Below are 43,385 nucleotides of genomic sequence, written 5' to 3' on the forward strand. Positions count from 1 at the left end.
TTTCATCCTCTCTTCAGGCGAAAAGAGGAATTATCCGGTATTAGCTACCGTTTCCGGTAGTTATCCCAGTTCATGGGGCAGGTTGCCTACGTGTTACTCACCCGTCCGCCGCTAAGCTTACCCCGAAGGATAAACTCCGCTCGACTTGCATGTATTAGGCACGCCGCCAGCGTTCGTCCTGAGCCAGGATCAAACTCTCCATAAAGGTGTTTGACTTGCTCATTTAAAACATCTGACGAGAATTTGCATTCTCTTTAATACTCACTCGTTGTTCAGTTTTCAAAGATCAAACTTTGTTTCGTCACTGCAATTTCTCGTCAGCAGCGACTTTTATAATATACCATGCGTCCTTCGTTTTAGTCAAGCGTTTTTTTGAATTTCTTTTTCGCTTGATCAAAGAACCAGTTATCTGCCGATATCTTGTCCGAAGGGCCGAGAATTAATGTATCACAGATCACAAACCGCCGTCAACCCTTAAAACAGAGTTATTTTCAATCCCATGAGCATAAGCACGCCGGGAAGTCCAAGAACCGTTACGGCTCCTATCGTTGCCGGATTAAGCGGAATGCGAACCTCAGTGATGACTCCGGAGAAATTGACGATATAAATACCCAGTGCGGCAAGGATCAGATGCGTTCCAAATATCGTTAGCCAGGCCCAACCCAGTTTTTTACGGAACACAATAACAAGCAACAGCACCACCGAAACGATCAGCACACCAATAGCAGCAACCCTCACAATTGAACGCCTCCTGTCATTATCAATACCTAGGGCCGATCTGGCTGCGGTCAAGCCCCAGGTTTTTCGCATGCTTCAGGTGAATCTGATACTTGCGTTCAGCGGCTTCCAAGATGTAAATCGCGTAGTCGATCTGATCTTGTCCAACCGCCTCATCAAACATTAGGTGAGCCCGCTCCCACTCCATCTGTGCCTTGCGCACCTCGAGAAACGCATTCCATTCATCGCTCCCCCCCGCTGCTGCCTCATGCTCCTGATTGCCCTCCGGACGCCAAAACTGCCACCAAGCCATGACAATCCCTCCTTAAATGAATACCGGGCACCCGAACCGCTAGGAAGCACCCCTCTTTAATCCATTCATATCAGCGGAAGGACAAACTTAGAACAATAACTATGCACAACTTTCATCATGCCTAATAACGCAAAAAGAGCCCCGGGGGGCTCTTTTCAAATGCCGCAAATTTATCTTCTCAACCGGATTCGCTTAAAAAAGCTCGCGCCGGCCCTCCAAGGCTTTGGATAAAGTGACTTCATCCGCGTATTCCAAATCGCCGCCGACCGGCAGGCCGTGGGCAATCCGGGTGATCTTGATTTCGAAGGGTTTGACCAGCCGGGAAATGTACATCGCCGTCGCTTCCCCTTCAATATTTGGGTTGGTCGCCATGATTAACTCCTTGACCCGCTCGTCGCTGAGACGGGTAAGGAGTTCCTTAAGCCTGATATCGTCCGGCCCAATGCCCTCCATCGGAGAGATCGCGCCCTGCAGCACATGATAATAACCGTCAAACTCTTTGGTGCGTTCAATGGCCACAAGATCCTTGGACTCCTGCACCACGCAAATTACGGAAGCATCACGGGTCTTATCCTGGCAGATCCGGCACGGATCGGTATCCGTAATATTGCAGCATACCGAACAATAGTGAAGATTGCGCTTCACGCTGACCAGCGCCTTGGCAAAGTCGATAACATCATCTTCCTTCATGTTCAGCACATGAAAAGCCAGCCGGGCCGCCGTTTTCGGCCCGATTCCGGGCAGACGCGTAAAAGCCTCGATCAGCTTGGCTAGCGGTTCTGGATAATACAAAGCTTCGGTTCTCCTTTTGGGGGAGCGATAAGGTTCCTAGAACAAGCCAGGAATCTTCATGCCGCCCGTAAATTTACCCATGTCGTTGTTGGCAAGCTCTTCAGCTTTGGCAAGGGCATCATTGACTGCAGTGAGGATAAGGTCTTGCAGCATTTCCACATCATCCGGATCGACGGCTTCAGGTTTGATTTGAATGGACAGCACTTTCTTATGGCCGTTCACTTCTACGGTAACGACACCGCCGCCGGAAGTTCCCTCGATCGTTTTGCCGCCTAGTTCTTCCTGTGCTTTGAGCATTTGCTCCTGCATCTTTTTAACCTGTTTCATCATTTGGTTCATATTATTCATACTTGTCTCTCCTTCGTTAATGCGCTTATAGCGCAGATATACTGATGTGCTGCAATTATTCTTTTATGACAACGAGGTCTTCTCCAAAAAGCTGGATGGCCTCGTCAATCCATGGCTCACCTTTCTTCTCTGCAGCATCCTCATGTTCATGCTCCAGACGAAGTTCTTCGGTTCCCTGCTGAGCGGAGGACTTTTGTGAAACCTCGTTCCAGTCGCGCAGCAGTATCGTCACCAGCCGGTACGGCTTGCCGAGCCGGGTGGCAAAGACACTCTCGATCACCTGGCGGTTGGCCGGCTTCTCAGTCGTGTCACGGTGGATGGTGTTCTTGAAGGCTACAAGAATAGCGTCATCCACCACCGAAACGGGCTCCCCGTCGACAAACCAGGCGTGGACCGTAACCTTCTCTTCCTTCACACCCTGGAGCACGGCACTCCATTGCCGGGAAACGGCCGAGAAATCGGTGCTGTCCTTGCCGGCAATGTACTTGTCGAGCTGCGGCGGCAGCTTGGACGGCGCAGAAGCCCGGGGCGCTGCTGCCTGCGTGGCAGCCGGTCTGCGAGAAGCGCCGGCATCGCCGGCGGCTGACGCCACAGAACCTGATTGCAGTGCCTGCTCCAGCTTCTTCTCAAGCGCGGAGATCTGCTGTTTCAGCGCAGCAAGATCGCCTGCCGCTCCAGCGGAAGCCCCGGATACCGCAGCGCTGGAAGATGCCTCTTTCTCCTCGCTCATGCTGCAAAGCTTCATCAACGCAACCTCAAACAGAGTCTGCGGATGGGTGGCGTATTTCATTTCGCCTAGATAACGGTTCAGAATCTCTACCGTATTAAACAGGCGATCCCGGGAATAGCCTTCCGCCATGCTCCGGAAGGCTTCCGGGTTCAGTACCCGATCGGTCAAGTGATCGGCCCCAGGCACCATCTTGATCATCAAAAGATCGCGGAAATAATAAAGCAGGTTCTCCAGGCATTTATCGGCGCTTTTTCCTTCCTGCATTAATTGCTCTACATACTCCAGGAGTTTACCCATATCGCCTTCCAGTATTGCGGAAGCCAAACGGGCAAACTGTTCGGAAGGAATGCCGCCGGTCATACCCAGCACCTGTTGATACGTTACTTTACCCTCCGTAAAAGAGGAGATCTGGTCCAAAATGCTGACCGCGTCACGCATCCCGCCTTCAGACAAGCGGGCAATATACTGCAGCGCATCTTCGTCCGCAGAAATGCCCTCTTTCCGGCAAATTTCATCGAGCCGCCGCACTTGCTCTTCCAGAGCCACGCGGCGAAAGTCAAAACGCTGACAGCGGGAAATGATCGTTGCCGGCAATTTGTGCGGCTCCGTCGTTGCCAGAATAAACATGACATGCGGCGGCGGTTCTTCCAGCGTCTTCAGCAGCGCATTAAACGCTTCTGTGGTCAGCATATGCACTTCATCAATAATATACACTTTCCGGCGCACTTCGGTCGGGGCATATTTCACCTTATCCCGAAGGTCGCGGATTTCTTCTACACCCCGGTTGGAAGCGGCGTCGATTTCCTGTACATCCATAATGTTGCCGGCCGTAATGCGCAGGCAGGAAGGACATTCATTGCACGGCTCCGGGCCGGCGCCCCGTTCACAATTGACCGCTTTGGCGAGCACTTTGGCGGCGGTGGTTTTACCGGTACCCCGAGGACCGCTGAACAGATAGGCATGCGAAACCCGCTGCTCGCGAATCGCATTCTGCAGCGTCTGTATAATATGCTGCTGCCCGACCATATCTTGAAACGACTGTGGCCGCCAGGCACGGTACAGCGCGATGTGTTCCACTAGCATAACCCTCTCTCAAGCTGCCGCTTTCCGGCATTTGTCGCTATTACATTATACTATATTCGAACAGCAAAAAGCATCCTCGCCTGGGCGAAGATGCTGCTCTCATTCGTTATAAAACCGTGCACCTGTTATTGATGACCGCGATCCGAGCGGCAATCCTGCGGAACTGCTCGGGCTAGGCCACCCTCCGGCACAAGAGCAAACTCGCTTATGGCTGCTTCCTTCCGGACCTGACCAGGTTCACAAGCGCTCATTGCGGAGGACCCAACCGTCAACACAGCCCACAGGGACCAAACCTCACATCGACGGCACCGCTAACAGGAATTCAATCTCGCTACAGCGGGTTGCGAGTTACAGGGCACCGCTACCTCCCCATCTAGCACGGCGAACTTTAGTATAGCTCACGGCACTCCAAAATGCAACCCGTCCCCGCAGGGAAGAAATGGGGCAAATAAAACGAAAACCCCCAGCTGTAACAGCCGGGGGCATGACGATTAGATACCGTATTTCTTTTTGAATTTATCAACGCGACCGCCGGCGTCCACGAATTTCTGCTTACCTGTGAAGTGTGGGTGGCAGTTCGAGCAAATTTCGACGCGAAGTTCTGGTTTAACCGAACCGGCTTCAAAAGTGTTGCCGCATGCACAGGTCACCGTAGCAATGTGGTACTTAGGTTGAATTGCTTCTTTCATTATCTTTCACCTCTCTTGCCCTGGGCCTCATGCGGACTCAGAGTTATTAAAACCACAAGTATTCTAACACAAACCGTTCTTGCCCGCAAGCACTAAGTCCCATGTCATTGCAATGAGAGTGGACGAACCTTCGCCCGGGCCATCCCGGCAGGCGGAATATGGGTGAATGAGCCGATCACCACATCCGGCAGTTCTTCTCGGAAAATGTCCAGCATCGTCTTCATTCCTAGAATTTCGCCTTTGGCCGGAGGGATCAACTCCAAATAGCTTTCCGGGTCAATATTCAGATTCCGCATCTGGATCAGCTTCAGATCGGTCCGTCTGACAAATTCGACCATCGCTTCAATTTCTTCTTCACGGTCGGTTACCCCCGGAAAAATCAAATAGTTGATGGACGTGTAGACGCCTTGGGAAGCCGCGTATTTCAGCGATTTTTCAACATTAGCGAGCGTATAGCCCCGCGGTTTGTAGTAGGCATTATAATGATCGTCCAGCGCACTGATGGTACTGACCCGCATCAAATCCAGTCCGGCATCGACGATGCCGCGGATATGATCGCTCAGTCCGGCGTTGGTATTGATGTTGATATAACCCATATCGGTAACCGAACGCACATGGCGGATCGCCTCGATAATGAGCTTGGCCTGAGTCGAAGGCTCGCCTTCGCAGCCTTGGCCGAAGCTGATGATCGACTGCGGCGTCGTGAGATGCTCCAGCATAACCTCGGTGATCTCTTCCACCTTCGGCCGGAAGTTCATCCGGGTCTGCGGCGAGACAAAACCGCTGTCATCCGGCTGTTCGGAAATACAGCCGAAGCAGCCGGCGTTACAGGAATAGGATACCGGCACGGCACCTTCCCAGCGGCCCAAAAAAGTATTCGACGAGGTCAGGCATTCGTAGCCAAGCGCACAGTTGGACAAGTGATCGTAAAGGCGATTGTCCGGATATTTGGCCGTCAGACCACCTACCCCCGCCTCTACTTTATCCCGGTCGCAGTTCATCGGGTTCCATTGCTCCGGATCGTCGGTGGCATCGGCGGCTACATAGAACCCTCCATCCTTCCAGACCACGGCGGAATAACCGAACAGGGGCAGTTTATACGCTTTATCGGTCTTGATGTAGCCGGGGAGGCAAAGGCGGGTAAAGCCTTGCGGCAGCAGCGCACCTACGGCCTGTGAACCCTCCGGCAGCGCCTGCATTTCGCCCGTCTCCGGATTCATTCCGACAGCGCGCGTGGACGGCAGACCGACCAACGTAGCGCCTTCCGGGAGCGGAATCAGCTCTTCCTCCAGCATCTCTACGATCATGTCCCCGCTCCGGGCAAGGCCGTGCAATTCGGGATGATCATATACGTTTCCTTGCTCGTCGGCATATACCAAATACATGTTAATCTCCTTTTAGTTCTATTCTCAGGTAGTCGGAACCGTAGGCGCTTTAGCCCGGGTCGTCCGGCGCGCAGCGGCGCCGCTGTTCGAGGTCCCCCCGCTGCTGGCCGTACCGCTTGCCGAAGCCCCCTCACGGCCGCCGGCAACGTCGAAAGAAGCGAGGAATTCCGCATTCGTTTTGCAGTCGCGCAGCTTTTTGAGGAAGTTCTCAACAAAATCATACGATTCATTCATATTTTTACGGATCGCCCAAATGGTATCCAGTTCTTCCTTGCTCAGCAATACTTCTTCGCGGCGAGTGCCGGAACGGCGGATGTCGATGGCCGGGAAGATCCGTCGTTCAGCCAGCTTGCGATCCAGATGCAGCTCCATATTGCCAGTTCCTTTAAATTCTTCATAAATAATATCATCCATCCGGGAGCCGGTGTCAATCAGAGCAGTCGCCAGAATGGTTAAGCTGCCGCCTTCTTCCACATTTCTCGCCGAGCCAAAAAAGCGTTTCGGCCGATGAAAGGCCGCCGGATCGATACCGCCGCTAAGCGTCCGTCCAGATGGCGGAACCACCAGATTGTAAGCACGGGCCAGACGGGTAATGCTATCCAGCAGAATCACGACATCCTTCTTATGCTCCACCAGCCGCAAAGCGCGCTGCAGCACAAGCTCCGCCACTTTAATATGGTTCTCCGGAAGTTCATCAAACGTCGATGCGACCACTTCGCCCTTAACGGAACGCTGCATATCGGTCACTTCTTCGGGACGTTCATCGATCAATAGAACAAACAGTTCAATCTCAGGATTGTTCGTGGAGATGCTATTGGCGATTTCTTTCAGGAGGAGCGTTTTCCCTGCTTTGGGAGGTGCTACAATCAAACCGCGCTGCCCCAAACCAACCGGAGCGAGCAGATCCATAATTCGGGTAGACAAATGGGTAGGGGATGTTTCAAGCGGCAGCTTTTTTTGCGGATAAAGAGGTGTCAGCGCCGGAAAATGCAGACGGTCAGCCGCGCTGGCAGGATTTTCGCCGTTAACGGCGTTAACTTGAAGCAATCCGAAATAACGTTCGTTTTCCTTCGGCGTTCGGCATTTCCCCGAGACCAGGTCGCCGCTTCGCAGATCAAACTTGCGGATTTGGGAAGCCGAAATGTAGATGTCCTCAGGACTTGGCAAATAGTTGATGGGCCTCAAAAAGCCGTAGCCTTCGGGCAAAATCTCCAGCACGCCTTCCATGAACATCAGCCCGCTCTGCTCCGCCTGCGCGCGAAGGATCGCGAAGATCAACTCCCGTTTCTTGAGCTGTCCATAGTACGGAATCTGGTATTTCTTCGCCAGCTTGTACAGATCGGTCAGCTTCATTTCTTCCAAGTCGGAAATTTGAAGATCCATGTAATAACCACCTATTCAATTTTTATAAAATATGATTCTATTAAAATCCTCATTAGGATAGCATTACCCAATGCGGAAGGAGATATGCAGTAATTCCCTAAAAAACTCCTTCCGCACAAGGTCAATGCCCGGCGGTTACTCTTGCTCCCGCCATACCTCCGCTCCTAAATTACGCAGATTGCTTACCAGATTGTCGTATCCCCGGTCGATATACTCGACACCGGTCACTTCGGTCACACCGTCTTCGACGGTCAGACCGGCAATGACAAGAGCCGCACCGGCGCGCAAGTCAGCCGCCTTCACTTTGGCAGCATTAAGCTTGCTGCCCTCGATAATCGCGGAACGGCCTTCGACGCGGATTTTGGCGCCCATCCGCACAAGTTCAGGCACATGCTTGAACCGGTTGCTGTACACGAAATCGCTTAGCACACTGACGCCTTCGGCCTGTGTCAGCAAACTCGTCATCGGCGACTGCAAATCCGTGGCAAAGCCGGGATAAACGAGCGCTTTAACGTCCGCATGCTCGTAATTCGCTCTGCCGATGACACGGATGCTCTCATCCAGCTCTTCGATATCTACGCCCATCTCCAGCAGCTTGGCAGTCAGCGCCTCCAGATGCTTGGGGATGACATTATCGATCAGGACATTGCCGCGCGTAGCTGCGGCTGCAATCATATAAGTACCGGCTTGAATGCGGTCAGGAATGATGGAATGGCGGCAGCCATGCATCTCTGAAACCCCTTCAATCCGGATCGTTTCGGTGCCGGCACCTTTAATAACCGCACCCATGGAGTTCAGCAGTGTTGCAACATCTATGATCTCAGGCTCTTTAGCCGCATTTTCGATAATTGTCGCGCCTTTGGCCCGCGAGGCCGCAAGCATAATGTTGATGGTTGCACCGACGCTGGATACGTCCAGATAAATCTTTGCGCCGCGCAGTTCTTTGGCATATAAATGGATCGAGCCATGTTCGTTGGTCACCGTGGCTCCCAGTGCTTCAAACCCCTTGATGTGCTGATCGATCGGACGCGGCTCAAAATTGCAGCCGCCCGGTAGGCCAATGGTCGCTTCCTTGAATCTGCCCAAAAGCGCCCCCATCATATAATAGGAAGCCCGCAGTTTCTTGACAGGCCCGTTAGGCATAGGAATGGAAACGATACGGGAGGGGTCGATTCGCATCTGGCTGCCTGACCAAGTAACGTTTGCGCCAAGCTCCTCCAGAATCTCCGAATAAACGGCCACATCGCTAAGGGACGGCAAATTATCAAGAATAACTTCAGATTCAGCCAGTATCGCCGCAGGAATAAGCGCGATTGCGCTGTTCTTTGCCCCGCTGATCGTTACTACGCCCTCTAGCCGGCGTCCGCCGCCAATCATTAATTTTTCCATAGAATTATCAGGTTCCCCCTACGTGTACTAGCGTTGCCCCAAGTGCCGGTAAGGCTTTTGGATAATAAATAATAAAATGGAAAGACACCGGCTAAGCGGTGTGCTTTCCATAGCAGAAACATGTATAAACAGGCATGCGGCGGACAGCCCCGAAGAGGCCTGTCCGCCGATGCGATGAATGACATTAACAAACTTACGCTTTGTTGCTGGAACCGAATTCGCGGATTTTGCCGATAACGGTTTCTTTGATAGCTTCGCGGCCTGGTTGGATGAAAGTACGCGGATCGTAAGCGTCCGGTTTAGCAGCCAATACTTCGCGAACAACTTTAGCGAATGCGATTTGGTTCTCGGTGTTTACGTTGATTTTGGAAGTACCGAGGGAAATCGATTTTTGGATGTCATGCAAAGGAATGCCTGTACCGCCATGCAGCACGAGCGGAATTTGAACAGCGTCGCGGATTTCTTCCATTTCCTTGAACCCGAGGTTCGGTTCGCCGTGGTAAGGACCATGTACGGAACCAAGAGCAGGAGCCAATGTGTCGATGCCGGTTTCTTTAACGATGCGAACGCATTCGTCAAGGTTAGCATATTGAATGCCGCCAACAACGTCGTCTTCTTGACCGCCTACTGTGCCCACTTCAGCTTCAACGGAAACGCCTTTGGCATGAGCGTATTCAACGACCTTTTTGGTCATTTCTACGTTCTCTTCGATTGGGTGGTGGGAGCCGTCGATCATAACGGAAGTGAATCCGGCGTCGATTGCTTCTTTACATTTGTCGAAGCTGGAGCCGTGGTCGAGGTGAATCGCTACTGGAACAGAGATTTTCAGGTCATGCATCAGACCTTCCACCATTTTAACAACGGTGTAGAATCCGCTCATATGGCGGGCAGCACCTTCGGAAACGCCCAGGATTACCGGGGATTTCTCGGCTTCTGCTGCAGACAGAATCGCTTGGGTCCATTCAAGGTTGTTGATGTTGAATTGTCCTACGGCATATTTACCTTCCAGAGCTTTGTTGAGCATGTCAGTCATCGATACTAATGGCATGGTTTCAATCCTCCTAAAATTGTGGGGTTGCTTATAAAAAGCCGACATCACATACAGGCTTATTATAGCACATCCGATGTCAAATACTAAATAGGATACACAAAAAAATGTCCCGGTGGGACGATATTTATCCAGCCCTTCGCCGGCAAGTATCCTCTTTTAGATTATCCATTACGGCGTTCGCCCAAACTTCCCGGTTCGGAGGCTGTCCGCTAGTTATGTGAATCAACGGATTTATTGAATAAATGCATATTTACAGCTACACGCATCTCATCGATGTCAAACGGCTTGGTGAAATGCATCAGCGCACCCATTTTGGTCGCTTCCTTAATCATGTCGAGCTCCCCGTAGGCGGTCATCATAATCACCTTAATCTCCGGATCAATTTCTTTCAGATATTTCAAAATTTCCAGCCCGTCCATTCCCGGAATCTTCATGTCCAAAAGCACCAGATCGGGCGATTCCGCACGTACGATTTCGAGCGCCGTTTTTCCGTTCGCGGCTTGAAAGGTGGTGTAACCTTCGCTATTGAATACTTCCATGAGGAGAATCCGGATTCCGTTCTGATCATCGACGATTAACACTTTCTTCTTTTCCATTTCATACCCTCCCAGATTAAAGGCAAATGTCTACACCGCGCCCTCGCACAGCTAACGGTTTCTCAAATAACGAGCGATAAAGTCCATACGAAACCTATTATTCGTGACAGACAGTCAAAATCCTGCTAATTGGATAAAAAGGGGAAATCTGAAAAAAGAAAAAAGGACCTCTGGCTAGAGGTCCTTTTCACCGTTTATTTACAGCTGTTCGGTATGCGTCAGCGAAGCCTTGACGAATTCGCGGAACAGCGGCTGCGGACGGTTAGGGCGCGACGTGAATTCCGGATGGAACTGCACGGAGAGGAACCACGGATGTCCCGGAAGCTCAACAATTTCGACCAGGCGTCCGTCCGGACTGGTGCCGGAGATCACAAGGCCGGCTTTCTCGATTTCATCGCGGTAAGCGTTGTTGAATTCGTACCGGTGACGGTGACGTTCATACACCAGCTCATCGTCGTAGCAGGACATGGCCAGGGAATCCGGAAGCAATTTGCAAGGGTACAGGCCAAGGCGCATGGTGCCGCCCATGTCTTCGATATCCTTTTGCTCCGGCAGCAGGTCGATCAGCGGATGCGGCGTAGTCGGATCGATCTCCGAGCTGTTCGCGCCGGCGAGCCCAAGAATGGATCGGCCGTATTCGATCACGGATACCTGCATGCCGAGGCAGATGCCGAAGAACGGAATCCGCTGCTCGCGGGCATAACGGATCGCGGAAATTTTGCCTTCGATGCCGCGGTCGCCGAAGCCGCCCGGCACGAGAATGCCGCCGACGCCGCCCAGAAGCTCGTCCACATTCTCATCGGTCACCAGCTCCGCATCGACCCAGCGCACTTTGACTTCGGCGTTCGCTGCAAAGCCGGCGTGGGACAGCGATTCCACTACGCTCAAATAAGCGTCGTGCAAAGCAACGTATTTGCCGACGATGGCAATCTCAACGTTGCGCTCCAGCTGCTGAATCCGGCCAAGCATGCTTTCCCATTCGCGCATATCGGGCGCAGGGGTCGTCAGCTTCAGATGGTTGACGACGATTTCGTCCAGCCCTTCGTTGCGCAGGTTCAGCGGAACCTCATACAGCGTGGAGGCGTCGCGGCACTCTACTACCGCGCTTGCGTCGATGTCGCAGAACAGGGCGATTTTTCCCTTCATGTCCTGGGACAGCGGATATTCGGTCCGGCAGACGATGACATTCGGCTGGATGCCGATGCTGCGAAGTTCCTTAACGCTGTGCTGGGTCGGCTTGGTTTTTACTTCGCCCGCCGCTTTGATGTAAGGGATCAGCGTCACATGGATGTACATGACGTTCTCCCGGCCGATATCGCTTTTGATCTGGCGAATCGCTTCGAGGAACGGCAAGCTCTCAATATCGCCGACCGTGCCCCCGATTTCGGTAATGACCACGTCCGAGCCGGTCTCGCGTCCCGCACGGAATACGCGCTCCTTGATTTCGTTCGTAATATGCGGGATGACCTGGACCGTTCCGCCCAGATACTCTCCGCGCCGTTCTTTGCTGATGACGGAGGAATAGATTTTACCCGTTGTCACGTTGCTGTTCTTGGACAGGTTAATATCGATAAACCGTTCGTAGTGCCCCAAGTCAAGGTCGGTCTCCGCGCCGTCGTCCGTGACAAAAACTTCACCGTGCTGGTAGGGACTCATGGTTCCAGGGTCCACGTTAATGTAAGGATCGAATTTCTGAATGGTCACCTTGAGGCCTCTGTTCTTGAGCAGCCTGCCGAGCGAAGCGGCGGTGATTCCCTTGCCCAAGGAAGACACGACGCCACCCGTTACAAAAATATACTTTGTCACTGTAAAACCCTCCTAAATAAAGTCCAGAAGTCAGGCGACGCTTTTGTTTATCGTAACCTTTTTCTCCATGATCAAAACGGGGAAACTGCTCTAAAAAAACAAAAAAGTGACACCCGTAGCACCGGGGCACTTTTTATTTTTGAAAACAAATATTTACTTTCCTTTAGAAGCCCATGCAATAGTGTACATTGACCATCCTACCTGTGTCAAGGGAGGATTTACACCATTTCGGACGGATTAATAATCGTCGTCCTCATCGGCATTATCCGATTCCTCATCGAGGTCATCCTCGGACTCTTCATCCTCTTCATCGGACTCTTCGTCGATCTCTTCCTCGTCGAGCACGACGTCTTCGTCTACTTCGCTGTCGTCGTCGGAATACAGGTCGTCGCGATCTTCGTCGATCGTATCGAAATCCTCTTCATCCGAAGCATAGCTGTCGTCGTCCTCGGTAAAGTCGTCGTCTTCCAGATCGTCGTCTTCGTCGTTGATGATCCGCGGACGTTTGGAGTTGCCGACCGGATCGTCGGAGCGCTCCAGCGGATACCATCGTTTCAGGCCCCAGAGGTTGGTGCCGACACAGGCGAACCGTCCGTCGATATTGATCTCCGTATATAGCTGGGCAATGGTTTCGTTGGTTTCTTCTTCGGTCATTCCGCGCAGCTTGGCCACTTCGACCATCAAATCGCGGTAATAATAAGGGGTATTCGCTGCTTTCAGCACGAGGAATGCCAAATCGACCATCGGCATTTCTCTGACTTTCTCAGGGTCCAACTTTAAATTGAGTGGCGTACTCACTAAAGGACACTTCCTCTCACGCATTGTTCACAAACCTAAGTAAAACCTATTTGTAAACAAATTGCAAGTCAAATGCGGCACCGGCGGGGCAAGGTTCAGCGTCAGGCACGCAGGCTCCGGAATGCGGCAAGTTGAAAACGGTATCGGAAAAGAAAAAGGCGGAGGAAATTCCTCCGCGCATGACTGTACCCACGCCAAGGATCGGCTCCTTACGGGATGTTGCAAAGAGAGTGCGAAATCTCTTCCTTGTATTTTATGTATCGCCGCATCTTTTGACACGATGGGCAGCCCAATTCGCCAAAAAAGGGCAAGTTCCCATTCGGACGCCTGCCTCTCTTCATACTATATGTCAGCACGGCACCGAGGAGGGGACGGCGTAACTTATGGACTATTTCGGGTTTTGGCAGATGCTGCTTGAAGAAATAAAGGCTGCCCCCAAACACGCAGAGCGCCGCATAGTTACTTTCAATGACGCCCGCCATTATGCCGGAGCGCTGCAGCAATGGAGATCCCTGCGGACGAAACGCCCGCACCTGCGCCAAATTCAAATCTCTCCGCTGATCCGGGCTTTCTTTGTACCAGCCGCGGGGGCGGAGCGGCTGATGGACAAATACGCGTCTACGCTGAGCATCGAAGAGGATTTCCGCATCAAGGTCCACTCGCTTCCGGGGGAAAAAGCCGGCACCGCCGTGATTCCCTGGGGCGTGAAAGCGATTCATGCCCCGGGAGCCTGGTCTAAATCGACCGGCGTCCATGTCAAGATCGGCGTGATCGATACCGGCGCAGACTTTCGCCATCCCGACCTGAAGCACTCGCTTGCTTCCGGCGTCAATCTGCTGCACCGCGGCATGCTGCCGATCGACGACAACGGGCACGGCACCCATATCGCCGGGACGCTGGCTGCCGCGGGCGGAACGCGCGGCATGATGGGCGTGGCGCCGCGGGCGCTGCTGTATCCGGTCAAGGCGTTCGATCATAGCGGCTCGGCTTACGTGTCCGACATTGTGCTCGGCATCGACTGGTGCGTACAGAACAAGATCGACATCATCAATATGAGCTTCGGCATGAAAACAAGAAGCCGGGCGCTGCACGATGTGGTGATCAAGGCCTACCGGGCCGGGATCGCCATCGTCGCTTCTTCCGGCAATGACGGCAAACGCGGCGGCGATTACCCGGCGCGTTATCCGGAGACGATTGCCGTCGGGGCGCTGGACCGCAGGCAGCGCGTCGCCGCCTTCAGCAACCGCGGATCGTACATCGACGTGTACGGTCCGGGCGAAGGCGTGCCCTCCTGCTGGCTGAAGGAGGGCTATAAGGAAATGAGCGGCACGTCCATGGCGACGTCGCATGTGACGGGCGCGGCGGCGCTGCTGCTCGCGCTGCGCCCCGGCCTTTCGCCGCGGGAGCTGAAGCTGCTCCTGCGGCGGACCGCGCAGCCCGTGCGGCTACGCAAGGGCCAGCGCCGCGCCGCGCTCGGCGGCGGCGCGGCGGATGCCCTGCGCCTCCTGCGCGCAGGGGTGCGGGCCAAACGCGCGGCGGAGGCCAAGGTGTCCGACGCCGCGCGCGGGTAAAGCAAAAGCTCCGCCTCCCCGGTTCGCTGCGGGGAGGCGGAGCTTTATTAAGTTCTCGGGGCCTCGCAAAGCACCTGACTTTGCTTCGAAGCCCTAAACCCCACTTTGTGGGGTAGTATTACATGCGCTCCGGCGCGGTTACGCCGACCAGGCGCAGCACGTTGGCGATAGTGGTGCGCACCGCGCCGAGCAGCGCGAGGCGGGCCACCGTCTGCGCGGCATCTTCGGTAATGACGCGCTCGGCCTTGTAGTAGCTGTGGAACAGCGCCGCCAAGTCGTAGACGTAGCGGATCAGGCGGTGCGGCGCATAACCGGCAGCCGCGACGGCGATTTCTGCCGGCAGCTCGCCGACCTTGCGCAGCAGGTCGTATTCATGCGCAGCCGTAAGCTTGCCATAATCCACGGCGGACGGCTCCGGCAGCGCGATGCCTTGCTCTTCGGCCTGGCGGAAAATGCTGCAGATCCGCGCATGCGCGTACTGTACATAATAGACCGGATTTTCATTGGAAGTGGATACGGCAAGGTCCATGTCGAAATCAAGATGCGAGTCCATGCTGCGCATCGTAAAGAAATAGCGGATGGCATCGAGGCCCACTTCTTCCATCAGGTCTTCCATCGTTACCGCTTTGCCGGTACGTTTGGACATTTTGACCTTTTCCCCGTTCTGGAACAGGCTGACCATTTGCGCGATCAGCACGACCAGCTTCTCGGGATCGTTGCCGAGCGCGGACATAGCCGCTTTCATCCGCGGGATGTAGCCGTGGTGGTCGGCACCCCAGATGTTGATCATTTTATCGTAGCCGCGGCCGTATTTATCGCTATGGTAAGCGATATCCGGCGTCAGATACGTATAGGTGCCGTCGTTTTTGATCAGCACGCGGTCTTTGTCATCGCCGTATTTGGTCGTGTTCAGCCAGGTGGCTCCGTCCTGGTCATATACTTCACCGCGCTCGCGCAGCTCGTCCAGTGCACGCAGCACTTCTCCGTTCTCATACAGCGAAGTTTCGCTGAACCAGATGTCGAATTCGACACGGAAGCGGCCCAGATCGCGTTTGATCTTCTCCAGCTCTTTGGTCAATCCGTAGCTGCGCAGGAAGGCCTCGCGTTCGCCCGGCTCCATGGACAGCAGCGCGTCGCCTTTTTCCGCAACTAGTTCCTTGGCAAAACCTTTAATGTCTTCGCCGTGGTAGCCGTCTTCCGGCATCTCCGCTTGCTGGCCCAGCTCCTGCAAATACCGGGCTTCGATCGACTTGGACAGGTTCGCTACCTGATTGCCGGCGTCGTTGATGTAATATTCGCGCGTAACGGAATATCCGGCATAATCAAGCAGGTTGCACAGCGCATCGCCGACCGCGGCTCCGCGGGCATGGCCCAGATGAAGGCTTCCCGTAGGGTTCGCGCTGACGAATTCCACCTCGACCTTCTGCCCTTGACCGGCGTCGATCCGGCCGTAGTTCTCGCCTTGCTCCGCCACAAGCGGGATGATCGGGTACAGATAACTTTTGGATAGCGTAAAGTTAATGAAGCCCGGTCCGGCAATCTCAGCCTTCTCTATAGAAGCTTTGCCAGTATCCAGATGCTCGATGATCGCCTCGGCGATTTGGCGCGGATTGCGTTTGGCGATTTTGGTCAGCTGCATGGCGGCATTGGTGGCCAAATCTCCATGGGCTTTATCCTTCGGCACTTCCAGCACGATGGCCGGGAGCTCCTCTCTCGTGACGAGTCCGGCGGCAACCGCCGCATCGGCGATCGCTTCCTTCACCCGTACATCGACGAGCTGAAGCGGATTTTGACTTTGTGTCATGTTCATTGTTCCTCCTGTATATGCAAACTGATTGCGAATTGTCCCGATAACTCCTCGTAAACATACAAGTCGTACTCCCAGGCTACGCTCAGCGAGCGGCCCTGCCGGACCAGCTCCAGCTTCCGTACATCCGTAGAAAGGTTGAACTGTGTATAGGGCGAGCGGTAAAAGCCCGGCAGCTTACGCCCCTCCGCGAAAGACTGCTCGGATTCGACTGCGCCGTGGCGGATCAGCTTCAGTTCGTCCGGCGTTAATTTTATCGTTGTACGTACAGACTGCGGATCGCCCTGCGGACCCTTGAGCGTCTCTTCAAACCGGACATACAGCCGCCGGCCTTGGGCGATTGCTTCCCCGTTTGTTGTTATCACCGTACGCTGGCCGTCTTGCAGGCTATCAAGCGTAACCGAAACGGCATATTTGCCGGTTCCGAAATCCGTCATGTTGGTTCACCGCTTATTCATCAATATTCGCCTTCCCATTGTACACTATATCCAGTCCATAAAAGCAATTCAATGGCAATTTCAATTTTCACTCCATAAAAAACCGCTTTGCGGACGGAATAGCTTGCTCCCGTCTGCAAAGCGGTTTCTGTGTGGCTTCTAAGCTTGACCGGCTTATCGGCTGTTTCCTTTAAACGTAAGTTTGGCCTGCCAGCTGCTTCCGCCATCGCTTGTGGCGTAGAGAATGGCTTCGCCGTTCAGGCCACGTACGGCCATCCAGCCTTTTGTGCTGTCCGGGAAGGAAATGATCCCTTCGTAGCCCGGTACCGGCGGAAGGTTGGTCCAGGTTTTGCCCGCATTTAGAGAACGGCCCACGGCCACTTCTCCGCCTGCCGGCGAATAGCCGACCAGGAAGGCCGAAGCGTCGCCGACCAGTTGCATGTTGCCCGGTTTGCCTTTGGCCGGACCTTTGTCATGCTGCAATGCGCCGCTGCCAGGCGCCGGGCCGCCGCCTGCCGTCGACTCCGCGATCACCCGCGTCCAGGTTTTACCCTGATTGGCGCTGGCATACAGCGAATACGAGGTCTGGCTCATACCCGTTCCGCCGTACAGCAGGGCGTAAACTTGCTTGCCGCTGGCGTATACACGGCCAAACTCGGGATAAGCAAAGGATGCGGTAAGCGACAACGACCAAGACTTGCCGCCGTTCGCCGTCTTCATGACTTTATAGCTCGCGCCCGGTTGCACCACTACCGCCCAGCCGTTCTGGCGGCTGGTAAACTCGGCGCCGCGGGTGTTGGCCGGCGTAGCGACTCTGGTCCAGGTAACGCCCCCATCCGCAGTGTAATACGTCGAGGCCCGGTTGTACCCGAAGCCATGCGTATTGTCGAGAAAATCGATGCGTTCGAAGGTTACCGCGCCGCTGCCGAGGCGTTTCCAAGTGGCTCCGCCGTCCGCGGTGGCGATCAAATAGACCTGTTGTCCGTCTTGCACGGATGCCAGCGCCCAGCCATGCACGTTATTCGGGAAATCGATATCCCGGAAATTCCACTGGCCTTCATAAATTTTCTGGAACTGGCAGCCGCCGTCGGATGTTCCGATCATAAAGCCGTTTCCGGCGGCCCGGCCGGTATCCGCATTCAGAAATTCAATATCGGAAAAAGCCATCGTTGCGCCCGAAGCCGCATTTTTGACTTGCAGCTCGGGAAGCAATCCATGGTCGCCGCTGCCGCATACGGGCGCGGCCGCTGAAGCCGTACGGTTAAATCCCGGGACTGCCAGAAGCAGCAATCCCGCCAGCAGGAAAGCGATCGCTTTCCGCTGCCAATGTGGGGTTCGTTTCATGTTGTGCACCTCCTGAAATATATATACCCTTCCATGTATGGACTACTCTGTTATACTGCCCATTTGCGGCAAAATCCACCGCCTGCCGTCATTAAATAAATACAATTTGGTCACTTTCGGATGAAGGGCATCGCAGGGCGCGCCGATGAATATCCCTCTGCTTCCTATCCCATACTGAGAATAAATGCCACTTAAGATTTTTCCCGATGACAGGAGATGGATGCCATGCCGCGCGATTCCGCCGCCCCCCCCGTACGCAAATCCCGAGCCCGCCGCCTGCTGCGGCTTGCAGTTCTGCTTACCGTGCTGCTTTTGGTTGGAGCGGGCGCTTTGATCGGATATTTATCGCAAAAACCGCTGCCGCAAATTCCCGACGATGTCCGTTCCCGGATGCTGGATGCCCGCGGCAATGTGCTGACGGCCTTTTCCGCCGACGGCCGCAGCCGCCAGCCGGTCAAGCTTACTGAAATCTCGCCTTATCTGATCGAAGCTACCCTTGCGGTGGAGGACCGGAACTTCTACAAGCATTCCGGATTCGATCTCAAGGGCATGGGACGGGCCGTACTGGCCAATCTGGAGTCGGGCGACCGCTCGCAGGGCGCCAGCACGCTGACGCAGCAGCTTGCACGCAATCTCTACCTCAGCCACGAGAAAACATGGACGCGAAAAATCAAAGAGGCCATGTATTCGCTTCAGTTGGAGATGAAATACACCAAAGACGAGATTTTGAATATGTACCTTAACGAAATTTATTACGGCCATGGCGCTTACGGCATTGAAGCCGCCGCCCAGATGTACTTCGGCAAACCGGCAAAAGCGTTAACCCTTGCCGAAAGCGCCATGCTCGCGGGCATCCCTAAGGGACCGACCTATTACTCGCCCTATACCCATATGGACAACGCCAAGAAACGCCAGGGCATTATCCTGGCTTCGATGACGCAAACCGGCGATATTACCGCCTTGGAGGCAGCGGCCGCCGACAAGGAGGTCCTGAGCTTCAAGCCGCGGGATTCGCGGAACACCGTATCGGTGGCCCCCTATTTCCGCGATTATGTACGCAACCAAGTCATGGAGCTGCTGCATATTACCGGCGAGGAGTTGGATCAGGACGGGCTGAATGTATACACGTCGCTGGATCCGGACATGCAAAAGGCGGCGGAAGATGCGGTCGAACAGGGGATGGACCCGCAAAGCGAGCTGGAAACGGCCCTGGTGTCCATTGATCCCCGAACCGGTTACATCAAAGCCATGGTCGGGGGCAAAAATTACCGGACCAATCAGTTCAATCACGCGCTGGCGACCACCCGGCAGCCAGGATCGGCCTTCAAGCCGATTATGTACCTGACAGCCCTCTCCACCAAAACGATGACCGGCCTTAGCGTCTTTAACAGCCAGCCGACCCTGTTTCATTACGACAACAACCGCAAGACGTATCAACCGCGAAACTTCGGCGATAAATATCTGGGAGAAATCAACATGCGGCAGGCGATCGCCGCGTCCGACAATATCTACGCCGTGAACACCATAATGAAGATCGGCGTGGACAAGGTCGCTGCGATGGCCGTAAAACTGGGCATCGACAGTCCGCTGCAGCAAGTGCCCTCGCTTGCGCTCGGCACCTCGCCGGTCAGTCCGCTGGAAATGGCCTCCGCTTTCAGCGTGATTGCCGGCGGCGGTCTTAAGCAGCCGACGACGGCGATTCTGAGAATTACCGATGCTTCCGGCGACCTGCTCTACGAGGCGCCGAAATCGCCCGGGGAGCAGGTGGTGGAGCCTGCTGCTGCCTATACCCTTACCCGCTTGATGGAGGGGGTGTTCGAAAGCGGCGGAACGGGGAACCGGGTGGCCGCACTGATCAAACGTCCGGTGGCCGGCAAAACCGGGACGACCGATACCGACGGCTGGATGGTTGGCTTCACGCCTGAGCTGTCCACCGCCGTCTGGGTCGGCTACGACAAAGGGCGCGACATCGCCACCGCCGACGGGCGGCGGGCGGCGCCGATTTTCGCACAGTATACGGAAGCCGCGCTGAAGAATGTGCCGCCCAAAATTTTTCCCATTCCGGACGGTGTGGTCAGCGTCTACGTCAATCCGCAGTCCGGCAAGCTCGCCACTGCCGATTGTCCGGACAAGGAGCTGGTTACCTTTATCAGCGGCACGGAACCGACGGAATATTGCTCGCTGCATGGGGCTGGTGCAGAGGAACCGGACAGCAGTGGAAACGACCCGGCCCAGGGCCATGCGAACGACGCCTCTTTATGGGATGAAATCAAACGCTGGTGGATGAATTAATATTGGACGGTTTCCCATTTTTATACTCTATGTTTCTTATCTTCCATTACGGGTTATAAAATAGGGAACCCCAAGCCAGCCTCTCCTTCCGGTAAGCGGAAGGAGAGGCTTTTTCATGCTGTGAAAGCTTGGCATTTATATAAATGAATGCGTTTTCCCCCGTTCTCTTAACTAATAATTACTGTTATAATCATAGATATCCACCAAAAAATATGAAGATGTAAATGAGGGACATGAGATGAAAGATACAGGCATGATCCGGAGTTTAGACAGTCTTGGCAGAATTGTGGTACCTGCAGAAATCCGCATGACGCGCAATATTGATATTGGGGATCCGATCGAATTTTTCATTCTTAACGATGACGTCATTGTCTTGCGAAAATACACCTCCACCGAGTGCACCTTTTGCAGAAGCCTCGATAAAGTGACCTACTATAAAGATCAATTCATCTGTAATGCCTGCCTGAAGGAACTGGGCGATCCGCACCGCACGGCCGAGACCGCCCAGCAGCCGCCATACATACCGGAAGAACAGGGAACGCCAAACCGCGGCGCCCGCAGAACAAAGACGGAGGAAATGAGCCAGCGCCTGACCCAGGCGATTGCGGAGCATCCTTATGCCAACCAGAAGGAGCTTGCCGAGGTGCTTGGCATCAGCCAGGCCCGTGTCAGCCAGCTCAAACGCAAGCTTACCGCGCAATAATGTGCAATCCGTACAACAAAGGCCCGGCTTTCCGCTAACAGGGAAGACCGGGCCTTTAGTTTGTCATGTATGCAAAGCCGTTTTACTCGGACAAGGCATCCTTTACATTATCGGGCGAAGCAGCCCACCACGCTTCATTATGTGCGATAAGCAGCGACTTGAGCGCCGCCTTTTCTTCTGCGCCCAGCCCTTCCACGATTACTTTCCGCTTCAATGCCGCATCCAGCTTGTTCACATGGTCCGCAAGAATCTTCCAGCCCCGCCGGGCCTCGTCGTCGATCCACATCTCGCATGCGGTAATGCCGCCGTAATGCTGGCCTTCCGGCGTGCGGTCCACTGCAACCCAGACCACCCAGAGCTGCCGTCCGTTCGGCACGTCTTCACGGTTCATGGAGAATTTAATGCCCTTCTCGACTTTGCTTTTAGCATGCATGGCACCGATATCGATAACGGCTTCGCCGCGGTCAATGATGACCGGCGAGACATTGTTCAGATCGATGGAGCCTGCACCGAATCCTTTATGTTTGCTTTTGGCATTCACAATATTGAGAGCCAGCGGTTTTTTGCCTTCCGGCTGAATGTTATCCACATGTGCACATCCTTCCCGTTTTCACTAATTATTTTATTTTAGCTAATAATCCACCGAATGCAAACATATACATCCCCTAGAAGCTTGTCACAGGGGGAATCACTGTATGAAGCCACGTTCCATAAAACCGGCAACGCTGATGACCGTTCTGCTGTTACTCGCAATGCTGGGAGGCGGAGCCATTTGGGCGGCCTCGGGGTACAGCTCCGGCGCATTGCCTGCGTCTGCGCCCAAATCGGCCAAGCTCCCGCCTGTCTCCCCGAAGGCAAACGCGGCCAAAAGCAGCGCGTCGCACACCGTCCTTCCCGAAAGCAAGCCGGTTCCGGCCGAAGAAGCGCTCAGCCAGCGGGTCGCCGAATACCACATCGACGTCCGGCTCCTGGCCGGTGAAGACCGGCTGACGGCCACCGAAACGGTGACCTGGACCCACCCCGGCCGCAAGCCGGTGCAGGAGCTGTATTTTCACCTGTATCCGAACGCCTTTCAGTCCGACGACACCACCTTCATGAAGGAATCCGGCGGCAAACTGCGCAGCGACCTTATGCCCGAGGACGGCTACGGCAGTATGACCATTACCGATCTGCGCAACGAAGACGGCGTGTCGCTGATGCAGCGGATGCAATATGTACAGCCCGACGACGGCAATGTAAACGACAGGACGCTGCTTAAGGTTCATCTTCCCGAACCGGTAAACGGCGGAGAACAGGTGACCGTAAAGCTCACCTACGAGGTCGAGCTTCCGAAGATTTTTGCTCGTATGGGCGCCGCAGGCAACTTCGTGATGGCCGGACAATGGTATCCCAAGCTGAGCGTTTATGAACCGGCCGGAACCCGCGGCATAAAGGAAGAAGGCTGGAACCTGCACCAATACCACGGCACTTCCGAGTTCTACAGCGATTTTGGCATCTATAACGTTACCATTTCCGTGCCTGCGGATTATACCGTCGGGGCTACCGGCTTCCCGGTGAAGAACGCACGCATAAAAGGCGACCAGAAGATTTACCAATTCTACGCAGACGATGTGCACGACTTTGCCTGGGCGGCATCGCCCGACTTTGTTTTTGCCGAAAAAGCGTTCTCCGCACCCGGCGTTCCCGGCGTAAGAATCAAACTGTATCTGGACCCGCTCCATAAAGACCTTGAAGAACGTTACTTTCAGGCTGCCGAGGCCGCCCTGAAGGCTTTCAGCAAGTGGTACGGCACGTATCCGTATTCGACCCTGTCGATCATCGTACCGCCCAAAGACGGTAACGGCGCCGGAGGCATGGAGTACCCCACCCTGATCACCGCATTCGGTGCTGCGGAGGCTACGCCCGACACATCGCTGGAACGGACGGTCATTCATGAAATCGGCCATCAGTATTTCTACGGCATGCTGGCCAGCAATGAATTTGAGGAAGCCTGGCTTGACGAAGGCTTTACCTCTTACGCCGAAGACCGGCTGATGGAGCAGGAGTACGGTATCAGCGCCAATTTGCCGGTGCAGGCGGCATTAATCACCGATTCCCAGCCGCTGAAGCTGGAGACCTGGAATTATACCGGCCCTGACGGCTACTCCCGCAACGTGTATCTCCGCGGCAAGCTGGTTCTGAAAGATATAGAGCACCGGGTGGGCAGCAAAACGATGGATGCCATTCTGTCCTCCTATGCCCGCAAGTACCGGTTCAAGCATCCGTCTACCGCGGACTTTCAGAAGGTCGTAGAGAAAGTGACCAAGCAGTCCTGGCAGGATTATTTCGACCGATACGTTTACGGGGGAGGCGCGCCCGATTTTTCCGTGGATACGATTACGACCTCCCTGCAAAACGGGCAAGCCGGCGGTTCCGGCGCGGTCTACCGATCGGTGGTGTCCATAAGCAATAAAGGAACGCCGTACGGGAAGGTGCCTGTCAAATTCACGTTTGCCAACGGATATACGGCGACTCGCGTATGGGACGGCAAGGCTCAAAAGACAACGTTCGAGCTGTCCTACAACTCCCCGCTGCTGTCGGCCGAGATCGACCCGGCACATACCGTTCTTCTTGAAAGCAAGCATTTGAACAACTACCGGCTGGCCAAGGTGGAACGCGACAGGCTTTCGCATTGGACGCTCGGGGTAACCGCACTTCTTGAAACGCTGCTCGAAACATTTGTGTGGTGAGGTGAGAATCGTTGAAAAAAATATTGAGCCGCAGCTTCGGCAGCGTCAAGGAGCAGTCCTACATCCTTATCCTGCTGTTCATCTATAGGTTACTCTGGGGATATTTCCTCTACCGGTTCATCCGCTCCGGCGTTCTGCCGCTGCTGCTGCATTATCCCGAGCAGCGCGCCGGGGGCAGCGGCATGGGCAGGCTACTGTATTATCTGGAAGGGCAATTCGCGCTAACCTCCGATCCGGGCGTACACCGTTATTTATGGACGCTGCTGGCTCTATGCCTCTTAAGGCTGCTGCTGTCCCCCTTTATCCGCGCAGGTATCCTCAATGAGCTGCACCAGGAGCGAGTGGGGGAACGTGGACTATTCTTTTTCCCCGGAATGAAGCGCTTCGGGCTTCCGGTATTTTTGTTCAGCGTGGCGGAGTGGGTGCTTGCCGCCTTGCCCCTTCCGCTCCTGCTGCCCCGGATGACCCGTTATATGCTCGGCGGCATCTGGGACTATCATCTGCTGCTGAATGCAGTTCCTTATATCCTCGCCTGGCTGGCATACCTTTATCTGATCCGCCTGGCGCTGCTGTATATGCAGTTCGGGTATATCGCCGGCACCGGGATGTTCAATGCGCTCCTGATCTGCCTCCGGACGCTCTTGTCCGCCGTAGCTTTGTCGGCTACGCTTGGAGCGGCAGGGCTAGCAGCCCTGCTGCTCTATGCAACCGGCGCTGGACTGTGGCCGGGATTTCCGGCACTGCTCCTTCGCCAGGTCCTGCCGCTGCCGCAAACCCTGTTTAAAATGTGGGGAATTGCCGCTCAATATCATTTGTGGTGCAGTAAAGCTTTTCCGGAATAATCTGCCCATACTTGAAGCCATATTAAAAGAGTCTCTTGCCCTGCGGGTTGATCCGAGGCGGCAAGGACTCTTTTTAAATTACAAAATGATTACAAATCCGGAGAAACATTTGCATATCCTGTACCGCTTTGGTACAATGATGCCTGTAGTTCTGGTAACAACTTTGTAATCTTTTGAAGCTAAGTCAAACTAGAGTATGTACTAAATAAGCAGCAACGATGTCTAAAAGTCACTGTTTCGGTGCGTAAAACGCCAAATTCCGGCACCGGGAAGTGGGGGAACCATTTTTTGGGTGAATTGATCTCGCATTAGAGGGGTCATAGGGGAGCCTTCTACCGAATCCTTAAGCTAACCTCGCAGGCCTTGGAAGGAGTACATCTTTTGAACAGTCAGCTTAAGAAAAAAATTACAGCAGCAACAGTTGGGCTTGCCCTGGTATTTACCTTCAGCACAGGAAGCGCATTTGCGGATTCCAAAATGGACACAGTCATTGCGAAAACCATCGGAACGACGTATAAAACCGGAGGTATGAGCACCGCCGGCTTTGATTGCTCGGGTTTTACCAAATACGTGTTTACGAAAATCGGCATCACTTTGCCGCGCACGTCCAAAGAGCAGTTTAAGATTGGGACTCCGGTGGCCAAAAGCAATCTTCGTTCCGGCGACCTCGTCTTCTTTAACACGCTCGGGTCCGGCGTTTCGCATGTCGGTATTTATGTCGGAAACGGCAAATTCGCGCAATCTTCCTCTTCGCGTGGCGTAACGATTACGTCGCTCAGCCAAGCCTACTGGGCCAACCGTTATGTTGGCGCCAAACGCGTCATGAGCACCACCGCTTACCAGGCGGTCGCCTACGATTGATCTTTAACTTGAACTGTGAACCCGGGAGCGGATGCCCACCATCCATTTCCGGGTATTTTTTTTATTTGATACCTTTCTTTACACCCTTTTTAGGGAATTGAAACAGATTTTTTCCAAATTCATGAAATGACAGCCCGAAAGCTAACTTTTCATGTAAAAAATGAGTCTTTCATAGTGGTTTTCATCCAAAAAAAACGCAAAAAACATGCACAAATATGGTTTATATGATTGCCAAGTGCTTCCGTCTTTGTTACAATTATCGCAGTGAGTTGATAGTAACATTTTTGTAATGATTGGATTCGTTTTACGAAAGTTTTGTCATGATTCATGCAACATCTATTCGTAACAACAGTCATGCCGAGTTCTCCAAATGCTGGGGAAACGGGGGAACCATTTTTGGGTGAATTGACCTCCTATTTACAGAGGGGTCATAGGGGACCTTCAACCGAACCCTTAAGCTAACCTCGTAGGCAGTTGGAAGGGGTATTTTCTTTTGAAGAAGATGTTAACAGCTGCAGTACTCAGTTTTTCCATTCTTATGACAATTGGAGCAGGAAGCGCTTTCGCTGATTCCAAGATGGATAAAGTGATTGACAGCGCGATCGGAACGAAATATGTTTCCGGCGGAACAACGACGAACGGCTTTGATTGCTCCGGATTTACCATGTACGTGTTTAATAAAATCGGTATCGACCTGCCGCATCAATCCGGCTCCCAGTATCATATGGGCAAAGCGGTATCCCGTGACAACATCAGACCGGGAGATCTCGTATTTTTTAATACGACAGGCAAAGGCGTATCCCATGTCGGCATTTATGTCGGCGACGGTAAATTTGCCCATGCATCCTCCTCTCGCGGCGTTACCATCAGTTCGCTGAGCGACAGCTACTATGTGAACCGCTATGTGGGAGCGAAACGGATCATGAGCACAGATGCTTACCAAAGTGTTGCCGCAGATTCCGAAGACAACGACGACGTGCAATAAATTGTCGTGAGACAGGCTCTTTTCCAAAGTTTTTGCCGAAACTTTGGAGGGGAGCTTGTTTTTTTGTCTTAAGAATCATTACCCTTCCCATATGATGTAAAACACGAAAATGCCTTTACCTACGCTATTTTATTCAATTATTTTTGGATTATAATGAGAAATAAATCATTTTCTTAAGCAAGAAGGAGGCGGTGTTCCAATGACCGAAGTTGGGGCTACCTTCCGGGCGGTTCCCATGGAACCCGAGCACGGAGAAGAAATCTGCAACTGGATCTATGAACCCCCTTACGATATTTACGGCTGGCTGCCCTGGGAGCAGATGCAGGCGCTGGCTGTTGAATTCGGCGATCCGCAGCTGCGGAGCCAGCAATACATCTCCATCGTTAACGCGGATGGCACGCTTTGCGGATTCGCCCAGCTATTTCCCATGGTTGGCGTGATCCGGCTTGGCATCGGCATGCGCCCGGAGTTATGCGGACACGGGTACGGCCAAGCTTTTATGCAAGCGGTGGTTCGGGAAGCCTTGGAGCGGTATCCTAAGGAGGAGATCGACCTGGAGGTACTGACTTGGAACCAGCGGGCTATCCGGGCGTATCAAAAAAGCGGCTTTACCATCACCGATACCTATGAGCGGCGTACGCCGTCCGGAAACAAACCATTTTACTGCATGGTCTATAACAAATAACACATACTCTTCCGAAAAATGAATATTTTATAGCAATACTGTTCATTTTATCGACACAAATGCTATGATAACGCTTCACCTTCCGGTATAATGTAGGAAGCAGCTTACATGGAGGGGACGGATAGAGATGCAGAAATGGATCATGAGCGGTTTGTTCTTTTTCGCCTGTGCCTTTGCAGTCATACTCATGTTCACCCTGCCGGGCAAGGCAGAGGTTGCCGAACAAAATAATCCCACAATGCCGGAGGTTCAGCTGGATACGGCCAGTGCCGAAGCAACAGTCAAGGCGAGCTGCATCACCTGCCACGGCGATCAGCTTCAAGGGAACATCGGGCCTAGCCTGCAGAAAGAAGGCGCGCAGCATAATGCGGAGGAGATTTACAACATCGTCACCAAGGGACGCGGACAGATGCCTTCATTTAAGGATAAGCTTGCCCCTGAAGAAATTGCGCATGTCGCCTTATGGCTGGCGGAGAAAAAATAATCAATTCTTTAGCGAAAATCTAAAAAGCCCGTTCAGGACATTGCCTGAACGGGCTTTTGATTTAGCATGCTAACGGTTTTTTTCGAAGGCCTCGTTAAACTCCCGCGCCTCCCGGATCTCCAGCGCCGTCAAGCCGCGGTCTTCGGCGGCCAGTCGCAATATGACTGTTTTATAATCAATGGTAATATGCGGATGCCGCTCGAAAGCCTCGGAAATGGCCGCTACTTCGTCGACGAACGCGATTCCTTTCATATACTCATTGAACATGTACCGGCGCACCAGGTCTCCCTGCTCCAGCTTCCAGCCTTCCAGCATGCCGAGTTTCTCCCGCAGCTCTTCCTCCGTCAGTTGCAATGTGCGTTCCTCCCTTACTAAGTTAACGGCTTCAACAAAAACATCCCTCAGCTTCTGTAAAGTCCAAGGGATGCACCAGGGTGATGGCTTTTTTTTGGTTTAATGTATTCACCCCACCTGGTATTTATGCCCTTGAAGCCTCAGATTGCCGATTAGACGAGATGAACCGTTGCCAGGTCCTCTTCGCCCAGCAAAATATTGATCCGGTGTGTTTCCTTATCATACATCACTACGCCGCTGCCCACTTCAATGGTTGGCTCGTTGCCGAGCGCATAAAATAAATCCTCCGCCAGCGCCTCCCAAACCTCATGTTTCGATTCCTCCGGCAGCTCCCGCCATTCGTCCGGTTCCATTTCAAAAAATAGATACCCGTCTGAAATCCGCCCTACAGCTTCCGTCAGTTCCGTCAAAATCTCACTGTAATCCCTGCCGTGCTTAACTCCCACAACTAATCACACCGCTTTCCTCAACTGATGAATAATAACTTTCCCTCTCCATTATAGCCGAAAAAATGACTTCACAAAAAAGGGACTGCTGTCGATAAATAAGAATATACGTTATTCGTTAACAGCCGTTAACAACAGGGTGTCCGCCGCCGTTCAAGGATGAAACTCGCGGCACATGCCGGATCACTTCTTAATTCTCATGGACGAGGTGCATAAATGGAAATTTCAACAATTATCGGTTTGGTTCTAGGTCTGGTCGCGGTGTTATGGGGGATGGTTCTTAAAGGTGCTCCGATTCACGCCCTGGAAACACCGGCAGCTTACGTTATCATTCTGCTCGGTACCGCGGCTTCGCTGTTTATGGCCTTCCCGATGTCGGAAATGAAAAACCTGCCCAAGCTGTTTAAAATGATTTTTGTCAGCAAAAAAATGATCAGCAAAGCACAGCTCATTACCATGTTCATGGATTGGGCTTCCATAACCCGCCGCGAGGGCCTTCTTGCCCTCGAATCCAAGGTTGACGAGATCGAAGATAATTTCCTGCGCAACGGCATGCGGATGATCATCGATGGCAACGACCAGGAGTTCGTGCGCGATGTCCTGATGGAAGATATTCATGCCACCGAAGACCGTCACAAGGCGGGAGCGCTGATGTTCTCCCAAGCCGGGATGTACGCGCCGACGCTCGGGGTACTAGGAGCCGTTATCGGTCTGATTGCCGCCCTTGCCGATATGAGCGCGATGGAAAAGCTGGCTCACGCCATCGGCGCCGCCTTCATCGCCACACTGGTCGGTATCTTCACCGGTTACGTGCTCTGGCATCCGATCTCGAATAAGCTGAAGCGTTTGTCTAAACGCGAAATCGAAGTCCGGCTGATGATGGTGGAGGGGCTGCTCTCTATCCAATCGGGCGTCTCAACCATCGCCATCAGCCAGAAGCTGTCCGTCTTCCTGACACCGTCCGAACGCGCCAAGCTGAGCGAGAAAGAGGGGGCTTCCAGTGAGCAAAAAGACTAGACATGAAGAACATGAGGAGCATGCGGACGAATCCTGGTTGCTCCCTTATTCCGACCTTATGACTTTGCTCGTAGCCTTGTTTCTCGTTATGTATGCCATGAGCGCCACCGACGCCAAGAAATTCGAGCAGATGGCACAGGCCTTCAACTCGGCGCTCAACGGCGGGACCAGCGTTCTGGAATTCCGCTCGGATGCGCCGACCGACCGTCAGCTGGACCAAGGCAAGAACACCAAGATGGACAGCACCATTGCCGAGAATACCGGCCAATCCGAAATTGCCAAGCTCCGCAAGAAGGAGCAAGAGGATTTGGAGAAGCTGAAGAAGCAGCTGGACCAGTACATTAAGAAGAACGGACTGACCGACCTTCTGAATACTAAGCTTAACCAGTCCCAGCTGATGATCACCATTCGCGATAATGCCCTGTTTGCTTCAGGCGACGCCGAAGTGAAGCCAGAATCCCGCCAGCTCGCCAAGTCCATCGCGGGCATGCTGGAGCAATTCCCGGATTACGACATTCTGGTGCAAGGGCACACCGACAATGTTCCGATTTCGACTAGCAAATACGCCTCCAACTGGGATTTGAGCGTAGCGCGTTCCTTACGTTTCATGGAGATCCTGCTTCAGGATCCGAAGCTGAATCCCGTCAAGTTCAGTCCGATCGGTTACGGTGAATATCATCCGATTGCCGAGAATACCACAGCGTCCGGCCGGGCCAAAAACCGCCGGGTTGAGGTATCGATTCTCCGGAAATATCAGGACGCTTCGCAGGCCGTCAATGTCGGCGAAGCGGTGGACGCGCAATAATAGCGGTCCATGTAAAAGAGCTGTTCCGATCAAGGGATCTCCCTTCCTTCGGATCAGCTCTTTTTCTTCGCTTCTCAAAACTTATCTTTACTTATCCTTATAACAACCGGTAATCCAACATGGCGCCAAGCTCTCGCTTCTCTTCTGCTGTCAGCTCGCGCCATTCGCCGGTCTTAAGCGTGCCCAGACGGATGTTCATGATGCGAAGGCGCTGCAGGCGTCTGACCTCATAGCCGAAGGCGCTGCACATCCGGCGGATCTGCCGGTTTTTCCCCTCGGTAAGAATGATACGGAATACCTGGTCGGATACCCGGGTGACCTTGCAGGGCAGCGTTTTACCGCCGAGGATTTTCACCCCGCTCGACATGCCCGCAATGAATGAGGCCGTAACGGGCTTGTCTACCGTGACCACATACTCCTTCTCATGTTTGCCTTCGGCGCGCAGAATCTTGTTGACGATGTCCCCGTCGTTCGTCAGCAAAATCAGGCCTTCCGAGTCTTTGTCGAGCCGTCCAATCGGGAAAATACGCTCTTCGTGGCCGACGTAATCTACAATATTGCCTTCAATATGTCCTTCTGTCGTCGAGGTGATGCCAACCGGCTTATTCAGCGCGATGTACACCGTCCTTCCGCCTGCTTGCAGCGGCTTTCCGTCTATCCGTACATCATCGCCGGTCTCGGCCTGGCTGCCCAGCAGGGCGGGTTCTCCGTTAATCGTCACCCTGCCGCTCTCAACCAGCTTGTCCGCTTCGCGTCGTGAACAATAGCCCGTCTCGCTGATAAATTTATTGATTCTCATGTTTGTCTCACTCCGCTTCTGTCTGCTTCGGAACGTCCAGCTTTTCGCCGGCCGCCGGAAGTTTAATGGCCACAGTCGTACCGTGTCCATAATCGCTGTAAATCTCCAACAAGCCTTTATGCGCTTGAATGATCCGTTGGCTGATCATCAGTCCCAGACCGGTACCGGTTTCCTTGTTCGTAAAGAACGGTTCGCCCAGCTTAGGCAGAATGTCTTCGGGAATCCCTTCGCCTTCATCGGAAATCTCGATCCAAATGGTATCCCCGATATTTTTTTGCACCAGCGTAATTTTCCCGCCTTGCGGCATGGCCTCCATGGCATTCTTAACAATATTGATAAATACCTGCTTCAGCTGGTTCTCTTCACAGTGTACCCAAGCCGGCGTATCCGCAAAATTCGATTCGAATTCAATGCTGAACAAATGGGCTTGGCTGCCCAGCAGCGAGGTCACGTCCTTCAAGATATCGCGTACGTCCTTAAGCTGAAAGTGCACGGCTTGCGGTTTGGCTAAAATCAAAAACTCGCTTACAATCATATTGATCCGCTCCAGCTCGGAAAGCATCAGTTTCACATGCAGCGGAACCAGCAGTTGTTTCTCCTGCTGAAGCTGCAGAAAGCCCCGGAGCGTGGTGAGCGGATTGCGGATTTCATGAGCTACGCCCGCAGCCAGCTGGCCCACCGTGGTCAGCTTCTCGGAACGCCGCAGCAGCTCTTCCATCCGGTTACGTTCGGTAATGTCCCGCGATACATGAACGAATGCCTTCGGCAAGCCATCTTCGTCCCGGATAACCGAGCTGCTGACACTAACTTCGACAGCCGAGCCATCCTGCTTCAGCCGCAATGTCTCGACTGGTGGCAGCACCGCACCGTCTTTCAGTTGTTTCAGCCGCTCCTGCTCCTGCTCCTGCAGATCCTCCGGAACGAATTGCTGCAATTGCTCGGCTACATCCGCCGGCCCCCAACCAAACAGCCCTTCAAACGCCTTGTTGATACTGGTAATCCGGCCTTCCATATCAACCGTATGGATCGCATCGGAGGTTCCGTTAATGACCGATTCCAAATGCTCCTTGACCGCCCGGTTCTCTTCCAGCGTCTGTCCCAAGCGGTTCGTATGCTGCAGCAGATTTGAGCTCATCGCATTGATCCGCTGCGCCAGCTGACTCAGCTCATCGCGGTTTTTAACTTCAAGAGGCGGTTCGAATTTGCCCCGGGCAACGTCATTAACCTTGGCCAGAATGGCCTGAATCGGGCGGGTTAGGATACCGGCGAGTACATAGCTGCAGATCAGGAAGAGAATCAGCAAAAGCCCCGAGATCAACAAATTATGAATCAGCTCTGTTCGGATTACCGATGAAATAACGAAATAATCCATAACAACGCCGATGACATAAGGCTCGCTTCCGGGATTACTGACCGGGATATAGCTTTTAAGTACTTTTTTGCCGCGCAGCTTCAGATCGAGCGTAACCGGCTCTCTCGAGTTCAGCGCTTGTCCAATCGCTGCCTTGTCTTTTTCAATATCGCCGAATACATATGAACCATATTTAATTGGACGATTTCGCAGCTTTGTGTTGGCACTGTCGCTGCCGTCGGAGGCCATGGTGGATGAGCCGAAGGTCTGCGGATTAAAACCCGTAATTTCAAGCAGCGCAGGATTGACCTCCTGTGATCTTCTGACAATTTCGTCGGGCTGCATAATCTTTACGTAGTCGCTGACCGCGGTGCTGCGGATATACGGGTCGATGATGTAGTTGGCGGTTCCATCGTAATAATATCCCCATTTCTCGATGAACTCCGGGTTAGAGGTTGAATATTCAAACGGTCCGGACCAAAAATGCTCCATGCTCTCCCCTTGTCCGACCGAAACCGGACGCACCGCAAGCAGATCCTGAAAGGCTTCATACCAGAAGCCCCAGCCTTTTGTGGAGAGGCCCAGCTCCTTGGGGTCGGAGGATTTAGCCACAACGATATCATCGTCGGTTTTTACGAGCAGCGAGATATTGGACACACCGTATTTGGAAGCAAGCGTTTCAAGCCGTTCGGCTGTGACATTGTTGATATCCGGATCCAGTTCCTCCGCTGCCAATATCGACGTTCGCCGTAAATTTTCCGCTATAATTCGCTGTACATATATAGAGCTGTAGCTGCTCTGTTCAACCGACACGGCAATCTGCATCGCCGTCAGTTTCATATTATTCACATTTTCTTTGCGAAGATTGCTCCTCGCGGCGTAAAGATTGAGTGTTAGGTTCAGACCCATAATCAAGACGACCGAACCGAACAACATGGCGGATAACTTCCGTTTTATCGACAACCTGCCTGTTCACCTCTCCCCCGCTGGTAAATCCTAGCGGCACATCATCATTATCATACCTTCTGCCCATACATTTGAAAAGAACTTTCATCCTTGCAGAATTGGCGGTTTATATTGTGTTTTGTGGACGGTTTCTCTAAAATAAATGAAGTGTCATCCACAATTTATGCACATGTGAACAGTGGACCAGTGGATAATGTGAATAACCCTGTGCATAAACCAGCACTTATCCACAGAGTTATAAACAACTTGTTAAGAACGAATGTTTGTTCGTTGAATAAACAGGCTATGGAGAGGAAGATTGTTGTGATCATTGCTGCGTCCGCGCTGTCAGAAGATGAACGTGAAGTTCATGAAGCCTGGATGAAGGAGGCCATTGCGGAAGCACGCAAAGCGGAGGCACTGGGTGAGGTTCCGATTGGTGCCGTCGTCGTCCATGAGGGGAGAATCATCGGCAGAGGGTACAATTTACGGGAGACGACGCTTGACTCTACAGCCCATGCCGAAATGGTGGCCATTCGCGAAGCCAGCAGCTACCTCGGGGCCTGGCGGCTGCTGGAATGTTGTCTGTACGTAACCCTCGAGCCCTGCCCGATGTGCGCGGGAGCGATGGTCCAATCCCGTCTGCCTCTAACGGTCTACGGCACTGCGGACCCTAAGGCGGGCTGCGTCGGCACGCTGATGAATTTACTGGATGAACCTCGGTTCAACCACCGTACCGGTGTAATTCAAGGGATTTTACAAGCCGAATGCGCAGAACTACTGACGAGCTTCTTCCGTAAGCTGCGCCAGAAACCCGGCAAATCAGAAGCGTAAGGAGGCGATTCACCGATGAATATTGAACTGCGAAATGCCGAGAAAGGGATTTATCTCTCCTTGCTCAAGCATACCGATGCCGAGTTGCTGCTGAAGCTGCGGTTACGCAACCTGGAGCACCATGCCCCGTATGAACCGAAACGCGAAAAGGATTATTTCACGGAAGAGGGACAGCGCCAGCTCCTCGCCGGCCGGGAAGAAGAAGCCCGGCAGGACCGGGCTTACATGTTTGGCATCTACCTGCTGGATGGACAGCTCATTGGGCAAATCACTTTATCCAATGTGGTTCGCGGTGCGGCCTGTTACGCGGATCTTGGGTACTTCATCGATTATGCGGAGCAAGGAAAAGGATATACCAGCGCTGCCGCGCAGCTGGTTCTGGAATTCGCCTTCCGCTCTCTTGCATTGCACCGGGTTCAGGCAGCGATTCTGCTGCACAATGACCGCTCCCGCCGGGTGCTCGAAAAAAACGGCTTTCAGCCCGAGGGCATCGCGCGGCGCTACCTTAAGATCAACGGGGAATGGCAGGATCATCGGATCTATGCAATTCTGGTCGATGATATGCCGCAGCAAGCTTAGCCGGCTTATTGGACTCAAACAAAAACTCCCGCACATGCCTGTCGGCATGGCGGGAGTTTTATACGTTAATTAACGGTAGTTCCCAGGCTGCTCAGCGCTCCAAACTGCTGCTGAAGTTCCTCCATGGTCACAACCTCTTCATCTTTTGGAATGCCCAAGGTAAAGGTCTGTTTCTCACCGATTTTGCTGTATTGGTTCGTTGCCGTGAGCTGCAGGCCCACATTCATGCCCTGTTCCGGATCGTTTACCGTCAGCTTGGTTTTGAAATCCTGATACACCGGATAATCGTTTTTATCGATCGCCGTGTTCAGTTCAAATTGATCCAGCTTCAGATATTTATCGAGATCAGCCAGCGATTCATCCAGCTTCGCTTTGGATTCCTCCGATTGCAGCTGCTCCTTCAGTTCGCCCAGCTGGCCCTCTTCCAGTTGCAGCATATCCTTGTATTCATCCTTCTCCAGAATCTCCATGAGCTTCGGCAGCGCCTGATTCACAAAGATCGTCACGGCCTCTTTAACGTTATCCGGAGCAACCTGGAAGCGTACCACCTGCTTGGCTTTCACATCTTCCGGCAGTCCGGCATCCTTCGGGTCGACATTCTTGAAATATTTTTCTTGGTCATATTCCCCGAGCAGTGCATTCAGCAGCTCATTCGAAAGTTTTTGCGCATCCTCGGGCTTCAGCGAATTCGCATTAAACTCGGTACCTTGCTGTTCCGCAAGCTCTTTAGGATCAATCTTCACGTATTTGCCAACCAGCGTTTCCGGTATCGGCAAGAACGGGATCGAAGGGACTTGGATATACAGGATTTCCCCGGTCATAATCATCGGCAGCGAAAAGGATATCGACATCGAGCCCTTTAAATTCAGCCCCAGCGTGAGCTCCGTTTGCATCGGATCCGCCTGATGAACACCTTCTACGGTTATTTCGGCGCCTTTCAGCATGCTGACAACCTGCCCAGTCGTTGAAGCCTGTTCATCGCTTGCATCGCCGGTGATCGTCAGATCGTTGATGGTCACTTTGCTTTTCATCGCATAGGATGTCATCGCCAGCGCCTTAGCCCCGGTCGATTGTAAGGCTTCTTTCGGAGCGGCCTCCTTGTTGCCGCAGCCCGGTAAAATTACCGCGGCCGTAAGCAGCATTGCCGCTGCTGAAAGTCCCCATTTTTTAAACATTGATACTCTCCTCTCCCATACCCAGAAGTCGTTATACTTAATGATAAACGATTTTACAGGTATGGGAAACCTTCACAACAAAAAAAAGTGGCCAAGAATTTCCTATCCTTGCGGGTTATTGTGGTCGACATGGTTGGCCTGCTTCACTTTCTTGGAGCCGGAAAGCGGTGCAGGGCCGGAAGAATGATGTTCATTATGGGTCTTCTCTTGAACTCCGGGTACAGGCATGCTTTTGGGTTTGCTCATGATGTCAGCCTCCTATGGATTCGTTACGTCCTGCAGCGCCTGCGCGCACTCATGGATTTGTCTCGTATATTGCTGTGCCAGCAGTTGAACGGCTTCACTCCGCTCATCTGCATGCCACCCGCCCTGCTCTACGTCAATCAAATCGACGGCTACCTCCCGGCTATCCACATACGTGCAGCGGAAATCGAGCGCATATTCCTGATGGCCTGCAGCATTGAAATGGATTAACAGGCTTTGATCATTCGCAGCGTCGCCTTGGACAGTGAAGCTGTCGCCGGTATTCATCAGTGCGGGCAATCTCTCCTGCCAGGCGGAGATCAGCTGCTCTTGGCTTACTTGCAATTCGCGGTTCATCGTTAATATCAGCCTCCTTCTATAATACATTGCGGAGAAAGGGGGCTTTTTATTCCCATTTGCCACTACACAGCTTGGAGTACAACAAAAAAGCCGCCCCTCTCGGAACGGCTTGCATTCATCGTATAAAATGGCGGAGAGGATGGGATTCGAACCCATGTGGGCTTGCACCCTAACGGTTTTCAAGACCGCCCCGTTATGACCGCTTCGGTACCTCTCCAGTGACTCAAAAATTCACGTGCACAAAGAATTGTACCACAAAGTACAATCCCTAAGCAACCGCTATTATTGAGCGGCTTTTGGCGTAATCGCTGTTACATTGCCCATATACGGCTGCAGTACCTTCGGAATCAGGACGCTGCCGTCTTCCTGCTGGTAATTCTCCAGAATCGCCGCCACCGTACGACCTACGGCCAGTGCAGAGCCGTTGAGTGTATGTACGAACTCCGGCTTGGCTTTCGGTTCCTTACGGAAGCGGATATTGGCACGGCGTGCCTGGAAGTCTTCCGTATTCGAGCAGGAAGAGATCTCGCGGTACATACCACTTTCCGGCAACCAGACCTCCAAATCATACGTTTTGGCCGCAGTGAAGCCCATATCAGCGGTACACAGCGACAAGACACGATACGGGAGCTCCAGCAGCTGAAGCACGCGCTCGGCATCCTGCGTCATTTTCTCCAATTCCTCGTATGAGGTTTCCGGAGAAGTGATTTTGACCAGCTCGACCTTATTGAATTGATGCTGGCGAATCAGACCGCGGGTATCGCGGCCGGCTGAACCGGCTTCCGAACGGAAGCATGCGCTGTAAGCCACTTGGTATTTGGGCAGATCCGAAGCATTCAGAATCTCTTCACGGTAAAAATTCGTTACCGGCACTTCAGCCGTCGGAATCAAATAATATTCCGTATCGCGCAGTTTGAACAAGTCCTCTTCGAACTTAGGCAGCTGTCCTGTACCGAACAAACTGTCTTTATTAACGATGTAGGGCGGCAGCATTTCTTCATAGTTATGCTCGCTGCTGTGCAGATCCATCATAAAATTAATCAGCGCGCGTTCCAGACGGGCACCCAGACCTTTATAGAACACAAATCGGGAGCCGGTTACCTTGGCAGCGGCTTCAAAATCAATGATGCCCAGCTGCTGGGCAACTTCCCAGTGCGATTTCGGCGTAAATCCGAATTCTCTTGGCTGAGACCAGCGGCGTACTTCCACGTTGTCCTCTTCCGATTTGCCAACCGGTACGGATTCATGGGGGATATTCGGGATGCTCATCGTCAGCTCGGCAATTTGCGTTTCGAGTTCGCGCACCTCGTCGTCCAGTTCCTTGATTCGGTCGGAAACGGTCCGCATTTCCACGATCAAATCTTCCGCAGGCTCGCCGTTCTTTTTCTTTTTCGCCACTTCCCCGGACACGGTGTTACGGCGATTTTTGAGTCCCTCGGTCTCTTGAAGCAGTTCTCTGCGGCGCAGATCAAGCTGCGGGAAGCCTGCGATCAGATCAAGCGACTTGCCGCGATGCGTAAGCGCCTCTTCCACTTTAGCAAAATCACTGCGCAATAGTTTTACATCCAGCACAACTTTTCCCTCCTGAAAACAGCCTAGACTCTTTCCTTGCCGCGAGGCGGCACGAAAGAGCCAGGATGTTGTTATATACGATTTATTTAACGTTTTCGGCGATACTGGCTTTGACCATATCAGCAAAATACTGATGCAGCCGGTAATCATCCGTTAATTCCGGGTGAAAAGAAGTAGCCAGCAGATGATTCTGACGGGCCGTAACAATCTCGTCGTTATATACGGACAGCACCTCAACGTCTGAACCGACTTCGGCAATCAGCGGCGCTCGGATAAACACGGCCCGTACCAGCTCGTCGATGCCTTTGACTTCCAGGTCACATTCAAAGCTTTCCCGTTGGCGGCCAAAGGCATTCCGGGCAACCGTAATGTCCATCAGCCCCAAATGCTCAGGTTCGCCTCCGGCAATTCGGTTCGCCAGGACGATCATTCCGGCGCAAGTGCCGAAGACCGGTTTGCCTTGGCCCGCAAAATCGCGGATCGCTTCAATAAAACCGTATTTGCGCATCAGCTTACCGATGGTCGTGCTCTCGCCGCCAGGAATAATCAGTCCGTCGATTTCCTGAAGCTGCTCGACCTGTTTAATCGGCAACGCTTCAGCGCCGGCCTTTTGCATACTTACAATATGCTCCGTTACAGCGCCTTGCAGCGCCAGCACTCCTACTTTCATCCGTAAAACCTTCTCTCTATTAACGGCCGCGTTCCGACATGCGCTCTGCCGGTGTCAGCGTGGCGATATCGATGCCTTTCATTGGCGTCCCCAAATTTTTGGAGACTTCGGCGATCAGTTTATAGTCGGTATAATGGGTTGTCGCTTCAACGATGGCACGGGCGAATTTCTCCGGATTATCGGATTTGAAAATACCAGAACCGACAAACACGCCATCCGAACCCAGGTGCATCATCAGCGCGGCATCGGCTGGAGTCGCAACGCCGCCCGCAGCAAAGTTAACAACCGGAAGCTTGCCCAGCTCATGAACCTCCAGCAGCAGCTCATAAGGAACTCCGAGCGTTTTGGCTTCATGGTACAGCTCGTCCTTCGACATGCCGGTTACTTGGCGGATTTGACTGTTGATCAGACGCATATGCCGAACGGCTTCAACGATGTTGCCTGTTCCCGGCTCGCCTTTGGTACGGATCATGGAAGCTCCTTCGTTGATTCGGCGCAGCGCTTCACCCAGATCTTTCGCTCCGCAAACAAACGGTACCGTAAATTCACGTTTATCAATATGATATACGTCGTCTGCAGGTGTCAGCACTTCGCTTTCATCCAGATAGTCGACGCCGAGAGATTCCAGAACCTTTGCTTCGACATAATGCCCGATACGAGCCTTTGCCATTACTGGAATGCTGACTACTTTGAGTACTTCTTCAACGATGGTCGGATCGGCCATACGGGCTACTCCCCCGGCAGCACGAATATCAGAAGGTACTCGCTCCAGCGCCATTACGGCAACTGCGCCCGCAGCTTCGGCAATTTTTGCCTGCTCTGCATTCATGACGTCCATGATGACGCCGCCCTTCTGCATTTCTGCCATACCCCGTTTTACACGCGATGTTCCTGTTTCCATGTCCCTGCCTCCCGATTGATCACTCATAATCTAGCTATCTATATTACCGCATGGCGGATATATATACAACTCGTTTACTTGGTTTTGCCTAGAACAAGTTCTTGATGCCTTTAAACAAATCTTTGAAAAAATCACCGATTCCCCGCATCAGCAGCTTGAACCAGCCGGCTTTTGGCGCTTCTTCGGAGGTAATCAGGTTCACCGTCTTCTCCTGAACCTGCGGAATGCCTTCAACCTTGTACGAGTATTTGACCTGGCCCACTTTAGTGCCCGCTGCGATCGGCGCTACCAGCGTCGAAGCATCATTTACGGTTACTGTAGTATTGATCTGCGGAGATACCGTGCCCTTCGGCACGATAAACGTAACACCGTCGTCGGTCACAACCGAAACATCATCGCGTTTGCCCTTGTCGACAGGTACGGTTTCGTTTCCGGCGATTACGGCTTTTGGTGCGACGACCTGCTTGACTTCAAAGTTGTTGAAGCCGAAATCCAGCACTTTTTTCGTTTCGGTGAAACGGTGTGCTTCCGAATTGGCCCCCATCACGACGCTGATCAAACGCATGCCATCGCGTTCTGCCGTAGCCGTAAAGCAGTTACCGGCTTTAGATGTGTGGCCGGTCTTCAGACCGTCCAGCCCTTCATAGGCGTAGGCTTTGAAGTTCTTGATATCTTTATTCGCTTCAAGCATCCAGTTATAGTTGATAATCGGATTTTTGTCGCGCTCACGGAATTTGTACGATTGAATAGTAGTAAAATCAGAGAAATCCGGATGGTCCGTTACGATATATTTGGCCAACATAGCAGCATCCATTGCGGACATTACCGTTTCGCGATCTGTATCCGGACGGAATTTCTCCGGCATATCCGCCCGGTCAAGCCCGGTCGAGTTAATGAAATACGCCGTTTTCATGCCCATCTTCTGTGCCGTTTGATTCATCAGTGACACAAATTCCTGCTCCGAGCCCGAGACGGCTTCAGCCAATGCTACCGTTGCATCATTTGCCGAACCGACAGCCATAGCAATGTACAGTTCTTTGACGGTATGCTCATCGCCTTCAGCCAGAAAAATACGCGAGCCGATCTGCTTGGCGGCATTCTCCGGAACCACAATCTTCTGATCCCATGACAATTGACCGTTATTCACGGCTTCTTCAACCAGATATTCCGTCATCATCTTTGTCATGCTTGCCGGAGGCAGCGGTTCGTCGGCATTCATCGAGAGCAAAACTTCACCTGTCGTAGGTTCAATCAGTACAGCCGATTTTAATTCCAACCCAAGGGTATCGATTGAGGGGATTTTGACTGCGGCCTTGTTCGCTGCTGTCTGATCAGCGGCTGTGGCATCAGTGGCATTCGTGCCCGATTCTGTGGCTTGCGGGGTATTTACCGTATCGGCAAACGCCGCCGGAATGCCCGGAGAAGTCAACATATTTAAAAGCAGACCTACTGTCGCTGTCTTAATCACAATTTTCTTGCTGCTAAATTTCTGCTTGTACTTCAATGATTACTACTCTCCTTTGGCCCTCATTTTGTTGCTTGTTCTATTCTAACACAGCGATACCCTACAAAAAAAGACAGACAAGGCGAATTTAGCCCTGTCTGCCCGTATTTCCTCGAAAACACCAACTTATAAGGAATAATTCGGCGCTTCCTTCGTAATTTGCACATCATGCGGATGGCTTTCGCGCAATCCCGCTCCTGTGATCCGGATAAAGGAAGTGTCATTTTTCAATTCCGTCAAGTTCTTCGTGCCGCAATACCCCATACCGGCGCGAAGTCCGCCGATCAATTGATGAACGGTGTCAGACAGTGGCCCTTTGAAAGCAACACGGCCTTCGATGCCTTCCGGAACGAGCTTCTTATCGTCATCCTGGAAGTAGCGGTCCTTGCTGCCTTGCTTCATTGCGCTCATACTGCCCATACCGCGGTATACCTTGAACTTCCGGCCTTGATAGATTTCCGACTCACCCGGACTTTCTTCCGTACCCGCGAATAAACTTCCGAGCATCACAGCCGATGCGCCGGCAGCAATCGCTTTGGTGATCTCCCCGGAGTATTTAATCCCGCCGTCGGCGATGACCGGAATACCATATTCACGGGCAACCGTGGCGCAATCATAAATTGCGGTGATTTGCGGTACGCCGATACCGGCGATGACGCGGGTGGTACAAATCGATCCCGGTCCAATCCCTACCTTTACAACAGAGGCTCCTGCTTCAATCAGGTCGCGTGTTGCATCACCCGTCGCCACGTTGCCGGCAATGATCGTCAGATCCGGATAGGCTGCGCGCAGCTGACGGACTGTTTCAATAATATTGATGTGATGGCCATGTGCAGAATCTACGGTAATCAGATCGACACCGGCTTTTACCAGCGCTTCCGTACGTTCAAAGGTATCTTTGGAAATACCGATCGCCGCGCCAACGAGCAGACGGCCTTGCGCATCCTTCGCCGCATTCGGGAACTGGATCGCCTTTTCGATATCTTTAATGGTAATAAGACCTTTAAGCGTATTGTGGTCGTCGACCAGCGGCAGCTTCTCGATCTTGTTGCGCTGCAGAATCACTTCCGCCTCTTGAAGCGTAGTGCCTACCGGAGCAGTTACCAGATTCTCATGTGTCATGACGTCACTGATTTTGATGTTGTAATCATGGATAAAACGCAGGTCGCGGTTGGTGAGAATGCCTACCAGTTTATGGTTGTCATCGACGATCGGCACGCCGGAAATCCGGTATTTGCCCATCAGCACTTCGGCATCGGAGACCAGGTGGTCCGGGGTAAGAGAAAAGGGATTGGTGATTACGCCGCTTTCGGAGCGTTTTACGCGGTCAACTTCTTCCGCTTGCTGTTCTACAGACATATTCTTGTGGATAATCCCGATGCCGCCTTCACGCGCCATGGCAATCGCCATCTTCGCTTCGGTTACGGTATCCATGCCTGCGCTGATCAACGGAATGTTCAGCTTTACGCTCTTGCTTAGAACGGTTCCCAATTCGACTTCCTTCGGAAGCACCTCGGATTTACGCGGCACCAACAGCACATCGTCAAACGTTAATCCCTCTTTGCCAAACTTATCTTCCCACACCTGGGTCATTCCTCCTCAAAGATTCATATTCTAGCCGCCCGCAAACATTATGAATGAAGAAGCTTCCGGCCAGTCCATTCTAGACAGACATCAACGACAGCCAGGAAACGCTACTTGAATTCGTATCTTCAATTAAGGTTTGTGAAGGTAGTCCAAAAATATATTATTGCCATCTTAGCAAAGCACTTATAGCCTGTCAAGAATATTACATCGCTAAAGCAGGTATTCCAAAAAGTATCGATTTTCTGTAATTTCGTAAGCGAATTCTTGGACCAACGTCCGTATAGAGTGGACACTTCTAGTCGAATCTCCACGATTTATGTATCCCGAAAAACACAAAAAAGCCATTGCTGAGTGAACAGCAATGGCTCTTCGTGCTTGGCAACGTCCTACTCTCCCAGGACCCTGCGGTCCAAGTACCATCGG

The 43,385-nt window shown here is 52.9% G+C and carries 42 protein-coding genes, 1 tRNA gene, 1 rRNA gene, 1 other RNA gene and 2 riboswitches; of the genes, 13 read left to right on the forward strand and 32 right to left on the reverse strand.

The window, feature by feature from the left end:
* From BMW84_RS23875 to rpoE, 15 genes are all read right to left on the reverse strand, one after another.
* Window positions 1–205, reverse strand: a 16S ribosomal RNA gene (locus BMW84_RS23875); the annotation flags it as partial.
* 269 nt (window positions 206–474) lie between these two features.
* The gene (locus BMW84_RS23880; RefSeq protein ID WP_091072925.1) at window positions 475–738 is read right to left on the reverse strand and encodes a pro-sigmaK processing inhibitor BofA family protein; all 264 of its coding nucleotides are present in this window, start codon (window positions 736–738) and stop codon (window positions 475–477) included.
* 22 nt (window positions 739–760) lie between these two features.
* The gene (locus tag BMW84_RS23885) at window positions 761–1,030 is read right to left on the reverse strand and encodes a DUF2508 family protein (RefSeq protein WP_091072926.1); all 270 of its coding nucleotides are present in this window, start codon (window positions 1,028–1,030) and stop codon (window positions 761–763) included.
* A gap of 192 nt (window positions 1,031–1,222) precedes the next feature.
* Window positions 1,223–1,822, reverse strand: coding sequence for a recombination mediator RecR (gene recR, locus BMW84_RS23890; RefSeq protein ID WP_091072928.1), 600 nt, complete (start codon window positions 1,820–1,822; stop codon window positions 1,223–1,225).
* Between the two features lie 36 nt (window positions 1,823–1,858).
* Window positions 1,859–2,170 carry a YbaB/EbfC family nucleoid-associated protein gene (locus tag BMW84_RS23895; RefSeq protein WP_091072929.1) on the reverse strand — a complete coding sequence of 104 codons (312 nt, stop codon included), beginning with the start codon at window positions 2,168–2,170 and terminating at the stop codon, window positions 1,859–1,861.
* A 55-nt stretch (window positions 2,171–2,225) separates the two neighbouring features.
* The gene (gene dnaX, locus BMW84_RS23900; RefSeq protein WP_091072931.1) at window positions 2,226–3,977 is read right to left on the reverse strand and encodes a DNA polymerase III subunit gamma/tau; all 1,752 of its coding nucleotides are present in this window, start codon (window positions 3,975–3,977) and stop codon (window positions 2,226–2,228) included.
* A 120-nt stretch (window positions 3,978–4,097) separates the two neighbouring features.
* An RNA gene (gene ffs, locus BMW84_RS23905) (signal recognition particle sRNA large type) lies at window positions 4,098–4,365 on the reverse strand.
* A 109-nt stretch (window positions 4,366–4,474) separates the two neighbouring features.
* Window positions 4,475–4,672: a 50S ribosomal protein L31 gene (gene rpmE / locus BMW84_RS23910; RefSeq protein WP_091072933.1), complete on the reverse strand. Its 198-nt coding sequence runs from the start codon at window positions 4,670–4,672 to the stop codon at window positions 4,475–4,477.
* 104 nt (window positions 4,673–4,776) lie between these two features.
* Entirely contained in the window at window positions 4,777–6,057 is a 1,281-nt protein-coding gene (locus BMW84_RS23915) for a radical SAM family protein (protein WP_091072934.1), read from the reverse strand.
* A gap of 24 nt (window positions 6,058–6,081) precedes the next feature.
* Entirely contained in the window at window positions 6,082–7,440 is a 1,359-nt protein-coding gene (gene rho / locus BMW84_RS23920; protein ID WP_091072936.1) for a transcription termination factor Rho, read from the reverse strand.
* A 135-nt stretch (window positions 7,441–7,575) separates the two neighbouring features.
* Window positions 7,576–8,829, reverse strand: a complete 1,254-nt coding sequence (locus BMW84_RS23925) for a UDP-N-acetylglucosamine 1-carboxyvinyltransferase (RefSeq protein WP_091072937.1) — start codon at window positions 8,827–8,829, stop codon at window positions 7,576–7,578.
* Window positions 8,830–9,022: 193 nt separating this feature from the next.
* Window positions 9,023–9,877: a class II fructose-1,6-bisphosphate aldolase gene (fba, locus tag BMW84_RS23930; protein WP_091072939.1), complete on the reverse strand. Its 855-nt coding sequence runs from the start codon at window positions 9,875–9,877 to the stop codon at window positions 9,023–9,025.
* Window positions 9,878–10,089: 212 nt separating this feature from the next.
* Entirely contained in the window at window positions 10,090–10,476 is a 387-nt protein-coding gene (locus BMW84_RS23935) for a response regulator (RefSeq protein ID WP_091072941.1), read from the reverse strand.
* A gap of 198 nt (window positions 10,477–10,674) precedes the next feature.
* A complete protein-coding gene (locus BMW84_RS23940; protein ID WP_091072942.1) occupies window positions 10,675–12,282 on the reverse strand; it encodes a CTP synthase in 1,608 nt (535 codons plus the stop codon).
* 237 nt (window positions 12,283–12,519) lie between these two features.
* Complete coding sequence (gene rpoE, locus BMW84_RS23945; protein ID WP_091072944.1) at window positions 12,520–13,080, reverse strand: DNA-directed RNA polymerase subunit delta; 561 nt, start codon at window positions 13,078–13,080, stop codon at window positions 12,520–12,522.
* Between the two features lie 383 nt (window positions 13,081–13,463).
* Between rpoE and BMW84_RS23950 the strand changes: the two genes are divergently transcribed.
* On the forward strand, window positions 13,464–14,651 hold the full coding sequence (locus tag BMW84_RS23950) for a S8 family peptidase (protein ID WP_091072945.1): 1,188 nt from the start codon (window positions 13,464–13,466) through the stop codon (window positions 14,649–14,651).
* A 118-nt stretch (window positions 14,652–14,769) separates the two neighbouring features.
* Here BMW84_RS23950 and argS read toward each other — a convergent pair whose 3' ends face one another.
* From argS to BMW84_RS23965, 3 genes are all read right to left on the reverse strand, one after another.
* Window positions 14,770–16,455 (reverse strand): arginine--tRNA ligase, encoded by a 1,686-nt coding sequence (gene argS, locus BMW84_RS23955; protein ID WP_091072947.1) that lies wholly within the window; start codon window positions 16,453–16,455, stop codon window positions 14,770–14,772.
* A 2-nt stretch (window positions 16,456–16,457) separates the two neighbouring features.
* Window positions 16,458–16,895, reverse strand: coding sequence for a YwiB family protein (locus BMW84_RS23960; protein WP_091072949.1), 438 nt, complete (start codon window positions 16,893–16,895; stop codon window positions 16,458–16,460).
* Window positions 16,896–17,069: 174 nt separating this feature from the next.
* A complete protein-coding gene (locus BMW84_RS23965; protein WP_091072951.1) occupies window positions 17,070–18,239 on the reverse strand; it encodes a sialidase family protein in 1,170 nt (389 codons plus the stop codon).
* 225 nt (window positions 18,240–18,464) lie between these two features.
* Between BMW84_RS23965 and BMW84_RS23970 the strand changes: the two genes are divergently transcribed.
* Window positions 18,465–20,531, forward strand: coding sequence for a transglycosylase domain-containing protein (locus BMW84_RS23970; RefSeq protein ID WP_091072952.1), 2,067 nt, complete (start codon window positions 18,465–18,467; stop codon window positions 20,529–20,531).
* 238 nt (window positions 20,532–20,769) lie between these two features.
* Window positions 20,770–21,234, forward strand: coding sequence for an AbrB/MazE/SpoVT family DNA-binding domain-containing protein (locus tag BMW84_RS23975; RefSeq protein ID WP_091072954.1), 465 nt, complete (start codon window positions 20,770–20,772; stop codon window positions 21,232–21,234).
* A gap of 82 nt (window positions 21,235–21,316) precedes the next feature.
* On the opposite strand, the gene BMW84_RS23980 is transcribed toward BMW84_RS23975, so the two are convergent.
* Window positions 21,317–21,823 (reverse strand): YwhD family protein, encoded by a 507-nt coding sequence (locus BMW84_RS23980; protein ID WP_091072955.1) that lies wholly within the window; start codon window positions 21,821–21,823, stop codon window positions 21,317–21,319.
* 106 nt (window positions 21,824–21,929) lie between these two features.
* On the opposite strand from BMW84_RS23980, the gene BMW84_RS23985 reads away from it, so the two are divergent.
* The 6 genes from BMW84_RS23985 (at window position 21,930) to BMW84_RS24010 (ending at window position 27,820) form a co-directional block, all read left to right on the forward strand.
* Window positions 21,930–23,963 carry a M1 family metallopeptidase gene (locus BMW84_RS23985; protein ID WP_091072957.1) on the forward strand — a complete coding sequence of 678 codons (2,034 nt, stop codon included), beginning with the start codon at window positions 21,930–21,932 and terminating at the stop codon, window positions 23,961–23,963.
* 11 nt (window positions 23,964–23,974) lie between these two features.
* Window positions 23,975–24,805, forward strand: coding sequence for a hypothetical protein (locus tag BMW84_RS23990; protein WP_091072958.1), 831 nt, complete (start codon window positions 23,975–23,977; stop codon window positions 24,803–24,805).
* Between the two features lie 240 nt (window positions 24,806–25,045).
* A riboswitch (cyclic di-AMP (ydaO/yuaA leader) is annotated at window positions 25,046–25,183 on the forward strand.
* Between the two features lie 3 nt (window positions 25,184–25,186).
* Entirely contained in the window at window positions 25,187–25,666 is a 480-nt protein-coding gene (locus BMW84_RS23995) for a C40 family peptidase (RefSeq protein WP_091072960.1), read from the forward strand.
* Window positions 25,667–26,011: 345 nt separating this feature from the next.
* Window positions 26,012–26,154: riboswitch (cyclic di-AMP (ydaO/yuaA leader) on the forward strand.
* Window positions 26,155–26,159: 5 nt separating this feature from the next.
* Window positions 26,160–26,651 carry a C40 family peptidase gene (locus BMW84_RS24000; RefSeq protein WP_091072961.1) on the forward strand — a complete coding sequence of 164 codons (492 nt, stop codon included), beginning with the start codon at window positions 26,160–26,162 and terminating at the stop codon, window positions 26,649–26,651.
* Window positions 26,652–26,850: 199 nt separating this feature from the next.
* Window positions 26,851–27,336 (forward strand): GNAT family N-acetyltransferase, encoded by a 486-nt coding sequence (locus BMW84_RS24005; protein WP_091072963.1) that lies wholly within the window; start codon window positions 26,851–26,853, stop codon window positions 27,334–27,336.
* A 127-nt stretch (window positions 27,337–27,463) separates the two neighbouring features.
* Entirely contained in the window at window positions 27,464–27,820 is a 357-nt protein-coding gene (locus tag BMW84_RS24010) for a c-type cytochrome (protein WP_091072965.1), read from the forward strand.
* Window positions 27,821–27,889: 69 nt separating this feature from the next.
* Here BMW84_RS24010 and BMW84_RS24015 read toward each other — a convergent pair whose 3' ends face one another.
* Complete coding sequence (locus BMW84_RS24015) at window positions 27,890–28,174, reverse strand: 4a-hydroxytetrahydrobiopterin dehydratase (RefSeq protein WP_091072967.1); 285 nt, start codon at window positions 28,172–28,174, stop codon at window positions 27,890–27,892.
* Window positions 28,175–28,326: 152 nt separating this feature from the next.
* A complete protein-coding gene (locus BMW84_RS24020) occupies window positions 28,327–28,620 on the reverse strand; it encodes a hypothetical protein (protein ID WP_091072969.1) in 294 nt (97 codons plus the stop codon).
* Between the two features lie 216 nt (window positions 28,621–28,836).
* On the opposite strand from BMW84_RS24020, the gene motA reads away from it, so the two are divergent.
* Both motA and motB read left to right on the forward strand, forming a co-directional pair.
* The gene (gene motA, locus BMW84_RS24025; protein ID WP_091072971.1) at window positions 28,837–29,637 is read left to right on the forward strand and encodes a flagellar motor stator protein MotA; all 801 of its coding nucleotides are present in this window, start codon (window positions 28,837–28,839) and stop codon (window positions 29,635–29,637) included.
* Window positions 29,621–30,442: a flagellar motor protein MotB gene (gene motB, locus BMW84_RS24030; protein WP_091072972.1), complete on the forward strand. Its 822-nt coding sequence runs from the start codon at window positions 29,621–29,623 to the stop codon at window positions 30,440–30,442. The genes motA and motB overlap by 17 nt, the downstream gene beginning before the upstream one ends.
* Window positions 30,443–30,539: 97 nt before the next feature.
* On the opposite strand, the gene rluF is transcribed toward motB, so the two are convergent.
* Both rluF and BMW84_RS24040 read right to left on the reverse strand, forming a co-directional pair.
* Window positions 30,540–31,241, reverse strand: coding sequence for a 23S rRNA pseudouridine(2604) synthase RluF (rluF, locus tag BMW84_RS24035; RefSeq protein ID WP_091072974.1), 702 nt, complete (start codon window positions 31,239–31,241; stop codon window positions 30,540–30,542).
* 7 nt (window positions 31,242–31,248) lie between these two features.
* Window positions 31,249–33,555, reverse strand: a complete 2,307-nt coding sequence (locus tag BMW84_RS24040; RefSeq protein WP_091072975.1) for an ATP-binding protein — start codon at window positions 33,553–33,555, stop codon at window positions 31,249–31,251.
* 306 nt (window positions 33,556–33,861) lie between these two features.
* On the opposite strand from BMW84_RS24040, the gene tadA reads away from it, so the two are divergent.
* Window positions 33,862–34,371 carry a tRNA adenosine(34) deaminase TadA gene (gene tadA, locus BMW84_RS24045; protein WP_302848114.1) on the forward strand — a complete coding sequence of 170 codons (510 nt, stop codon included), beginning with the start codon at window positions 33,862–33,864 and terminating at the stop codon, window positions 34,369–34,371.
* Window positions 34,372–34,386: 15 nt separating this feature from the next.
* On the forward strand, window positions 34,387–34,950 hold the full coding sequence (locus BMW84_RS24050; RefSeq protein WP_091072977.1) for a GNAT family N-acetyltransferase: 564 nt from the start codon (window positions 34,387–34,389) through the stop codon (window positions 34,948–34,950).
* 65 nt (window positions 34,951–35,015) lie between these two features.
* Here the strand turns inward: BMW84_RS24050 and BMW84_RS24055 are convergent, their stop codons facing one another.
* The 9 genes from BMW84_RS24055 to guaB form a co-directional block, all read right to left on the reverse strand.
* A complete protein-coding gene (locus BMW84_RS24055; protein ID WP_091072979.1) occupies window positions 35,016–36,125 on the reverse strand; it encodes a hypothetical protein in 1,110 nt (369 codons plus the stop codon).
* A gap of 102 nt (window positions 36,126–36,227) precedes the next feature.
* A complete protein-coding gene (locus BMW84_RS24060) occupies window positions 36,228–36,371 on the reverse strand; it encodes a small acid-soluble spore protein P (protein WP_091072980.1) in 144 nt (47 codons plus the stop codon).
* Between the two features lie 12 nt (window positions 36,372–36,383).
* Window positions 36,384–36,725, reverse strand: coding sequence for a hypothetical protein (locus tag BMW84_RS24065; protein ID WP_091072982.1), 342 nt, complete (start codon window positions 36,723–36,725; stop codon window positions 36,384–36,386).
* A gap of 131 nt (window positions 36,726–36,856) precedes the next feature.
* A tRNA-Ser gene (locus BMW84_RS24070) sits at window positions 36,857–36,945 on the reverse strand.
* A 65-nt stretch (window positions 36,946–37,010) separates the two neighbouring features.
* Window positions 37,011–38,300, reverse strand: coding sequence for a serine--tRNA ligase (gene serS / locus BMW84_RS24075; RefSeq protein WP_091072983.1), 1,290 nt, complete (start codon window positions 38,298–38,300; stop codon window positions 37,011–37,013).
* 82 nt (window positions 38,301–38,382) lie between these two features.
* Window positions 38,383–38,970: a pyridoxal 5'-phosphate synthase glutaminase subunit PdxT gene (pdxT, locus tag BMW84_RS24080; RefSeq protein ID WP_091072985.1), complete on the reverse strand. Its 588-nt coding sequence runs from the start codon at window positions 38,968–38,970 to the stop codon at window positions 38,383–38,385.
* Window positions 38,971–38,989: 19 nt separating this feature from the next.
* The gene (gene pdxS / locus BMW84_RS24085; protein WP_091072987.1) at window positions 38,990–39,871 is read right to left on the reverse strand and encodes a pyridoxal 5'-phosphate synthase lyase subunit PdxS; all 882 of its coding nucleotides are present in this window, start codon (window positions 39,869–39,871) and stop codon (window positions 38,990–38,992) included.
* Window positions 39,872–39,959: 88 nt separating this feature from the next.
* Window positions 39,960–41,375 carry a D-alanyl-D-alanine carboxypeptidase family protein gene (locus BMW84_RS24090; protein ID WP_254773132.1) on the reverse strand — a complete coding sequence of 472 codons (1,416 nt, stop codon included), beginning with the start codon at window positions 41,373–41,375 and terminating at the stop codon, window positions 39,960–39,962.
* A gap of 126 nt (window positions 41,376–41,501) precedes the next feature.
* The gene (guaB, locus tag BMW84_RS24095; protein WP_091072988.1) at window positions 41,502–42,959 is read right to left on the reverse strand and encodes an IMP dehydrogenase; all 1,458 of its coding nucleotides are present in this window, start codon (window positions 42,957–42,959) and stop codon (window positions 41,502–41,504) included.
* Window positions 42,960–43,385 lie beyond the last annotated feature (426 nt).

It is taken from the genome of Paenibacillus sp. NFR01 (assembly GCF_900111565.1).
Classification (GTDB): Bacteria; Bacillota; Bacilli; order Paenibacillales; family Paenibacillaceae; genus Paenibacillus_AQ.

Bases quoted from the DNA above. Each gene is read 5' to 3' on its own strand.
- BMW84_RS24065 (WP_091072982.1), bottom strand. From the start codon at position 36,725: ATGAACCGCGAATTGCAAGTAAGCCAAGAGCAGCTGATCTCCGCCTGG.
- BMW84_RS23970 (WP_091072952.1), top strand. From the start codon at position 18,465: ATGCCGCGCGATTCCGCCGCCCCCCCCGTACGCAAATCCCGAGCCCGC.
- BMW84_RS23885 (WP_091072926.1), bottom strand. From the start codon at position 1,030: ATGGCTTGGTGGCAGTTTTGGCGTCCGGAGGGCAATCAGGAGCATGAG.
- BMW84_RS23975 (WP_091072954.1), top strand. From the start codon at position 20,770: ATGAAAGATACAGGCATGATCCGGAGTTTAGACAGTCTTGGCAGAATT.
- motA (WP_091072971.1), top strand. From the start codon at position 28,837: ATGGAAATTTCAACAATTATCGGTTTGGTTCTAGGTCTGGTCGCGGTG.
- BMW84_RS23960 (WP_091072949.1), bottom strand. From the start codon at position 16,895: ATGACGGATTTCGGAACCGGCAAATATGCCGTTTCGGTTACGCTTGAT.
- rho (WP_091072936.1), bottom strand. From the start codon at position 7,440: ATGGATCTTCAAATTTCCGACTTGGAAGAAATGAAGCTGACCGATCTG.
- BMW84_RS23925 (WP_091072937.1), bottom strand. From the start codon at position 8,829: ATGGAAAAATTAATGATTGGCGGCGGACGCCGGCTAGAGGGCGTAGTA.
- BMW84_RS23950 (WP_091072945.1), top strand. From the start codon at position 13,464: ATGGACTATTTCGGGTTTTGGCAGATGCTGCTTGAAGAAATAAAGGCT.
- pdxT (WP_091072985.1), bottom strand. From the start codon at position 38,970: ATGAAAGTAGGAGTGCTGGCGCTGCAAGGCGCTGTAACGGAGCATATT.
- fba (WP_091072939.1), bottom strand. From the start codon at position 9,877: ATGCCATTAGTATCGATGACTGACATGCTCAACAAAGCTCTGGAAGGT.
- BMW84_RS23915 (WP_091072934.1), bottom strand. From the start codon at position 6,057: ATGTATTTGGTATATGCCGACGAGCAAGGAAACGTATATGATCATCCC.
- BMW84_RS24005 (WP_091072963.1), top strand. From the start codon at position 26,851: ATGACCGAAGTTGGGGCTACCTTCCGGGCGGTTCCCATGGAACCCGAG.
- rpmE (WP_091072933.1), bottom strand. From the start codon at position 4,672: ATGAAAGAAGCAATTCAACCTAAGTACCACATTGCTACGGTGACCTGT.
- BMW84_RS24055 (WP_091072979.1), bottom strand. From the start codon at position 36,125: ATGTTTAAAAAATGGGGACTTTCAGCAGCGGCAATGCTGCTTACGGCC.
- argS (WP_091072947.1), bottom strand. From the start codon at position 16,455: ATGACACAAAGTCAAAATCCGCTTCAGCTCGTCGATGTACGGGTGAAG.
- BMW84_RS23965 (WP_091072951.1), bottom strand. From the start codon at position 18,239: ATGAAACGAACCCCACATTGGCAGCGGAAAGCGATCGCTTTCCTGCTG.
- BMW84_RS24050 (WP_091072977.1), top strand. From the start codon at position 34,387: ATGAATATTGAACTGCGAAATGCCGAGAAAGGGATTTATCTCTCCTTG.
- rluF (WP_091072974.1), bottom strand. From the start codon at position 31,241: ATGAGAATCAATAAATTTATCAGCGAGACGGGCTATTGTTCACGACGC.
- BMW84_RS23985 (WP_091072957.1), top strand. From the start codon at position 21,930: ATGAAGCCACGTTCCATAAAACCGGCAACGCTGATGACCGTTCTGCTG.
- BMW84_RS23935 (WP_091072941.1), bottom strand. From the start codon at position 10,476: ATGGAAAAGAAGAAAGTGTTAATCGTCGATGATCAGAACGGAATCCGG.
- BMW84_RS24010 (WP_091072965.1), top strand. From the start codon at position 27,464: ATGCAGAAATGGATCATGAGCGGTTTGTTCTTTTTCGCCTGTGCCTTT.
- BMW84_RS24060 (WP_091072980.1), bottom strand. From the start codon at position 36,371: ATGAGCAAACCCAAAAGCATGCCTGTACCCGGAGTTCAAGAGAAGACC.
- BMW84_RS23895 (WP_091072929.1), bottom strand. From the start codon at position 2,170: ATGAATAATATGAACCAAATGATGAAACAGGTTAAAAAGATGCAGGAG.
- pdxS (WP_091072987.1), bottom strand. From the start codon at position 39,871: ATGGAAACAGGAACATCGCGTGTAAAACGGGGTATGGCAGAAATGCAG.